General features: G+C 62.1%; 56 protein-coding genes. 35 read left to right on the top strand and 21 right to left on the bottom strand.

The annotated features are described in order from the left end of the window. The 4 genes from J4D52_RS23105 to rlmF form a co-directional block, all read left to right on the top strand. Positions 1-413, top strand: a 413-nt coding sequence (locus J4D52_RS23105) for a DNA polymerase III subunit chi (protein ID WP_207272156.1), incomplete at its 5' end; no start/stop codon positions are given. A 7-nt stretch (positions 414-420) separates the two neighbouring features. Further along, positions 421-876 carry a hypothetical protein gene (locus J4D52_RS23100; RefSeq protein ID WP_063428503.1) on the top strand — a complete coding sequence of 152 codons (456 nt, stop codon included), beginning with the start codon at positions 421-423 and terminating at the stop codon, positions 874-876. Between the two features lie 217 nt (positions 877-1,093). Next, positions 1,094-3,940: a valine--tRNA ligase gene (locus J4D52_RS23095; protein WP_102677531.1), complete on the top strand. Its 2,847-nt coding sequence runs from the start codon at positions 1,094-1,096 to the stop codon at positions 3,938-3,940. 217 nt (positions 3,941-4,157) lie between these two features. Then, a complete protein-coding gene (gene rlmF, locus J4D52_RS23090; protein ID WP_102677532.1) occupies positions 4,158-5,183 on the top strand; it encodes a 23S rRNA (adenine(1618)-N(6))-methyltransferase RlmF in 1,026 nt (341 codons plus the stop codon). A gap of 101 nt (positions 5,184-5,284) precedes the next feature. Here rlmF and J4D52_RS23085 read toward each other — a convergent pair whose 3' ends face one another. After that, entirely contained in the window at positions 5,285-5,566 is a 282-nt protein-coding gene (locus tag J4D52_RS23085) for an HU family DNA-binding protein (protein WP_007932138.1), read from the bottom strand. 395 nt (positions 5,567-5,961) lie between these two features. On the opposite strand from J4D52_RS23085, the gene yejK reads away from it, so the two are divergent. Continuing rightward, complete coding sequence (yejK, locus tag J4D52_RS23080; RefSeq protein WP_063428498.1) at positions 5,962-6,966, top strand: nucleoid-associated protein YejK; 1,005 nt, start codon at positions 5,962-5,964, stop codon at positions 6,964-6,966. Further along, positions 6,966-7,319 carry a glutaredoxin family protein gene (locus J4D52_RS23075; protein WP_009047116.1) on the top strand — a complete coding sequence of 118 codons (354 nt, stop codon included), beginning with the start codon at positions 6,966-6,968 and terminating at the stop codon, positions 7,317-7,319. The genes yejK and J4D52_RS23075 overlap by 1 nt, the downstream gene beginning before the upstream one ends. A gap of 60 nt (positions 7,320-7,379) precedes the next feature. On the opposite strand, the gene J4D52_RS23070 is transcribed toward J4D52_RS23075, so the two are convergent. From J4D52_RS23070 to J4D52_RS23050, 5 genes are all read right to left on the bottom strand, one after another. Next, positions 7,380-8,315 (bottom strand): glutathione S-transferase family protein, encoded by a 936-nt coding sequence (locus J4D52_RS23070; protein WP_102677533.1) that lies wholly within the window; start codon positions 8,313-8,315, stop codon positions 7,380-7,382. A gap of 84 nt (positions 8,316-8,399) precedes the next feature. Then, complete coding sequence (locus tag J4D52_RS23065; RefSeq protein ID WP_102677534.1) at positions 8,400-8,723, bottom strand: GIY-YIG nuclease family protein; 324 nt, start codon at positions 8,721-8,723, stop codon at positions 8,400-8,402. A 51-nt stretch (positions 8,724-8,774) separates the two neighbouring features. Then, positions 8,775-9,245: a nuclear transport factor 2 family protein gene (locus tag J4D52_RS23060; RefSeq protein WP_063428494.1), complete on the bottom strand. Its 471-nt coding sequence runs from the start codon at positions 9,243-9,245 to the stop codon at positions 8,775-8,777. A gap of 99 nt (positions 9,246-9,344) precedes the next feature. Next, the gene (locus J4D52_RS23055) at positions 9,345-10,664 is read right to left on the bottom strand and encodes a CynX/NimT family MFS transporter (protein WP_063428492.1); all 1,320 of its coding nucleotides are present in this window, start codon (positions 10,662-10,664) and stop codon (positions 9,345-9,347) included. Continuing rightward, on the bottom strand, positions 10,654-11,313 hold the full coding sequence (locus J4D52_RS23050; RefSeq protein ID WP_063428491.1) for a FadR/GntR family transcriptional regulator: 660 nt from the start codon (positions 11,311-11,313) through the stop codon (positions 10,654-10,656). Before J4D52_RS23050 ends, J4D52_RS23055 begins: the two co-directional genes overlap by 11 nt. 164 nt (positions 11,314-11,477) lie before the next feature. On the opposite strand from J4D52_RS23050, the gene J4D52_RS23045 reads away from it, so the two are divergent. Both J4D52_RS23045 and J4D52_RS23040 read left to right on the top strand, forming a co-directional pair. Continuing rightward, positions 11,478-11,789: a type II toxin-antitoxin system MqsR family toxin gene (locus tag J4D52_RS23045; RefSeq protein WP_009042289.1), complete on the top strand. Its 312-nt coding sequence runs from the start codon at positions 11,478-11,480 to the stop codon at positions 11,787-11,789. Beyond that, positions 11,786-12,262: a type II toxin-antitoxin system MqsA family antitoxin gene (locus J4D52_RS23040; protein WP_102677535.1), complete on the top strand. Its 477-nt coding sequence runs from the start codon at positions 11,786-11,788 to the stop codon at positions 12,260-12,262. Before J4D52_RS23045 ends, J4D52_RS23040 begins: the two co-directional genes overlap by 4 nt. A 60-nt stretch (positions 12,263-12,322) precedes the next feature. On the opposite strand, the gene J4D52_RS23035 is transcribed toward J4D52_RS23040, so the two are convergent. From J4D52_RS23035 to J4D52_RS23020, 4 genes are all read right to left on the bottom strand, one after another. Further along, complete coding sequence (locus J4D52_RS23035; protein ID WP_009047107.1) at positions 12,323-13,087, bottom strand: amino acid ABC transporter ATP-binding protein; 765 nt, start codon at positions 13,085-13,087, stop codon at positions 12,323-12,325. Between the two features lie 10 nt (positions 13,088-13,097). Further along, on the bottom strand, positions 13,098-14,195 hold the full coding sequence (locus J4D52_RS23030; protein ID WP_025806521.1) for an amino acid ABC transporter permease: 1,098 nt from the start codon (positions 14,193-14,195) through the stop codon (positions 13,098-13,100). Between the two features lie 10 nt (positions 14,196-14,205). Then, entirely contained in the window at positions 14,206-15,387 is a 1,182-nt protein-coding gene (locus J4D52_RS23025) for an amino acid ABC transporter permease (protein WP_063428486.1), read from the bottom strand. A 65-nt stretch (positions 15,388-15,452) separates the two neighbouring features. Further along, complete coding sequence (locus J4D52_RS23020) at positions 15,453-16,481, bottom strand: amino acid ABC transporter substrate-binding protein (protein WP_025806519.1); 1,029 nt, start codon at positions 16,479-16,481, stop codon at positions 15,453-15,455. A 468-nt stretch (positions 16,482-16,949) separates the two neighbouring features. Between J4D52_RS23020 and J4D52_RS23015 the strand changes: the two genes are divergently transcribed. From J4D52_RS23015 to J4D52_RS22995, 5 genes are all read left to right on the top strand, one after another. Next, positions 16,950-17,606, top strand: coding sequence for an alpha/beta hydrolase (locus tag J4D52_RS23015; protein WP_053277550.1), 657 nt, complete (start codon positions 16,950-16,952; stop codon positions 17,604-17,606). A gap of 95 nt (positions 17,607-17,701) precedes the next feature. After that, a complete protein-coding gene (gene rhlB / locus J4D52_RS23010) occupies positions 17,702-19,192 on the top strand; it encodes an ATP-dependent RNA helicase RhlB (RefSeq protein ID WP_102677536.1) in 1,491 nt (496 codons plus the stop codon). Between the two features lie 138 nt (positions 19,193-19,330). Then, positions 19,331-20,305: an ornithine cyclodeaminase family protein gene (locus J4D52_RS23005; RefSeq protein WP_102677537.1), complete on the top strand. Its 975-nt coding sequence runs from the start codon at positions 19,331-19,333 to the stop codon at positions 20,303-20,305. A gap of 118 nt (positions 20,306-20,423) precedes the next feature. Further along, positions 20,424-21,551, top strand: a complete 1,128-nt coding sequence (locus J4D52_RS23000) for an FAD-binding oxidoreductase (protein ID WP_102677538.1) — start codon at positions 20,424-20,426, stop codon at positions 21,549-21,551. Between the two features lie 86 nt (positions 21,552-21,637). After that, complete coding sequence (locus J4D52_RS22995) at positions 21,638-22,264, top strand: transcriptional regulator (RefSeq protein ID WP_053277546.1); 627 nt, start codon at positions 21,638-21,640, stop codon at positions 22,262-22,264. Between the two features lie 110 nt (positions 22,265-22,374). Here the strand turns inward: J4D52_RS22995 and J4D52_RS22990 are convergent, their stop codons facing one another. The 6 genes from J4D52_RS22990 to J4D52_RS22965 all read right to left on the bottom strand — a co-directional run bounded on the left by J4D52_RS22990 (position 22,375) and on the right by J4D52_RS22965 (position 27,723). Continuing rightward, the gene (locus J4D52_RS22990; RefSeq protein WP_102677539.1) at positions 22,375-23,151 is read right to left on the bottom strand and encodes an ABC transporter substrate-binding protein; all 777 of its coding nucleotides are present in this window, start codon (positions 23,149-23,151) and stop codon (positions 22,375-22,377) included. 309 nt (positions 23,152-23,460) lie between these two features. After that, positions 23,461-23,913 carry a molybdopterin synthase catalytic subunit MoaE gene (gene moaE, locus J4D52_RS22985; protein WP_102677540.1) on the bottom strand — a complete coding sequence of 151 codons (453 nt, stop codon included), beginning with the start codon at positions 23,911-23,913 and terminating at the stop codon, positions 23,461-23,463. Position 23,914: 1 nt separating this feature from the next. Further along, the gene (gene moaD, locus J4D52_RS22980) at positions 23,915-24,157 is read right to left on the bottom strand and encodes a molybdopterin converting factor subunit 1 (protein WP_007932097.1); all 243 of its coding nucleotides are present in this window, start codon (positions 24,155-24,157) and stop codon (positions 23,915-23,917) included. Beyond that, positions 24,154-24,627, bottom strand: coding sequence for a cyclic pyranopterin monophosphate synthase MoaC (moaC, locus tag J4D52_RS22975; protein ID WP_009047097.1), 474 nt, complete (start codon positions 24,625-24,627; stop codon positions 24,154-24,156). The genes moaD and moaC overlap by 4 nt, the downstream gene beginning before the upstream one ends. A 228-nt stretch (positions 24,628-24,855) precedes the next feature. Then, positions 24,856-26,250 carry a PhoH family protein gene (locus J4D52_RS22970; RefSeq protein WP_009047096.1) on the bottom strand — a complete coding sequence of 465 codons (1,395 nt, stop codon included), beginning with the start codon at positions 26,248-26,250 and terminating at the stop codon, positions 24,856-24,858. Between the two features lie 348 nt (positions 26,251-26,598). Next, positions 26,599-27,723: a polysaccharide deacetylase family protein gene (locus tag J4D52_RS22965; protein WP_102677541.1), complete on the bottom strand. Its 1,125-nt coding sequence runs from the start codon at positions 27,721-27,723 to the stop codon at positions 26,599-26,601. 227 nt (positions 27,724-27,950) lie between these two features. On the opposite strand from J4D52_RS22965, the gene yaaA reads away from it, so the two are divergent. The 17 genes from yaaA (at position 27,951) to J4D52_RS22890 (ending at position 48,611) form a co-directional block, all read left to right on the top strand. Continuing rightward, positions 27,951-28,730 carry a peroxide stress protein YaaA gene (yaaA, locus tag J4D52_RS22960; protein ID WP_009047094.1) on the top strand — a complete coding sequence of 260 codons (780 nt, stop codon included), beginning with the start codon at positions 27,951-27,953 and terminating at the stop codon, positions 28,728-28,730. Positions 28,731-29,542: 812 nt separating this feature from the next. Further along, entirely contained in the window at positions 29,543-30,859 is a 1,317-nt protein-coding gene (locus tag J4D52_RS22955; protein WP_025806511.1) for a nucleotide sugar dehydrogenase, read from the top strand. A gap of 205 nt (positions 30,860-31,064) precedes the next feature. Further along, on the top strand, positions 31,065-32,546 hold the full coding sequence (gene alg8, locus J4D52_RS22950) for a mannuronan synthase (RefSeq protein ID WP_371860308.1): 1,482 nt from the start codon (positions 31,065-31,067) through the stop codon (positions 32,544-32,546). A 35-nt stretch (positions 32,547-32,581) separates the two neighbouring features. Continuing rightward, positions 32,582-33,751 (top strand): alginate biosynthesis protein Alg44, encoded by a 1,170-nt coding sequence (locus J4D52_RS22945; RefSeq protein WP_025806509.1) that lies wholly within the window; start codon positions 32,582-32,584, stop codon positions 33,749-33,751. A 75-nt stretch (positions 33,752-33,826) separates the two neighbouring features. Next, positions 33,827-35,203 (top strand): alginate biosynthesis TPR repeat lipoprotein AlgK, encoded by a 1,377-nt coding sequence (algK, locus tag J4D52_RS22940; protein WP_241190629.1) that lies wholly within the window; start codon positions 33,827-33,829, stop codon positions 35,201-35,203. Next, the gene (locus J4D52_RS22935) at positions 35,200-36,723 is read left to right on the top strand and encodes an alginate export family protein (RefSeq protein ID WP_063428470.1); all 1,524 of its coding nucleotides are present in this window, start codon (positions 35,200-35,202) and stop codon (positions 36,721-36,723) included. Before algK ends, J4D52_RS22935 begins: the two co-directional genes overlap by 4 nt. A gap of 38 nt (positions 36,724-36,761) precedes the next feature. Next, on the top strand, positions 36,762-38,354 hold the full coding sequence (gene algG, locus J4D52_RS22930) for a mannuronan 5-epimerase AlgG (protein ID WP_173678559.1): 1,593 nt from the start codon (positions 36,762-36,764) through the stop codon (positions 38,352-38,354). An 11-nt stretch (positions 38,355-38,365) separates the two neighbouring features. Further along, positions 38,366-39,814 carry an alginate O-acetyltransferase gene (locus tag J4D52_RS22925; RefSeq protein WP_063429366.1) on the top strand — a complete coding sequence of 483 codons (1,449 nt, stop codon included), beginning with the start codon at positions 38,366-38,368 and terminating at the stop codon, positions 39,812-39,814. A 7-nt stretch (positions 39,815-39,821) separates the two neighbouring features. Continuing rightward, positions 39,822-40,946, top strand: coding sequence for a mannuronate-specific alginate lyase (locus J4D52_RS22920; protein ID WP_063428466.1), 1,125 nt, complete (start codon positions 39,822-39,824; stop codon positions 40,944-40,946). Positions 40,947-41,076: 130 nt separating this feature from the next. Beyond that, positions 41,077-42,642, top strand: coding sequence for an MBOAT family protein (locus J4D52_RS22915; protein WP_102677542.1), 1,566 nt, complete (start codon positions 41,077-41,079; stop codon positions 42,640-42,642). An 11-nt stretch (positions 42,643-42,653) separates the two neighbouring features. Further along, the gene (locus J4D52_RS22910; RefSeq protein ID WP_063428462.1) at positions 42,654-43,829 is read left to right on the top strand and encodes an alginate O-acetyltransferase; all 1,176 of its coding nucleotides are present in this window, start codon (positions 42,654-42,656) and stop codon (positions 43,827-43,829) included. 16 nt (positions 43,830-43,845) lie between these two features. After that, positions 43,846-44,502 carry an alginate O-acetyltransferase AlgF gene (locus J4D52_RS22905; RefSeq protein WP_009047084.1) on the top strand — a complete coding sequence of 219 codons (657 nt, stop codon included), beginning with the start codon at positions 43,846-43,848 and terminating at the stop codon, positions 44,500-44,502. Between the two features lie 126 nt (positions 44,503-44,628). Continuing rightward, positions 44,629-46,080: a mannose-1-phosphate guanylyltransferase/mannose-6-phosphate isomerase gene (locus J4D52_RS22900; protein WP_025806501.1), complete on the top strand. Its 1,452-nt coding sequence runs from the start codon at positions 44,629-44,631 to the stop codon at positions 46,078-46,080. Between the two features lie 395 nt (positions 46,081-46,475). Then, entirely contained in the window at positions 46,476-46,988 is a 513-nt protein-coding gene (locus J4D52_RS30590; protein WP_231103216.1) for a hypothetical protein, read from the top strand. 21 nt (positions 46,989-47,009) lie between these two features. Beyond that, complete coding sequence (locus J4D52_RS22895; protein ID WP_231103215.1) at positions 47,010-47,672, top strand: hypothetical protein; 663 nt, start codon at positions 47,010-47,012, stop codon at positions 47,670-47,672. Further along, positions 47,669-48,061 (top strand): hypothetical protein, encoded by a 393-nt coding sequence (locus tag J4D52_RS30585; protein WP_081251595.1) that lies wholly within the window; start codon positions 47,669-47,671, stop codon positions 48,059-48,061. Before J4D52_RS22895 ends, J4D52_RS30585 begins: the two co-directional genes overlap by 4 nt. A 154-nt stretch (positions 48,062-48,215) precedes the next feature. Continuing rightward, positions 48,216-48,611 carry a hypothetical protein gene (locus J4D52_RS22890; protein WP_063428460.1) on the top strand — a complete coding sequence of 132 codons (396 nt, stop codon included), beginning with the start codon at positions 48,216-48,218 and terminating at the stop codon, positions 48,609-48,611. Positions 48,612-48,729: 118 nt separating this feature from the next. On the opposite strand, the gene J4D52_RS22885 is transcribed toward J4D52_RS22890, so the two are convergent. From J4D52_RS22885 to J4D52_RS22865, 5 genes are all read right to left on the bottom strand, one after another. Then, on the bottom strand, positions 48,730-49,443 hold the full coding sequence (locus tag J4D52_RS22885; RefSeq protein WP_063428458.1) for an Imm52 family immunity protein: 714 nt from the start codon (positions 49,441-49,443) through the stop codon (positions 48,730-48,732). 14 nt (positions 49,444-49,457) lie between these two features. Then, positions 49,458-49,913 carry a Tox-REase-5 domain-containing protein gene (locus J4D52_RS30655; protein ID WP_009047077.1) on the bottom strand — a complete coding sequence of 152 codons (456 nt, stop codon included), beginning with the start codon at positions 49,911-49,913 and terminating at the stop codon, positions 49,458-49,460. A 365-nt stretch (positions 49,914-50,278) separates the two neighbouring features. Beyond that, entirely contained in the window at positions 50,279-50,665 is a 387-nt protein-coding gene (locus J4D52_RS22875; RefSeq protein ID WP_063428457.1) for a hypothetical protein, read from the bottom strand. Continuing rightward, positions 50,658-51,194: a DUF4123 domain-containing protein gene (locus tag J4D52_RS22870; RefSeq protein WP_063428455.1), complete on the bottom strand. Its 537-nt coding sequence runs from the start codon at positions 51,192-51,194 to the stop codon at positions 50,658-50,660. Before J4D52_RS22870 ends, J4D52_RS22875 begins: the two co-directional genes overlap by 8 nt. Continuing rightward, positions 51,191-51,598: a PAAR domain-containing protein gene (locus J4D52_RS22865; RefSeq protein WP_080693477.1), complete on the bottom strand. Its 408-nt coding sequence runs from the start codon at positions 51,596-51,598 to the stop codon at positions 51,191-51,193. The genes J4D52_RS22870 and J4D52_RS22865 overlap by 4 nt, the downstream gene beginning before the upstream one ends. A 192-nt stretch (positions 51,599-51,790) precedes the next feature. Here J4D52_RS22865 and J4D52_RS22860 point away from each other — a divergent pair, with 192 nt between their 5' ends. From J4D52_RS22860 to J4D52_RS22840, 5 genes are all read left to right on the top strand, one after another. Then, positions 51,791-52,255 (top strand): hypothetical protein, encoded by a 465-nt coding sequence (locus J4D52_RS22860; RefSeq protein ID WP_009042259.1) that lies wholly within the window; start codon positions 51,791-51,793, stop codon positions 52,253-52,255. A 35-nt stretch (positions 52,256-52,290) separates the two neighbouring features. Then, positions 52,291-53,115: an SDR family oxidoreductase gene (locus J4D52_RS22855; RefSeq protein ID WP_063428454.1), complete on the top strand. Its 825-nt coding sequence runs from the start codon at positions 52,291-52,293 to the stop codon at positions 53,113-53,115. 236 nt (positions 53,116-53,351) lie between these two features. After that, the gene (locus J4D52_RS22850) at positions 53,352-54,347 is read left to right on the top strand and encodes a hypothetical protein (RefSeq protein ID WP_231103213.1); all 996 of its coding nucleotides are present in this window, start codon (positions 53,352-53,354) and stop codon (positions 54,345-54,347) included. 350 nt (positions 54,348-54,697) lie between these two features. Beyond that, positions 54,698-55,729 (top strand): hypothetical protein, encoded by a 1,032-nt coding sequence (locus J4D52_RS22845; protein ID WP_063428450.1) that lies wholly within the window; start codon positions 54,698-54,700, stop codon positions 55,727-55,729. A gap of 277 nt (positions 55,730-56,006) precedes the next feature. Continuing rightward, positions 56,007-57,028 (top strand): sel1 repeat family protein (locus J4D52_RS22840; protein WP_258537822.1); only part of this gene is annotated, 1,022 nt, incomplete at its 3' end.

Genomic DNA, 57,028 nt, shown 5'->3' with positions numbered 1-57,028 from the left:
TCTACATCCTTCCCAGCGCGGATCCTTCGGCGCGCCTGGACTTCGCCTGCAAGCTCACCGACAAGGCCTGGCGCATGGGGCACCGCATCTACCTGCATTGCAGCGACGCGGCCCAGCGCGATGAGCTCGATGCCCGGTTGTGGCGCTTCAAGGGCGAAACCTTCGTGCCTCACGGTCCCGCCGAAAGCGAACCGGATGGCCTGATCGTTCTCGGTCTGGGCGACGACCCCGGCGAGCACCATGACCTGCTGGTCAACCTGGACCTGAAAGTCCCGGCATTTGCCCAGCGTTTTGCCCGCATCGCCGAAGTGGTGGTGGAAGACCCGACTATCCGCCAGGCTGCTCGCGAGAGTTTCCGTTTCTACCGCGAACAGGGCTATCCTCTGCAAGATCACCGTTTACAGCGACTCTGAGCCATCGATGGACACTCCCAAACCGCTGCAAAAGTCCGCGCACCTGCTGGATGACCTCGAGTCCATCCGCCAACTGCTCGGCGATGACGACCTGCAACCTCCGCTGCTGACCGAAACCGTCGACGGCGAAGTACAGATTCCACTGCTGTTCGATATGGTCGGCGGCAAGCCTGCCGTCGAAACCCTCGAAGAGGCGCCGGCAGAACCACAACCGGCCCCCGCTCCAGTGGTCGAACCGCAACCTGCTCCCGTAGTGGCCGCTCCAGCCCCTGCACCGGCACCGAAACCAGCGCCAGCGCCCAAGAGCCAGGATGCCCTGCTGCACCTGGACAGCGAACTGCGCGCCGCCGCGCAACTGATCATGCAAGACGTGATCGACGACTTCGCCCCGCACATCGAAACCGAGATCAAGCGCCGCCTCGACGCGCGAATGGATCGCCTGCTGAGCCAGTACGAGGCCTGATCCCCCGTTTATTCATCGGACAAACCTCGCAGCTACAGGTCACCCGCCATCTGTAGGAGCGAGGCTTGTCCGCGATAACGCCCTGGCGCCAAGCAAAAATCCCCGTTCATCGAGCACTTTTCGCCCTCCCGCCGTCAGCCCGCTCTACGCGCATCGGCTCATCCCCGCTATACTTCCCGGCTTTTCCTGAATAAATGCCAATAGGGTCCCGCCGCGCATGGATAAGACCTACCAGCCGCACGCCATTGAAACTTCCTGGTACCAGACCTGGGAGTCAGAGAATTACTTCGCCCCGCAAGGCGCGGGCGACTCGTACACCATCATGATTCCGCCACCGAACGTCACTGGCAGCCTGCACATGGGCCATGGCTTCAACAACGCGATCATGGACGCCTTGATCCGCTTCCGCCGCATGCAGGGCCGCAACACCCTGTGGCAGCCGGGTACCGACCACGCCGGTATCGCCACCCAGATGCTGGTGGAGCGTCAGATCGAAGCCCAGGGCCAGAATCGTCACGATCTGGGCCGGGAAAAATTCCTCGAGAAAGTCTGGGAGTGGAAGGATCAGTCCGGCGGTAACATCAGCCGTCAGATCCGCCGCCTGGGCTCGTCCGTGGACTGGAGCCGCGAGCGCTTCACCATGGACGACGGTCTTTCCGAAGCCGTTAAAGAAGCCTTCGTGCGCCTGCACGAAGACGGCCTGATCTACCGCGGCAAGCGTCTGGTCAACTGGGACACCAAGCTGCACACCGCGATCTCCGACCTCGAAGTGGAAAACCACGACGAAAAAGGCTCGCTGTGGAACCTGCGCTACCCGCTGGCCGACGGCGCCAAGACCGCTGAAGGCCTGGACTACCTGATCGTCGCCACCACTCGCCCGGAAACCATGCTCGGCGACTCCGCCGTGGCCGTTAACCCGGAAGACGAGCGTTACAAGGCGCTGATCGGCAAGTTCGTCGAACTGCCGCTGGTGGGTCGTCGCATCCCGATCATCGCCGACGACTACTGCGACCCTGAATTCGGCACCGGTTGCGTGAAGATCACCCCGGCCCACGACTTCAACGACTACGAAGTCGGCAAGCGTCACAACCTGCCGCTGCTGAACATCTTCGACAAGAATGCCGAAGTGCTGCCGGCCGCCCAGGTGTTCAACCTGGACGGCACGCTGAACGAAAGCATCGACGGCAAGATCCCGGCCGAATTCGCCGGTCTCAACCGTTTCCAGGCGCGCAAGGAAATCGTTGCCGCCTTCGACGCCGCCGGCCTGCTGGTCAGCGTCGACGACCATGCCCTGAAAGTGCCGAAAGGCGACCGCTCCGGCACCATCATCGAGCCGTGGCTGACCGACCAGTGGTACGTCTCCACCAAGCCCCTGGCCGAGCCGGCCATTGCCGCCGTGGAAGACGGCCGCATCGCCTTCGTGCCAAAACAGTACGAAAACATGTACTTCTCCTGGATGCGCGATATCCAGGACTGGTGCATCAGCCGCCAGCTGTGGTGGGGCCACCGCATCCCAGCCTGGTACGACGAGTCGGGCAAGGTCTATGTCGGCCGCGACGAAGCCGAAGTGCGCGCCAAGCACAACCTCGGGCCTGATGTCGCCCTGCAACAGGACAACGACGTCCTCGACACCTGGTTCAGTTCGGGCCTGTGGACCTTCTCCACCCTGGGCTGGCCGGAGCAGACCGAGTTCCTCAAGACCTTCCACCCGACCGACGTGCTGGTGACCGGTTTCGACATCATTTTCTTCTGGGTCGCCCGGATGATCATGCTCACCATGCACCTGGTGAAGAACGAAGACGGCACACCGCAGGTTCCGTTCAAGACCGTGTACGTACACGGCCTGGTACGCGACGGCCAGGGCCAGAAGATGTCCAAGTCCAAGGGCAACGTCCTGGACCCGCTGGACATCATCGACGGTATCGAGCTCGAAGCCCTGGTGCAGAAACGCACCACCGGCATGATGCAGCCACAACTGGCGAAGAAGATCGAGAAGCAGACCCGCCAGGAGTTCGCCGACGGTATCGCCAGCTACGGCACCGACGCCCTGCGCTTCACCTTCTGCTCGCTGGCGTCCACCGGCCGCGACATCAAGTTCGACATGGGCCGCGTCGAAGGCTATCGCAACTTCTGCAACAAGATCTGGAACGCCGCGCGCTACGTGCTGGACAAGGGCGAAGACTGCGGTCAGAACGGCGAAGCCTACGAGCTGTCGCTGGCCGATCGCTGGATCATCTCCCAGCTGCAACGCACCGAAGCCGAAGTGACCCGCCAGCTGGACCAGTTCCGCTTCGACCTGGCAGCCCAGGCGTTGTACGAGTTCATCTGGAACCAGTACTGCGACTGGTACCTGGAGCTGTCCAAGCCGGTACTGTGGGACGAAAACGCGCCGGTCGAGCGCCAGCGCGGCACCCGTCGCACCCTGGTGCGCGTGCTGGAAGTGGCGCTGCGCCTGGCCCACCCGTTCATGCCGTTCATCACCGAAGAAATCTGGCAGCGCCTGGCGCCGCTGGCCGGCATCCAGGGCAAGACCATCATGCTGCAACCCTGGCCGGTGGCCGTTGAAGCGCGCATCGACCAGGCCGCCGAAGACGACATCGAATGGCTCAAGGGCCTGATGCTCGGCACCCGTAACATCCGTGCCGAAATGAACATCGGCCCGGGCAAGCCACTGGCGTTGTTCCTGAAGAACGTCAGCGCCGAAGACCAGCGCCGCCTGAGCGAAAACGAGACCCTGCTGAAGAAGCTGGCCAAACTCGAATCGATCACCGTGCTGCAAGCCGGCGACGAAGCACCGCTGTCCGCCACCGCCCTGGTCGGCGAGATGGAAGTGCTGGTGCCGATGGCCGGCCTGATCGACAAGGGCGCCGAACTGGCGCGCCTGGACAAGGAAATCCAGCGCCTGCAAGGCGAAGTGCAGCGGGTCGGCGGCAAGCTGTCCAACGCCGCCTTCGTCGACAAGGCCCCGGCCGAAGTGATCGACAAGGAACGCGCCAAACTGGCCGAAGCCGAACAGGCTCTGGGCAAGCTGGCCGAGCAGCACGCACGGATCTCCAGCCTGTAACGGCGATTCGAGCGGTCATAAAAAGGGAGCCCTACAAGGGGCTCCCTTTTTTGTGCCCGACCGAAAAGCTTATGCCTCTGTAGGAGCGCAGCTTGCTGGCGATAAAGGATAACGCGGTGTGCCAGGGATAACGCCTCGCTCCTACAGAGGCCACGTCACCGAGGTAGATATGGGACAATGCCCGCCACTTTGAGCCATACCCGAACCGATTTCGCCCATGACCGCCCCCCGCCCTCCCAAAGCTCCGCGCAAAAAGCCTCAACCCGCTGCTCCGGCCAAGGCCGTCGCACCACGGGAAAAGGCCAGCCTGCACCCGCGCAATCGCCATCAAGGCCGCTATGACTTTCCACAGCTGATCAAGAGCACCCCGGAGCTGGGGGCTTTCGTGATCATCAATCCCTACGGCAAGGAGAGCATCGACTTCGCCAACCCGGCGGCGGTGCGGGTGTTCAACCGGGCATTGCTCAAGGAGTTCTACGGCATCGCCCATTGGGACATTCCAACCGACTTCCTCTGCCCTCCGGTACCCGGTCGCGCCGATTACGTGCACTTCCTAGCCGACCTGCTGGCCACGCATAACGAAGGTGTAATTCCCCGCGGCGCGGCAGTGCGGGTGCTGGACATCGGAGTCGGCGCCAACTGCATCTACCCGCTGATCGGCCACTCCGATTACCGCTGGCAGTTCCTCGGTTCCGACATCGACACCACCGCCCTCGCCGCCGCCAAGGCGATCGTCCAGGCCAACGGCCTGAACAAGGCCATCGGCCTGCGCCAGCAAGCCAACCGCAAGCAGATCCTGCTGGGGCTGCTGGAGAGCGACGAACGCTTCGACCTGACCCTGTGCAATCCGCCGTTCCATGCCTCTCTGGAGGAAGCCACGCGCGGCAGCCAGCGCAAATGGCGAGCCCTGGGCAAGGCCGATCCCAAGCGCAAGCTGCCGGTGCTGAACTTTGGCGGCCAGGCGGCGGAATTGTGGTGCGAAGGTGGCGAAGCGCGCTTCGTGACCCAACTGATCGGCGAAAGCGCCCAGGTGGCGCAACAGGTGTTGTGGTTCAGCACCCTGGTGTCGAAAGCCTCGAACCTGCCGGCGATTCAGGCCGCGCTGAAAAAGGCCGGGGCGCTGGAGAGCCAGGTGGTGGAGATGTCACAGGGGCAGAAACAGAGCCGCTTCGTCGCCTGGACCTTCAAGGACAAGGCACAGCAACAGGCCTGGCGCCAGGAGCGTTGGGTTCAGAAGGGATAGTACGAGGGGAAAAACGGTGATTTACCTTGCGTAAATCGTTGCGGCCTTAAAGCCTAAAAACCGTGCCCGGAAGTGTTCCGAGGCACGGTCTTACTGCAGTCTTACTTGTTGATCGAGTCGGTCAGGCCTTTAGCCACAACCAGCTTGATAACTTTCTTGGCAGCGATTTCGATGGCAGCGCCAGTCGATGGGTTACGGCCAGTACGGGCAGGACGCTCGGTCACTTTCAGTTTGCCGATACCTGGCAGAGTGATTTCGCCGCCATTTTCCAATTGATCAGCAACGATTTGGGCCAGTTGGTCCAGAGCGTTACGCGCGGTGGTTTTCGGCGCGTCGATAGCTTCAGCGATATCAGCGATCAGTTGGTCTTTAGTAATAGCCATTGTGGTGTTCCTTCCCTATCAAATTCATTTGGATTGCAGAGTGCAGTGTCAGCCATCGAGCCAGATCTTGTGGATCTGGCACCCCGGTCACAACCACGAAAGATCGGGGTTATAGATACCGAAATCAGGGTTTGGTTCGACCTGACAAATGCTGAATGCACGCTTAACGCCGAGACATCGCGTAAGACGGGGCAAAACTAGCACAGAGACGGGGAAATATCCGCCTCTACCTAGCCATTTGGTCAGCTTTATTGCTCTAAATCCGTAAAAAAATGCATAAGCTTGACCCAAGCCGCCTTCCACCCCCTTCAAACAGCGCCAAAACCAGCGGGTGCGGTACACTGGGCACTTTTTCGGGGAGCTACGCCCTCTCCCGCCAACCAGCCGAGAAGCCCATGCCGATCCGCCATTGCATCGTCCACCTGATCGACAAAAAACCCGACGGCACACCCGCAGTCCTGCACGCCCGCGATTCCGAACTGGCTGAATCCGCGGCCATCGAGAACATGCTCGCCGATCTCAACGAAAGCTATAACGCCAAACAGGGCAAAGCCTGGGGCCTGTTCCATCCGGAGTCCGGCGCGTTTCCCTTCAGCGGCTGGCTGAAGGAATACCTCGATGGCGGCCAGGACTTCACCGCCTTCAGCCGCGTCGCGGTCGAGCACCTGCAAAAGCTGATGGAAGAATCCAACCTGTCGGTCGGCGGCCACGTGCTGTTCGCCCACTACCAGCAAGGCATGACCGACTACCTGGCCATCGCCCTGCTGCACCACAGCGAAGGCGTGGCGGTGACCGACGAGCTGGACGTGACCCCATCCCGCCACCTGGACCTGGGCCAGCTGCACCTGGCCGCGCGGATCAACGTCTCCGAGTGGCAGAACAACAAGCAGTCGAAACAGTACATCTCGTTCATCAAGGGCAAGAACGGCAAGAAAGTCTCGGAGTACTTCCGCGACTTCATCGGCTGCCAGGAAGGCGTCGACGGCCCGGGCGAGACCCGTACCCTGCTCAAGGCGTTCAGCGACTTCGTCGAAAGCGAAGACCTGCCGGAAGACTCCGCCCGGGAAAAGACCAAGGCCCTGGTGGACTACGCCAGCAGCCAGGCCAAGCTCGGCGAACCCGTGGGCCTGGAAGAGCTCTCGGAGCTGATCGACGAGGACCGCCCCAAGGCGTTCTACGATCACATCCGCAACAAGGACTACGGCCTGTCGCCGGAGATCCCGGCGGACAAGCGCACCCTCAATCAGTTCCGCCGCTTCACCGGCCGTGCCGAAGGCCTGTCCATCAGCTTCGAGGCGCACCTGCTGGGCTCGAAGATCGAGTATGACGAAGAAGCCGGGACCCTGATCATCAAGGGCCTGCCGACCCAACTGACCGATCAGCTCAAGCGCCGCAACTGATGCTGCAGGGCGTGCTGAAGAAATTCCTGCTGATCCTGCTGGTGGTCGTGGCGTACCAGAATTGGGGCAAGATCGAGCGCCTGTTCAACCCCTCGCAGGCCGCCTCGGAGCAGGTCCGGGCCAATGCCCGGGTGGTGCTCTACGCCACCGACTGGTGCGGCTACTGCAAGGCCACCCGGCGCTTTCTCGATCAGAAGGGCATTGCCTTTCGCGAGTTCGATATCGAGAAAGATGCCGAGGCGCGCAAGGCCTATGAAGCCCTGGGCGGACGAGGGATTCCGATCCTCGATGTGAATGGCACGCTGATCCGAACCTACGACCCGGACCAGATCATGGCGGCGTTGCAGCGCTAAAACCTTTATCACGAGCCAGCTCACTTCTACAGCGAGCTGGCCCGCGATAAATTCTCAGCCTTACAGCGCCTCGATGCGGAACCCGAAACGCGGGAAGTGCACATGCACCAACCCACCGCGCGGGTCTTCGCGACGCAGGATCAACTCCTCGCGCCCGGCGAACAGCAACTCCCCCTCCACCGGATCGACGCCATAGTCGGTCGCCGCAATCCGCACCTGCTGGCCAGACTGGAAACCGTTCGGATCGATGAAGACTTCATCCGGCAAGGTTGCCGGAGTAGCCCTGCGCGCCGCTTCGAGCGCCTCCTCGGAGGTCATGGCACTCGAAGCGCCATGGCCGAAACCGAGCACCCGGGCCAGCCATGCCGCCACCGCCGGATAGGCGTCCACCAGCGGCACGGTCACCGGCGTGCCCTTGAGGAACCACAGGGGGTGGGCCATGGCGAAGTCGGCGATCGACGGATCGCCGAACAGGAAGTCGCCCTCCTCGCGCTGCAACTGCTGCTCCAGGCGCGCCATGAGCGTCGGCCATTGATGCTTGGCCAACTCCAGCGGCACCCGGGTGGAACTGCCGCCGCTGAACAGCCCGGCGCGGTCGGCCATGAAGGCCTTGACCGCTTCCGGCGGCAGATGGCCGAAACGCACGGCCGCCGACTCAGGCTGGAACACCAGGCTCACCGCATGCTGGAACACCACCGAGTCGGCCCAGGCCGCGAAGGTCGCGCTGACCATTTCCCGGCCTTCGGGAAACAGTGCCGGCGAGGCCTTTTCCTGCTCCAGCCGCCGGGCGATCAGCGCCGTGTCGCAATAGATGTCGGCGCCGACCTGCAACACCGGGGTCTTGCGGTAACCACCGGTGAGCGCGGTGAGATCGGGTTTGGGCATCACCGGCGAGATCTTCACTGAGCGCCAGGACAAGCCCTTGAAGCCGAGCAACAGCCGGGCTTTTTCCGCGAAAGGAGAGGTCGGGTAATGATGCAGAATCAACTCTGACATGCTGGGGTTCCACCGGATAAGTAGGAAGAATCAGCTTAGCGCGCAAACTCCTGACAGCCCACCGATCTGCCTGATGGCAACCTATCAGTCCGCTTGATAAGCCACGACGGCCGAGGCCACCAGGCATTCCTTGGCGCTTTTCCGGAGTTTCTTGATCAGCCGTTCCTGGCGCAGGGCTTCGCTCTTGTCGCGGCAGGCTTCGGTGTAGACCAGCGCGACGGCGGGGCTGGAGAGGAAGAAGCGTGCGCCCTTGCCGCTCTGGTGCTTGGCGAAACGCTTGACCGGGTCGTCGCTGATGCCGCAGTACAAGGCGCCGTTGGCGGCGCGCACCAGGTAGACAAACCAGGGTTTGCTCACCACGGGTACAGGCTCGGAGTCGCTGACGGGGGATTGGCTGGGGCGGGTCACGGTGATCGCGGCTTGTGGATAACAAGCCGCGATCTTACCAGAGGCAACGATTCAGCGGCCGGCCTGGAAGGCTTTCAGGCCTTTGCGGGCCTGGGCGCGCACGGCGTTTTTCAGCAGCGGGGTCCAGCCGAGGATCAGGCCCTTGGCACCCAGGGCCTGGCGGGCCCAGCGCCACATATTGAAATGATCGTGGTGCTCGCAGATCTTGCCATCACGGAACACGAAACGCGCCTGGATATCGTTGACCACGGTATTGCCGGTCTGGCTGAACAGGTAAGTCGCCACCCAGTGGGCTTCGCCGCTGCGCTCGTCGGCGCGGACCTTGTCGAAGGTCAGGGAGAAGTCCTTGGCCCGGGTGGTGAGCATGCGCCACATGTCGCCGGCATCGCGGCCGCGCAGTTCGCCGAACGCCGGATCACTGAACAGCACATCCTCGGTGTAGCAGGCGGCCATGGCCTCGGCATCCAGGCGCTGGAAGGCGCTATAGAACTCAGTGATCAAGGCGCGGTGGGCGTCACTCATGAAACAGGCTCCGACTCAGGGAAAGATGCCTGCACGATAGTCTGCAAACCCGGGAAACACTATCGGCATTCGCCGCGCAAATACCGACAGTGGGACGGATCAGATTTTTTCGCTTTCGACCTGCACATAGAGCGAACGCCCGGCGCCCAGGCCGGCGACTATGGCCCCCAGGCCGATCACCGCGAAAATCCAGCCCAGGGCGGTCCAGCCACCGGTCCAGTCATGCACCAGGCCGACCGCGAACGGGCCCATGGAGGCCAGGGTGTAGCCGATGCCCTGGGCCATGCTCGACAGGTTGGCGGCCACATGGGCGTCCTTCGAACGCAGGACGATCAGGGTCAGCGCCAGGCTGAAGGTGCCGCCCTGTCCCACGCCCAGCAGGATCGCCCAGCCCCACAGGCCGTCGATCGGGGCATACAGGCAGCCGAACAGGCCGCCCAGGGTGAGCAGCATCACCACCACGATCGCCAGGCGCTGGTCCTTGCCTCGCGTCGCCAGCCAGGGTGCGGCCAGCGAGCTGGCGAGCTGGACGATCACCGAGCCGGACAGCACCAGCCCGGCCTGGGTCGGGCTCAGGCCACGGCCGATCAGGATCGATGGCAGCCAACCGAACACGATGTAGGCCAGCGAGGATTGCAAACCCATGTACAGCGTCACTTGCCAGGCCAGCGGGTCGCGCAGCAAACCACGCACCCGATAGGCCACATGGTGCGCGCCCTGCCGCTTGCCGACCTGGGGCAGCCAGAACAGCGCCGCCGCCAGCGCCGGCAACGCCCAGAAGCCGAGGCCCAGCGCCCAGCTGCTATCGAAGTGCTGGCTCAAGGGCACGGTCGCCCCCGCGGCCATTGCCGCGCCCAGGCACAGGGCCATGGTGTAGACCCCGGTCATGGTGCCCGCGTGTTTGGCGAAGTCGCGCTTGACGATGCCCGGCAGCAACACCCCGATCACGCCGATGCTGGCGCCACCGAGGATGCTGCCGGCGAACAGCCCGACATCCCCCAGGGAACTGCGCAGGATAATCCCGCACGCCAGTGTCATCAGGATGCCGAGCACCACCCGCTCGGCACCGAAGCGCCGCGCCAGCACTGGAGCCAAGGGCGCGAACAGCCCCAGGCAGAGCACCGGCAAGGTGGTCAGCAGACCGGCCTGGGCCGCCGACAACCCGAGGCTGCGCGACACCTCGCTGAGCAGCGGCGCCATGCTCGACAGCGCCGGGCGCAGGTTCAGCGCCACCAGGATCAGCCCCAGCAGCAACAACCACGGGCGGCGTGGGGCCGGGTGGCTCTGCTGGACCTCGGCATCGTCGGCTTCGGCGTCGATCAGCAGCTCTTCGAGCTCAGCCTCGCGCCGAGGGACAGCAATAGGTGGCGGGTTATTGGCCTGGTGGCTGGACATGGTGCTCTCGGTCTCAAGGTTCATTGATCAGTTGCCGGGAAATGGCCTTGGCCCGCTCCGGGTCGCGCTGTTCGACGGCATCCAGCAGGTCGATGTGCAGATCGAACACGGCCTGGCGCCGGGGATGGATACTCAGGGTCTGGCGCAGTTGCGCGCCGACCACGCTGGAGAAATAGCGGTACAGCTCGCTGAGGGTGGGGTTATGCGCGGCGTCCACCAGGCGTCCGTGAAACACCAGGTCGCAGGCGATATAGCTCTCCAGATCACCGTGATAGTGATCGCCGCTGAGGGCCAGGGCTTCGCGCAACGCCAGCAGGTCCTGGTCGGTACGCCGCAGAGCCGCCAGGCCGATGGCCTCCGTCTCGATGATCTGCCGGGTTTCGCGCGCCTGCTCCAGGGAGCACTGGGACAGGGCCTTGAGGGTGTCCAGCGGATCGACCACCGCGCGCAGGTAGCTGCCGTCGCCCTGGCGAATCTCCACCAGGCCGGAAAACGCCAGGACCCGCATGGCCTCCCGCACGGTATTGCGGCTGATGCCCAACTCCGCCGCCAGCTCCGGCTCGGTCGGCAGGCGCTGGCCGATGCCCCATGCACCGTCATTGATGCGCTGGCGCAACTGTTCCAGGGCCTGATCGACCAGGGAGCGTTTAATCAAAGGAGAAATTTCTGTCATGTGCTGTCGCCTTTTCATCCAATCATCGGATGAATTTTTTTGGCATATTAGTCAGCTTCGCGTGGGTGAACAACAAAGCCGATGCACGCAGGTAGCAAGCGGAAAGGAAATCCGATTGCCAGAAAAACCCTTTAAGGGTAATTTATCTCGACTCCAGGTGTCTTATGGAAAAGCACACACCTCATTACGACCTGTCGGTGATCAAGGCTGATGTCGCCCGGCTAGGGGCAGCCGCCTTTACCCGAACCGCCCTGGTCAGCGGCCGGCACCTCGGCCTGACTTGCCGGGACATGCAGCAGGTAATTGCCGGGCTGCAGGGGAAAATGCTCTACAAGTCGATGACCAGCTATCTCGATCATCGAATCTGGCAGGACGTGTATTACACCCACATCGATTCCGTGGAGCTGTACATCAAAGTCACTTACCGCCCCGGCGGCGGTCCCCCAGTGATCTCCTTCAAGGAGAAACACCCATGAAACAAAGACAATGCGTCAGTTGCGGTGCCCCGGCCGGCATGCAGCCGTTCAACAATCGTAGCGAGCTGATCGATTACAAGCACCTGCTGCGGCAGGTCGACGGCCTGGATGGCTGGGAGTGCCAGGCCTGTGGGGAAATCGAATTCGACGCGACCAGCGCCGAACGTTACGCCAACGCCGGCGATCAGTTGCTGGAGGACTGCCGGCAGTTCATGGCCAGCGAGATGAAACGCATCCGCCGCAAGCTGCACCTTTCGCAGAAAGATGCGGTGAGGCTGCTCTCCGGCGGCGGGCATAACGCCTTCTCCCGCTACGAACGCGGCGAGGTCGCCCCGCCCCAGCCGCTGTTCATGCTGATGCGCCTGCTCGATCGTCATCCCGAACTGATGGCCGAGGTGCATGCCCTCAGCGCGCAGCAGGCCCCACCGGCGACCGACAACGAGCCGCAGCAGCCGCGCCTCGCGACTTCATGAACGCCGGGCAAAAATAAACCCGGCGCCAGGCCGGGTTCATTTTCCAAGCCAATGCCTGGATCAGTGCAGGATCTGGCTCAGGAACAGCTTGGTCCGCTCGTTCTGCGGGTTGTCGAAGAAGTCGTTAGGCGCCGCCTGCTCGACGATTTCGCCCTTGTCCATGAAGATCACCCGGTTGGCCACGGTACGGGCGAAGCCCATTTCGTGGGTCACGCAGAGCATGGTCATGCCGTCTTCGGCCAGGCCGATCATGGTGTCCAGCACCTCTTTCACCATCTCCGGGTCGAGGGCCGACGTCGGTTCGTCGAACAGCATGATCTTCGGCTTCATGCACAGCGCCCGGGCAATCGCCACACGCTGCTGCTGACCGCCGGAGAGCTGGCCCGGGTACTTGTTCGCCTGCTCCGGAATGCGCACGCGCTCCAGGTAATGCATGGCGATTTCCTCGGCCTTGCGCTTGGGCATCTTGCGTACCCACATCGGCGCCAGGGTGCAGTTCTGCAGAATGGTCAGGTGCGGGAACAGGTTGAAGTGCTGGAACACCATGCCGACTTCACGACGGATCGCCTCGATCTGCTTGAGGTCGTTGGTCAGCTCCACGCCATCGACCACGATGCGGCCCTGCTGGTGTTCTTCCAGGCGGTTCAGGCAGCGGATGGTGGTGGACTTGCCCGAGCCCGAAGGCCCGCACAGGACGATACGCTCGCCCTGCTTGACGTTGAGGTTGATGTCCTTGAGCACGTGGAACTGGCCGTACCACTTGTTCACGCCCTGCATCTGAATAATGCCTTCAGGGCCCACAGGCTTTTTGATCGCTTCACTCATGGAGATACTCCTAACGCTTGTGGCCTGTGTCCAACTTACGCTCCAGATGCATGGAGTAGCGGGACATACCAAAACAGAAAATCCAGAACACCAGGGCCGCGAAGACATAACCTTCGGTGGCCATACCCAGCCATTTCGGGTCGGCGGCGGCTTGTTTCACGCTGTTGAGCAGGTCGAACAGGCCGATGATGATCACCAGGCTGGTGTCCTTGAACAGGGCGATGAAGGTGTTGACGATGCCGGGAATCACTAGCTTCAAGGCTTGCGGCAAGATCACCAGGCCCATGCTGCGCCAGTAGCCCAGGCCCATGGCCGCGGCCGCTTCGTACTGCCCCTTGGGAATCGCTTGCAGGCCGCCGCGCACCACTTCGGCGATGTAGGCCGACTGGAACAGGATCACCCCGATCAGCGCCCGCAGCAGCTTGTCGAAGTTCATGCCTTCGGGCAGGAACAACGGCAGCATCACCGAAGACATGAACAGCACGGTGATCAGCGGCACGCCGCGCCAGAACTCGATGAAGGTCACGCAGACCACACGAATCGCCGGCATGTTCGAGCGTCGTCCCAATGCCAGCACGATGCCCAGCGGCAAGGCGCCGACGATGCCGACAGTGGCGATCACCAGGGTCAGCATCAGGCCGCCCCATTGACTGGTCGCCACGTTGCTCAGGCCGAAATAGCCACCGTGCAGCAGGCTGTAGGCCATGATCGGGTACAGCACCAGGAAGCTCAGGCCATAGATGGCCTTGTGCGGAACCCGGGCGATGAACAAGGGCGCCACGCCGATCACTGCCAGCCACACGGTCAGGTCCACGCGCCAGCGCAGGTCCACCGGGTAGTAGCCGTACATGAACTGGCCGAAGCGCTGCTGGATGAACACCCAGCAGGCGCCTTCCTTGGTGCAGTCGGCACGGGTGGTGCCCACCCAGTTGGCGTCGAAAATCGCCCAGCTGAGGATCGGCGGCACCACCAGGTAGATCAGGTAGAAGGCAAACAGGGTCAGCAGGGTGTTGATCCAGCTGGAGAACATGTGTTCCCGCATCCACGCCACTATCCCGATGCTGCTGTGAGGGGGTGGCATGTCGGGTTTGAAAGTATGAGTGCTCATGCGCGTTTCCTCACCGCTCGATCAGCGCAATGCGCTTGTTGTACCAGTTCATCAGCAGGGAAATGCTGATACTGATCGCCAGGTACACGCTCATGGTGATGGCAATGACTTCGATGGCCTGGCCGGTCTGGTTGAGCACGGTACCGGCGAACAGCGAAACCATTTCCGGGTAACCGATACCGGCCGCCAGGGACGAGTTCTTCGCCAGGTTCAGGTATTGGCTGGTCAGCGGCGGAATGATCACTCGCAAGGCTTGCGGGATGATCACCTTGCGCAGGGTCGGACCGTTGCGCAGGCCGAGGGAACGGGCCGCCTCGGTCTGGCCATGGCTCACCGACTTGATCCCCGAACGCACGATCTCGGCGATGAACGCCGCGGTGTAGACGGTCAGGGCCAGGGTCAGGGCCAGCAGTTCCGGGATCAGCACCCAGCCACCGACGAAGTTGAAGCCCTTGAGCTCCGGCATTTCCCAATGCAGCGGGGCGCCGAAAATCAGCGTGCACAGCGCCGGGATCACCAGGAACAGCGCCAGGCCGACCCAGAACTTGTGGAACGGCACGCCGGTGTCTTCGAAGCGCTTGTTGGCCCAGCGGCACATCAGCACGATGGCGACAATCGCCACCACTAGGCTGATCACGAACGCCCAGAAGCCGTCGGCCACCAGGGCCGCCGGCATGTTCAGGCCACGGCTGCTGACGAAGAAGGTGTCACCGAAGTTGTGGCTGTTGCGCGGCCCCGGCATGGTCAGGAACACCGCGAAATACCAGAACAGGATCTGCAGCAGCGGCGGAATGTTGCGGAACACTTCCACATACACGGTCGCCAGTTTGCTGATGATCCAGTTCTGCGACAGGCGCGCCACACCGATGATGAAACCGAGGATGGTCGCCAGGATCACGCCGATGAAGGTTACCAGCAGGGTGTTGAGCAGGCCGATCACGAACACCCGGGCATAGCTGTCCGCTTCGGTGTAGGAGATCAGGTGCTGAGCGATGCCGAAGCCGGCGCTGCGCTCGAGGAAGTCGAAACCGGAAGTAATCCCCCGGTGCGCAAGGTTGGTTTGAGTGTTGTTGAACAGGAACCAGCCCAGCGAGATCACCGCGACAATCGTGACGATCTGGAATAACCACGCACGCACTCGTGGATCGCTGAGACTGAGCCTCTGCTTTGGTGCGCCGATTGAATTTTGCATGAAGTGCCCCAGGAATAATGGAACAGAACATCACCCGGTGGTTGGCCCACCGGGTGATAGAACCATCAGCGCACAGGTGGTGCGTATTGAATGCCGCCGTTGTTCCACAGCGCATTCAGGCCGCGGTCGATGGCCAGTGGAGTGCTCTTGCCGAGGTTCTTCTCGAACACTTCACCGTAGTTGCCGACTTGCTTGACGATCTGTACTACCCAGTCCTTGCGCAGTTTCAGGTCCTTGCCGTATTCACCGTCGGCGCCCAGCAGACGAGCGACGTCCGGGTTCTTGGTGGACTTGGCTTCGGCCTCGACGTTTTTCGAGGTGATGCCGGCCTCTTCGGCATTGAGCATGGCGAACAGGGTCCACTTGACGATGCTGAACCACTCTTCGTCGCCTTTACGCACCACCGGGCCCAGGGGCTCCTTGGAGATGGTTTCCGGCAGCACGACGTAGTCGGTCGGGGTTGCCAGCTTGCTGCGCTGTGCGTAGAGCTGGGACTTGTCGGAGGTCAGCACGTCGCAACGGCCGGATTCCAGCGACTTGGCGCTTTCATCGGAGGTGTCGAAGGTGATCGGGGTGTATTTCAGGCCGTTGCCACGGAAGTAGTCGGACACGTTCAGCTCGGTGGTGGTACCGGCCTGAATGCAGATGGTCGCGCCGTCCAGTTCCTTGGCGCTCTTCACGCCCAGCTTGTTGTTCACCAAAAAGCCGATGCCGTCGTAGTAGGTCACGCCGGCGAACACCAGGCCCATGCCCGAATCGCGGGAGCTGGTCCAGGTGGTGTTGCGCGACAGTACGTCGATCTCGCCCGATTGCAGCGCGGTGAAACGCTCCTTGGCATTCAACTGGCTGAATTTCACTTTGGTCGCGTCGCCGAATACCGCGGCGGCCACGGCGCGGCAGACATCGGCGTCGATGCCGAGGATCTTGCCGGTGGCGTCCGGTACCGAGAAGCCCGGCAGACCGTCGCTCACACCGCACTGCACGAAGCCTTTCTTCTGCACGGCATCCAGGGTCGCACCCGCCTGTGCGAAGCCGCTCATGCCCAGTACCGCGGCGGCCGTGACGACAGCCAGGGTGGATTTCAACATCTTCATTCAAACCTCCAGTTTTGCTCTTGTTGTGTCGGAGCTTGAGTCCTGCCGCACCCTTATGAGGCGCTGTTGACCCGTGTTGGCTTTTTATGGGGTCAAGCGGCGTAGGACTTTAGCTATGAGTCTAGTAGGAGAAAATCCATTTAAGAGAAAAACCCATACTCACCAAGCGACCGAACGGGCTGTAGCCCTTGCATGTTCGCGAAGCCCGTAGCGGCCACTGGCGAACGTCCATCATCGGATCTTTGCTATCCCACACCCGCCAGTAGCCTGATAGTGTTACCGGCAGGGTGAACGCAATCACTTCACGCAACGGCTATAGCAAAGCCCGTACCAGAGTGCCGGCTAAAGCGGTTCCGGCAGGGGTCAAGAGCAAAACTTGCAGCCTTGCGACATCTTCTTCACTGATCAACCGACCGCGCACCTCGATCACGCACCGCTTGGGCGCGTGCGCACATATTTGGAGCAACCATGACCGAGCCCTTGATTCTTCAGCCCAGCAAGCCCGTCGACGCCTGTGTGATCTGGCTTCATGGCCTGGGCGCCGACCGCTACGACTTCCTGCCGGTGGCCGAAGCACTGCAGGAAAGCCTGCTGACCACCCGCTTCGTCCTGCCCCAGGCACCGACCCGCGCCGTGACCATCAATGGCGGTTATGCCATGCCCAGTTGGTACGACATTCTGGCCATGAGCCCGGCGCGCGCGATCAACCGCGAACAGCTGGAGGAGTCGGCAAAACGCCTGAGCGACCTGATCGAAGAACAGCGCGCCAGCGGAATAGACCCTTCGCGGATTTTCCTCGCCGGTTTTTCCCAGGGTGGCGCGGTCGTCCTGCACACCGCCTTCCTTAAATGGCAGGGTCCGCTGGGTGGCGTACTTGCCCTCTCCACCTATGCCCCGACCTTCAGCGATGAACTCGAACTCTCGGCCAGCCAGCAGCGGATTCCGACCTTGTGCCTGCACGGCCAGTACGACGAAGTGGTGCAGAACTCCATGGGCCGCACTGCCTACGAGTACCTGAAACACCATGGTGTCACCGCGACATGGCATGAATACCCAATGGGGCACGAAGTGTTACCCGAAGAAATTCGCGATATCGGCGCCTGGCTCGGCGAGCGTTTGCGCTGAATCGATAAGTTCGGTAGCCCGTTGAGCAATCCACTACGCCGCGCCCGATTCTTGCATTACACTGCCCGGCGTACATTCCTTAACCAATTGATGAGATGACCGTGCTCAAAGCACTCAAGAAAATCTTCGGTAAAAGCGAGGCTGAGCAGCTCGCGCCAGGCTCCAGCCCATCTTCCTCCAGCCCCAGCAGCCGTACCGACGGCCATCAGCCGGAACGGACCGCGCCTGCCCCCGTGGCCAAGCAAGAGCCGGTGACCCCAGCCGCCCCGACGGCCCAGACCCCGCCGCGCAGCGACAAGCCCAAGGCCGAACAGCCGCGCCGCCCACGTGCACCGAAACCACCGGTGAGCACCTGGAAACTGGAAGACTTCGTCGTCGAACCGCAGGAAGGCAAGACCCGCTTCCACGACTTCAAACTCGCGCCGGAACTGATGCACGCGATCCACGACCTGGGTTTCCCCTACTGCACGCCGATCCAGGCGCAGGTACTGGGTTTCACCCTGGCCGGCAAAGACGCCATCGGCCGCGCCCAGACCGGTACCGGCAAGACCGCCGCGTTCCTGATCTCGATCATCACCCAGCTGCTGCAGACCCCGCCGCCGAAAGAGCGCTACATGGGCGAGCCGCGGGCGCTGATCATCGCGCCGACCCGCGAACTGGTGGTGCAGATCGCCAAGGATGCGGCCAGCCTGACCAAATACACCGGCCTCAATGTGATGACCTTTGTCGGCGGCATGGACTTCGACAAACAGCTCAAGCACCTCGAAGCCCGCCATTGCGACATCCTGGTCGCCACCCCGGGCCGCCTGCTGGACTTCAACCAGCGCGGCGACGTGCACCTGGACATGGTCGAAGTGATGGTGCTGGACGAAGCCGACCGCATGCTCGACATGGGCTTCATCCCCCAGGTACGCCAGATCATTCGCCAGACCCCGCCGAAAAGCGAACGCCAGACCCTGCTGTTCTCCGCCACCTTCACCGACGACGTGATGAACCTGGCCAAGCAGTGGACCACCGACCCGGCCATCGTCGAGATCGAAGCCGAGAACGTGGCCAACGCCAATGTCGAACAGCACATCTACGCGGTGGCCGGCGCCGACAAGTACAAACTGCTGTACAACCTGGTCAACGACAACGGCTGGGAACGGGTCATGGTCTTCGCCAACCGCAAGGATGAAGTACGGCGCATCGAAGAACGCCTGGTACGCGACGGCGTGAACGCCGCCCAGTTGTCCGGCGACGTGCCTCAGCACAAGCGCATCAAGACCCTGGAAGGCTTCCGCGAAGGCAAGATCCGCGTGCTGGTGGCCACCGATGTCGCCGGTCGCGGCATCCACATCGACGGCATCAGCCACGTGATCAACTTCACCCTGCCGGAAGTGCCGGACGACTACGTCCACCGTATCGGCCGTACCGGCCGGGCTGGCGCCGACGGAGTGTCCATCAGCTTCGCCGGCGAGGACGACTCCTATCAGTTGCCGTCGATCGAGGCGCTGCTGGGCCGCAAGATCAGCTGCGAAATGCCGCCGACCGAGCTGCTGCGCCCTGTGGAGCGCAAGAACGCCCGAAAGCCTGATCGCGAGTGAAGGATGGGGGTTCCAATGGAACCTTCCGAACGAAAAACGCAGCCCGACCACAGGCTGCGTTTTTTTTCGCCTGGATATTGCCCGCAAGAACTAAAAGTCCATAATGGACAAATTAGTTTATCTCTTGGGAGCACCCGCATGTCCAGCACGCCTTCCGTGATTACCCAGCCTCAAGCTCGCCAGTTGCTGGCGCAGGTAGACGTCCCGCAGATCCTGCGCAAGCTGTTCCACGACCTGGCCGCCGGGCTTGCCGTGCAGCCGGCGCAGCAACTGGTGGAGTTTCCCCAGGGCGCCGGAGACTTCATCAACTACCTGGGCGTGCTGGCCGAAGACCGGGTCTACGGGGTCAAGACCTCGCCCTATATCGTCCGCGCCGAAGGCCCGCTGGTCACCGCCTGGACCCTGCTGATGTCGATGGACAGCGGCCAGCCGCTGCTGCTCTGTGACGCTGGCGAACTGACCACCGCGCGCACCGCGGCCACCACCGCCGTGGCCGTCGATGCCCTGGCGCCGGCCTCTGCCCAGCACCTGGCGATCATCGGCAGCGGCCCCGTGGCCCAGGCGCACCTGCATTACGTGAAAGCCCTGCGCGAGTGGCAGTCCATCCGCCTGTACTCCCCTGGCCTGGCCGGCAAATCCGCCGAGGACATCGCGCGCCTGAAGGCCCTCGACCCACGCCTGCAGATCGTCAGCCAGCTCGATGATGCCCTGCAGGACGCCGACGTCATCATGCTCTGCACCTCCTCCGCCGCCCCGGTGATCGACCCGCGAACCTTGCACAAGCCGGCGCTGATCACCTCCATCAGCACCAACGCACCACGGGCCCATGAAGTGCCGCCCACCGCGCTGAAGGACATGCAGGTGTATTGCGACTATCGTCAGACCACCCCCGGCTCGGCCGGCGAGATGCTGATCGCCGGCGAACGGCATGGCTGGGACAAGGCCGAGATTCTCGGCGACCTGCCCGAACTGCTCAGCGACCTGGCCCAACGACCGGAGCCGGGGCGCCACGTGTTCTTCCGCTCCATCGGCCTGGGCCTGGAAGACATTGCCCTGGCCAATGCGCTGTACCGCTTGCAGTGCACTCACTCAATACCAATGGAACATCTGTAGCAGCGAAGCTTGCTCGCGATAGACAGCCTCGAGCGAACCACCGTGACAGGCTCAAGATCGATCGCGGGCAAGCCTCGCTCCTGCAGAAGCGCGTTATCCCCTTTTTACGGAGGCTCGAATGACCCAGGCAGACTTCATCATCATCGGCGGCGGCATCGCCGGGGCATCCACCGGCTACTGGCTGTCGCGCCATGGCCGGGTGCTGGTGCTGGAACGCGAATCGCACCCGGCCTACCACTCCACCGGGCGCTCCGCGGCGCTCTATACCGCAGCCTATGGCACGCCCCAGGTGCGCGCCCTGACCCTGGCCAGCCGGGACTTTTTCGATGCCCCGCCGGAAGGTTTCTGCGAACACCCGCTGCTGAGCCCACGCGGCGAAATGACCGTGGACTTCACCGGCGACCCCGCCGAGCTGAACAACCAGTACCTGAGCGCCAAGGCCACGGTGCCGGAGATGCAACTGCTGAGCGCCGACGAAGCCTGCGCGCGCCTGCCGATCCTGCGCCGCGAGAAAGTCCACGGCGCCCTCTACGACCCGAGTGCCAGCGACATCGACACCGACGCCCTGCACCAGGGTTACCTGCGCGGTATCCGGCGCAACCAGGGCGAGGTGCGTACCGACTGTGAGGTGCTGGGGCTGAGCCGCGACGAGCAGGGCCAATGGCAAGTACGGACCGCCGGCCAAACCTTCAGCGCGCCGATCCTGATCAACGCCGCCGGGGCCTGGGCCGACCAGGTCGGCGTCATGGCCGGCGCCCGGCCCCTGGGTCTGCAGCCGAAACGCCGCGCGGCCTTTATCTTCGCCGGGCCCGAAGGTGTCGATATCCATCACTGGCCGATGCTGGTGAGCCTGGACGAATCCTTCTACATGAAGCCCGACGCCGGCATGTTCCTCGGCTCGCCGGCCAACGCCGACCCGGTAGAGCCCCATGACGTACAGCCGGAAGAGCTGGACATCGCCATGGGCATCTACCAGATCGAAGAAGCCACCACCCTGAGCATTCGCCGCCCGACCCGTACCTGGGCCGGCCTGCGCAGCTTCGTCAGCGATGGCGACCTGCTGGCCGGCTTCGACACAAAGGTACCGGGCCTGTTCTGGGTCGCCGCACAGGGCGGCTACGGCATCCAGACCTCGCCGGCCATGGGCCAGGCCAGCGCGGCCCTGGTGCGTGGCGAAGCCTTGCCCGAGCAACTGGCACGCTTTGGCCTGGACGCCGCCATGCTCTCTCCTGCCCGCCTCGGCTGACCCGTTCAGGTGACGCGCCCCAACGATTGCGGCACACTCGCAGCGCCCTGCCTTGCAGGGCGCTGACACCGCCTGGAGAACCACCCATGACCTCACCCGCGCAGGACCCTGCCCTGGACAACTTCCGGGCGATCGCCGACGCCATCGCCACGCTGTTCTTCCCCCATGCCGAGGTGGTGCTCCACGACCTGCGCACGCAGAAGATCGACTACATCGCCAACAACATCTCCAAGCGCGAGGTGGGCGACGATGCGGCCCTGGACGACATGCTCGGCGAGGACAGCAACGAGCGGAATATCGGCCCCTATGAAAAGCTCAACTGGGACGGCCAGAAGATCCGCAGCCTCAGCAGCGTGCTGCGCGACAGCAACGGTCAGCCGCTGGCGGTGCTGTGCATCAACCTGAATATTTCGCTGTTCGAGAATGCCAAGGCAGCGCTGGACCTGTTCCTCTCGCCGAGCAAACTGATCCCGCAACCGGACTCGCTGTTTCGCGATGACTGGCAGGAGCGTATCAACACCTTCCTGCACAACTGGCTGCGCGAACGGCAGCTGGGCCTGAACCTGCTGACCCGCGAACACAAGCGCGAACTGGTGCTGGCGCTGCACGCCGAAGGCGCGTTCAAGGGTAAAAGCGCTGCCAACTATGTGGCCAACGTGCTGAACATGGGGCGGGCGACGGTGTACAAGCACCTGAAGGAATTGAAGGGCTGACCGCCCCCTGAAAAGCATCGCGGGCAAGTCGGATCGCCGCCCGCTCGCTCCGACAAAACGGTAGGAGCGAGGCTTGCCCGCGATGGCGTCCTCACGGACGCCACACGGCATCAGTCGCCGTAGATGTCGGACTTGAAGTACTTCTCGGAAATCTTCTGATATTCACCACTGGCGCGAATGCCATCGATGGCGGCATTCAACTGGCTGACCAGCTCGGCATTGCCCTTGCGCACCGCAATCCCCGCACCCTCACCCACGTATTTCGGGTCCTTCAGCTCCGGCCCGACAAACGCATAGCCCTTGCCGCGCGGCATCGACAGAAAGTCATTCAACGGAATGGTGTCGGCGAAAATCGCATCGAGGCGCCCGGCCGCCAGGTCCATGTAGATCTCTTCGTTGTTGCTGTAGCGCTTGACGTTGATGCCCTTGGGCTCGAACACCTCGGTGGCGTAGCGGTCGGTGGTGGTCGCCCGTTGCACACCGACATTCTTGCCCTTGAGGCTGACGTACTGGTCATCGACCGTCGCACCTTCCTTCATCACCAGGCGCGAAGAAGTGAAGTAGTACTTGTGGGTGAAGTCGACCGACTTCTTGCGGTCTTCGTTGATGGTCATCGACGACAGCGCCATGTCGATCTTCTTCACTTTCAACGAAGGAATCAGGCCGTCGAATTCACCCTCGACCCATACGCACTTGACCTGCATCTGCGCGCACAAGGCATTGCCGATGTCGTAGTCGAAACCGACGATCTCACCTTTGTCGGTTTTCGAGGCGAACGGCGGATAAGCCGCCTCGATGCCAATGCGCAGGGTTTTCTCGGCGGCGAACAGGCTGCTGCACGCCAACAGGCTAAGGACCAGGCCACTGATGAGGGGGAGTTTCTTCATATTCGTTCTCTCGCGGGTTGTTGTTGGTTTGGCAAGACAGAAGAAAGGAGTGAAACGGTGAAGCCTTGTTTTGTACTTGTAAATCCATACTGGACTTTTACGTATATTTCGTCAACGGAGCGGACGCGCTTCATCCCGCCTTTGGTCGAGAGGCAGAAATGGGAAAAAGCAGGGAAATGGAGGGTGTAGCTGAGGGCCCTATCGCGGGCAAGCCTCGCTCCTACGGTCAGCACCGTCCGTAGGAGCGGCCGGTCGACGCTCGATTGCTCGCGATGGCGGACTTGCGGTCAATACAGAGGGATCAGGCCGTCATTCTTTCCAGCGATCCGCCGCCGCATGATCGCTGTCGCGCCCTTCCACCCAGCGCGGGCCGTCGACGGTGGTTTCCTTCTTCCAGAACGGCGCGCGGGTCTTCAGGTAGTCCATGACAAAGGCACAGGCATCGAATGCCGCCTGGCGGTGGGCGCTGGCGGCACCGACGAAGACGATCGGCTCGCCCGGCTCCAGCGCACCGATGCGATGCAGCACCTCCAGCTTGAGCAGCGGCCATCGTTGTTCGGCCTCGGCGGCGATCTTGCCCAGGGCCTTCTCGGTCATGCCCGGGTAATGCTCGAGAAACATCCCCGCCACATCCAGGCCGTCGTTGAAATCCCGCACGTAGCCGACAAAGCTCACCACCGCGCCGACGCCGACATTCGCCGCATGCATCGCGTTGACTTCCGCCCCCGGATCGAAGGCGCCCGATTGCACGCGAATCGCCATATCAGCCCCCGGTCACGGTAGGAAAAAACGCCACTTCGTCGCCGTCGCTCACCGGCTCGTCGAGCTGGCAGAGGTCTTCGTTGCGGGCGCACATCAGGTTCTGCTCGCTGAGCACCTCGGCGCCCTCACGCTGGGCCAACAGCGCGCGCACATCGTCGACCGTGGCGAAATCGCCGGCGACCCGCAGCGAATCCACGCCCAGCGCCTCGCGGTAGCGGGCGAAAAACTTCACGGTCAGGTTCATTGCTCGTCCGCCTGGTAATGGCCGCTCTTGCCGCCTAGTTTCTCCAGCAGGCGTACGCCTTCGATGGTCATGCCGCGGTCCACGGCCTTGCACATGTCATAGATGGTCAGGGCGGCGACGCTGGCGGCGGTCAGGGCTTCCATTTCCACCCCGGTCTGCCCGGCCAGTTTGCAGCGGGCAACGATGCGCACGCTGTCCTCGCCTTCGGCGCTGAGCTCGACCTTGACGCTGGTGAGCATCAGCGGATGGCACAAGGGAATCAGATCGCTGGTCTTTTTCGCCGCCTGGATGCCGGCGATACGCGCCACGGCGAACACATCACCCTTGGGGTGACCGCCGCTGACGATCATTTGCAGGGTTTGCGGGAGCATGCGCACCCGGGCTTCGGCCGTGGCTTCGCGGGACGTCACGGCTTTGTCGGTGACGTCGACCATATTGGCGCGACCTTGGGAATCGAGATGAGTCAGCACAGCCTTACTCCTGATCAGGAAAGGCGATTGTAAACCCGAGGGTCAATTTTCCGCACGCCTGATTATCCGCGTGCCCCCGATCCCATAGGAGCGAGGCTTGCCCGCGATCCAGGCAACGCGGTGCAGCAGGACTAGCGCGGTGATGCCATCGCGGGCAAGCCTCGCTCCTACGGAAGACACGGGCATAAAAAAACGGGCGGCCTTGCGGCCGCCCGTTTTTGTGAGGGGTTACAGATGGGATTCGGCGTATTCGGCCAGAATCGAGCGGGGAACCCCTTGCAGGGTGATATGCACCCCGTTGGGGAAGTCCTTGAAGCGTTCAGTCAGGTAGGTCAGCCCGGAGCTGGTCGCGGACAGGTAAGGGGTATCGATCTGCGCCAGGTTGCCCAGGCACACCACTTTGGAACCGGCGCCGGCACGGGTGATGATGGTTTTCATCTGGTGCGGGGTGAGGTTCTGGCATTCGTCGATCAGGATCAGGCTCTGCTGGAAGCTGCGGCCACGAATGTAGTTGAGGGATTTGAACTGCAGCGGCACCTTGCTGAGGATGTAGTCCACGCTGCCATGGGTGTTTTCGTCATCCATGTGCAGGGCTTCGAGGTTGTCGGTGATGGCGCCGAGCCAAGGCTCCATTTTTTCCGCTTCGGTGCCCGGCAGGAAGCCGATCTCCTGGTCCAGCCCCTGCACGCTGCGGGTGGCGATGATGCGCCGATAACGCTTGCTGACCATGGTCTGTTCGATGGCCGCGGCCAGGGCCAGAATGGTCTTGCCCGAACCGGCAGCCCCGGACAGGTTGACCAGATGGATGTCCGGATCAAGCAGGGCGAACAGCGCCAGGCCTTGATAGATGTCGCGCGGTTTCAGGCCCCAGGCTTCCTGGTGCAACAGGGGTTCCTGATGCAGGTCGAGAATCAGCAGCACATCGGCGCGAATCTCCTTGATCCAGCCGACAAAACCCTGTTCGTCGATGATGAATTCGTTGATGTGCACCGCCGGCAGGTTGTCGGTGAGTTGCACCTGGTGCCAGGTGCGGCCGTGGTCCTGGCGGGTTTCCACCTTGCTCACGCGGTCCCAGAAGGAACCGGTCATGTTGTGGAAGCCGTTGGGCAGCAAGGCCACGTCGTCGACCAGTTGGTCGGTGCTGTAGTCCTCGGCGGCGATCCCGCAGGCGCGCGCCTTGAGGCGCATGTTGATGTCTTTGGTCACCAGCACCACGCGCAGCTCCTTGTTGCGCGCATGCAGGTCGATCAACTGGTTGATGATGATGTTGTCGTTGAGGTTTTCCGGCAGCAGGCTGTTGGGCTCCGAGCGCTTGCTCATGAGGATCGACAGCAGGCCTTTGGGGCCGCTCTTGCCACGCTGGATCGGCACACCCAGCTCGACATCTTCCGGCGAGGCCTCACCCAGGGTCTTGTCGATCAGGCGAATGGCCTGGCGGCATTCCGCTGCAACGCTGTGATGGCCGCTCTTGAGCTTGTCGAGTTCCTCCAGGACGATCATCGGGATCGCCACATGGTGTTCTTCGAAGTTCAGCAGGGCGTTTGGATCGTGAATCAATACATTGGTATCGAGTACATAAAGGATTGGCTGGTTGGAGGAAGGGCTACGTCCGTGGTCATCCATACTCGGTCACCTTATGTGGGGGCCAGTCGACGCAATACCATGGCGGTGCTGCGCCTCGAATTGACCGTCGAATTCACCCGCGAAGGTTCGAGTGAAGTGCACACAAAAGGAGTCTTGGGAGACGCCACCTGTGTTGCAGGTTTCGGCGGTCTGACTTCGTAATACTCCAAAACCTGTGACAGGAAAAAGCACTTTGACGCTTTTTTTAAGTTTATTTTGCAGAGTGACGAATAGCCCTTGGCGCGCTGCCCAAGCACCGTTAAAGTCGGAAGTCCGCCTGCCTCGAAATCCTTGCCAAAATCGGCAAAAAATACTCCTCCCCCCGCAAATACGGACCTTTCGTCGTTTCTAGCGAAACGCGTCCTGACAATCCTCCCAACCGATTCCGCTCTGCGCCGTCTGCGTCAGCAGCCAGGGCAATGCCGTCTTCACCGCGTCCTGCCGGGCGTTGAAATTGATCACCCCGTGCCGCCACAACAGCATCAGGGTCAACACCCGCTGGCCGCTCTGCTCGCCCTTGAGCTTGCCGGCGCCGTCCTGCGGATCGATGTCCCACAGCGCCACCTGCAAGCCCTGTGCATTAAAGAAGGCCTGCGCGTCGGCCCGGCGCTGACCGTAGGGCGGACGGAACAACGGCACATAGTTTTCCGGTAGCTTGCCCTTGACCAGTTCGACGCTGCGTTCGATCGAGTCCTGCCAGTCCTGCCAGTGGCTGTGGGAGCGATACTCCCAGCCCTGGACGCCCACGCACTGCTGCGAATACAGGGCCTGCAGATTGGCCACCGAACGCTGTTCCAGGCGGCTCTGCACCTCGCTGCCGAGCACGAAGAAGGTGCCGTTCATGTTCGACTTGCGCAGGTATTCGGTCAGCCAGGGGGCGTTGTCCGGGGCGAGATTGGCGGCGCTGTCGAAGGTCAGCAAGAACAGCCGGTCATTGAGCTCGTCGCCATTGCGCTCGTAGTCGCCAAAACGCTCTATTTCACTGGTGGTCTGGGGAAACAGCGCAGCCTTGCGCAGCAATTCGTCCAGGTACTGCTCATGGAAGGCCCGGCTTGGCTCGGCCCAGCGAGCGTAATAAGAGTCATCGCCCAACTGGAACTTGCCGGCCTGCTCGCGCAGGGTGTCCATGTCTTCCACCAGGAAACAGAAGGAAGCGTCCTGGTCGCAGCTCTGCTGGGCGAAGTTGTAGTTGGCCAGCAATTGCTGCCAGAGCCGCTGGCGAACGGCATCGATCGACGCCATGTTGATGATCCGCAGGCCCAGGCGCTGTTTCAACGAGTCTTCGTCCCAGGCCTCGCTGACCAGCAGGGCGCGGGCAAAGGTGAGGATCTCCGCCCGCGACGCCACATCGAACAGGGTCGGGTTGCTGAGCTGTTCCGGCCAGGTGCTGCGATCCAGGGTCGCCACATCGCTCGGGGCCGCCAGGGCGCCGAAGCTCAACAGCCAGATAGAAAGAAAAAACGCGCTGCGCAAAGGGATGTCTCCATAACAAAACCCGCGCGGCACTATAGCCGATGCGGCGTCCCGCCCCTATTGCCGGCAAGCCGCTCCCCTTCCCTTTATAGAGAGCAGGCTCGCGCCTCCATGCAGCAGGCCATCGCCGATCGACGGACGACCGGCGGCACGCCCTATTGCCTTCATAGGTGGAGTCAAACCGCCCAAGCCCCTAGAATCCCCCGACGCTTACAGGAGACGACTTCATGCTGATGGTGATTTCACCCGCCAAGACCCTCGATTTCGAGACCCCGCCCGTCACTCAACGCTTCACCCAGCCGCAGTACCTCGATCACTCCCAGGAACTGATCCTGCAATTGCGCGAACTGAGCCCGGCGCAAATCAGCGAACTGATGCACGTCTCCGACAAGATCGGCGGCCTCAACGCCGCGCGTTTCGGCAGTTGGACACCGGCCTTCACCCCAGCCAACGCCAAGCAGGCGCTGCTGGCGTTCAAGGGCGACGTGTACACCGGCCTGAATGCCGAAACCCTGAGCGAAGCCGATTTCGACTACGCCCAGCAGCATCTGCGCATGCTCTCCGGCCTGTACGGCCTGCTGCGCCCGCTGGACCTGATGCAGCCTTATCGCCTGGAAATGGGCACCAAGCTGGCCAACGCCCGCGGCAAGGACCTGTACGCCTTCTGGGGCACGCGCATCAGCGAATGGCTCAATGAGGCCCTGGCCGAACAGGGCGACGACCTGCTGCTCAACCTGGCCTCCAACGAATACTTCTCGGCGGTCAAGCGTACGGCGCTGAACGCCCGGATCATCAATACCGAGTTCAAGGACCTGAAGAACGGCCAGTACAAGATCATCAGCTTCTACGCCAAGAAGGCGCGGGGCATGATGAGCCGCTTCGTCATAGAAGAACGCATCAACGACCCGGCGGCGCTCAAGCAATTCGATGTCCAGGGTTACCGCTACAGCGCCGAACAGTCGAAACCCGACAATCTGGTTTTCCTGCGCGATCACGCACCGGAATAACGCACCCGGTCGACGCACTGGTTTCGCGCAAACGAGTGCGTCGACGAGCGGTCACTTTCCTCTTTGACTCCCGCCAAAACGCCAAACAATTGGCGCCAAAATATTTTCTTCTGAATTTATAACTTTTGTTTCACTCGACAGAGGTCATTTTTTTCAGTAGTGGCACGCAAAATTTTTATCGGTAGTGGCATAAAAATATCCCCGCGCTTTAACTCCCCATAACTAAAGGCTGAAATGGTAAGTGCTATCAATATGAAAGCAGTGCCATCTTTTGCAATATTTCAAGAAATTTCAGAAAACAGGATCAGCGGTCTGGAACTATGTCCTGAACCACCGCTCATACCACCGGTAACGATTCTCGACGAGTTTGTAGGAGATGACTTACATGGGATCCAAAGACAGTAGCGAAGTTGTCATATTGTCCTGACCTACTGTTCAAGGGCTCGAACTTAGGGTCAATACACAGGAGATAATGCATCATTACTATCCCCTACAAGGCCATGGCATAGCCCGCCTTAAACGCTTCCGGGAGCGTGTAACTACCTGATTACTATGGGCCTTCGCCTATAAATCAGGATTATCGCCAACCTCGGAGCAGCCTTCCAGCAGGAAGGACGGCGACATTTAAGGGCAGCCCCTACAACAAGGCCAAGTTGCGCACAACTTGAGTGCACTTATTTAGACACTCGGAACTTAGTCTGCCTGCACTGGATATCTCAACGCTTGTTCGTTGAACTTCCGAGTGCGTAATTACAGCTGGCAAACATTAACTCCGGCCATCTAATGGCGTGAATAACACAGAGGTAAATGCGATGCGCATCAGCATATTTGGTTTGGGTTACGTCGGCGCGGTATGTGCCGGTTGCCTGTCTGCACGGGGCCATGAGGTCGTTGGCGTCGATGTTGCCAAGGACAAGATCGACATGATCAACGCAGGCCGTTCGCCGATCGTTGAACCGGGTCTGGGTGAACTTCTGGCGCAAGGTATTCAAACCGGTCGTCTGCGCGGAACCACCAACTTCGCCGAGGCGATTCGCGACACCGACTTGTCGATGATCTGTGTCGGCACGCCAAGCAAGAAGAACGGTGACCTGGAACTCAACTACATCGAAGCGGTATGCCGCGAGATCGGTTTTGTCCTGCGTGACAAGACTTCCCGCCACACCATCGTGGTGCGCAGTACCGTACTGCCGGGCACCGTGGCCAACGTGGTGATCCCGATTCTCGAAGACTGCTCCGGCAAGAAGGCCGGCGTCGACTTCGGCGTCGCGGTCAACCCTGAATTCCTGCGTGAAAGCACCGCGATCAAGGACTACGACTTCCCACCGATGACCGTGATCGGCGAGTTCGACAAGGCTTCGGGCGACGTCCTGCAATCGCTGTACGAAGAGCTCGACGCACCGATCATCCGCAAGGACATCGCCGTCGCCGAGATGATCAAGTACACCTGCAACGTGTGGCACGCCACCAAGGTGACCTTCGCCAACGAGATCGGCAACATCGCCAAGGCCGTCGGCGTCGACGGTCGTGAAGTGATGGACGTGGTCTGCCAGGACAAGACCCTCAACCTGTCCCAGTACTACATGCGCCCAGGCTTCGCCTTCGGCGGTTCCTGCCTGCCCAAGGACGTGCGCGCCCTGACCTTCCGCGCCGGTTCCCTGGACATCGAAGCGCCGCTGCTCAACTCGCTGATGCGCAGTAACGAGTCCCAGGTGCAGAACGCCTTCGACATCGTCTCCAGCCACGAAAAACGCAAAGTCGCCCTGCTCGGCCTGAGCTTCAAGGCCGGTACCGACGACCTGCGCGAAAGCCCGCTGGTGGAGCTGGCGGAAATGCTGATCGGCAAGGGCTTCGACCTGAGCATCTACGACAGCAACGTCGAGTACGCCCGCGTCCACGGTGCCAACAAGGACTACATCGAGTCCAAGATCCCCCACGTCTCGTCCCTGCTCAACGCGGACTTCGACTCGGTGATCGACAACTGCGACGTGATCATCCTCGGCAACCGCGACGAGAAGTTCCGCGCCCTGGCCGAAGAAGTGCCGCATGGCAAACAGGTCATCGACCTGGTCGGGTTCATGTCCAAGGCCACCAGCGCGAGTGGCCGGACCGAAGGCATCTGCTGGTAAGCCGGCAGATTCGGGAAGCACGGCAACCGCTTCGCGGTTGATCGCGAGCAAGCTCGCTCCTGCAAGGATCGCATCGCACCTGCAGGAGCCAGTTTGCTGGCGATGGCGTCCGCAAGGGCGCCAACGCCACCCCGGCTTTTTTCGCCTGCCTTAACCCCATCGGGCCACCCCACAGGCTCGCCCGAGATCGAGACGGATGCAGATTATGCACAGGCTAAAGCACGGCCTACTCCAGGCCGCAGGTTGGCTGTTTTTCTTGAGTTTACTGATGGGTCTCGCCCTGGCGTTGCCCGCGTCCACATTCGACTCCGAATCGAAGGACTTCATCTTCCTGATTGGCGCCGTGGGTATCTGGCGCTACTCGATGGGTGCCACGCATTTCGTGCGCGGCATGCTGTTTCTCTACGTGGTCTACCCGCACCTGCGCCGCAAGGTCCGCAAGCTGGGCAAGGCTGCCGATCCGTCCCATGTGTACCTGATGGTCACCAGCTTCCGGATCGACGCCCTGACCACCGCCCAGGTCTATGGCTCGGTGATCCGTGAAGCCATCGACTGCGGCTTCCCCACCACCGTGGTCTGCTCGATCGTGGAAATGTCCGACGAGCTGCTGGTGAAAAGCCTCTGGGCCCGCATGAACCCGCCGGCCCACGTCAAGCTCGACTTCGTGCGCATCCCCGGCACCGGCAAGCGCGACGGCCTGGCCTTCGGTTTCCGCGCCATCTCCCGCCACCTGCCGGACGACCGTGCCGTGGTGGCGGTGATCGACGGCGACACCGTGCTCGGCGAAGGCGTGGTGCGCAAGACCGTGCCCTGGTTCCAGTTGTTCGGCAACGTCGGCGGCCTGACCACCAACGAGTTCTGCGAAGTGCGCGGCGGCTACATCATGAGCGAGTGGCACAAGCTGCGCTTCGCCCAGCGCCACATCAACATGTGCTCCATGGCCCTATCCAAGCGCGTGCTGACCATGACCGGACGCATGTCGGTGTTCCGCGCCAGCGTGGTCACCAACCCGGACTTCATCGCCGACGTGGAAAGCGATTCGCTGCAACACTGGCGCCTGGGCCGCTTCAAGTTCCTCACCGGCGACGACAAGTCCAGCTGGTTCAGCCTGATGCGCCTGGGCTACGACACCTTCTACGTGCCCGATGCGGCGATCAACACCGTGGAACACCCGCCGGAGAAGAGTTTCATCAAGGCCAGCCGCAAGCTGATGTTCCGCTGGTACGGCAACAACCTGCGGCAGAACTCCCGGGCCCTGGGCCTGGGCCTCAAACGCCTGGGGCTGTTCACCAGCGTGGTGCTGTTCGACCAGCGCGTGTCGATGTGGACCTCCTTGCTGGGCCTGACCGTGGCGCTGATCGCCAGCTTCAAGTACGGCACCGCCTTCATCCTGGTGTACCTGCTGTGGATCGGTATCACCCGCCTGCTGCTGACCCTGCTGCTGTCCTGTTCGGGGCACCGGATCGGCCCGGCCTACCCGGCGATTCTCTATTACAACCAGATCGTCGGAGCCCTGGTGAAGATCTACGTGTTCTTCCGCCTCGACCAACAGTCCTGGACCCGCCAACCGACTGCTCTGTCCCGTGACCTCGCCAGCTTTCAACGTTGGTTCAACACCTGGTCGTCTCGGACCATGACCTTCTCCGCCGGCAGCATTTTCGTCGCCGCGCTGCTGATGATGGTCTGACCCGCCTTGCCTGAATTAACTAGGAAATCGCCCTTATGAACACCGCCGTGAACGTCAACGTAGTGCATGAATCCGAAGCCCAACGCCAACACGCCCGGGTCAAAATCCCAGCCAAGCTGCGCTTCTTCGGCCCCGACCGGACCCCGGTCGAAGCGCGGGTCATCGACCTTTCCGCCGGCGGCCTGAGCTTCAACTGCGGGCAGCTGCCGATCAAGGTCGGCGACGTGCACAAGGGTCGCCTGCAGTTCGTCATCGACAACCTCGGGCTGGCCATGGACGTGGAGCTGCTGGTGCGTTCAGTGGATCGCCCGAGCGGCCGTGTCGGTTGCCAGTTCCAGAACCTCGAGCCCCGGGACATCTCGACCCTGCGCCAGCTGATCACCTCGCACCTGGCCGGCGACATCGTGACCATGGGCGACGTGCTCGCCACCCTGCAGCGCGACAACTTCACCAAGGCGCGCAAGACCAAGGACGCCGGCCACGGCATGAGCGCCCTGGGCCGCCTGCGCGCGGTGACCTTCAGCGCCGGGATCTTCGTCGTCGGCCTGGCGGCCTTCGGTTTCATCCTCAAGTCGGTGTACGGCATGTACTTCGTCAGCCACGCCCAGGCCGGCCTGGTCAGCGCGCCGGGGATGAACGTCACCATGCCGCGCGACGGCACCGTGCAGAGCTTGATCCAGGCCGACGGCGTGGCCGCCAAGGGCGCCCCGCTGGCGACCTTCAGCACCAGCATGCTCGACGTGCTCAAGGGCCACCTGAACGAAGACCAGCTGCAACCGGCCAAGGTCGAGGAACTGTTCGGCAAGCAGATGACCGGCACCCTGACCTCGCCCTGCGACTGCACCGTGGCCCAACAGATGGTTGCCGACGGCCAGTACGCCAGCAAGGGCGACGTGATCTTCCAACTGGTGCCGCGCAACAGCCAGGCCAACATCGAGGCGCGTTTCTCCTACCGCCAGTTCGCCGACGTGCGTCCGGGGACCAAGGTCAGCTTCCAGATCGCCGGCGAAGACGAGGTGCGCACCGGCACCATCGTCAGCAGCACCAGCCTCAACAGCAGCGACCTGTCCTCGGACATTCGTGTGCAGATCAAGCCTGACGCCCCGCTGAGCAGCGCCTTCGCCGGCCGACCGGTGGAAGTCAGCAGCGACCGCGGCCCATCCGTGAACTGGCTGATCGACAAAGCCATGGCTGCCGGTCTCTAAGCGGAGGACATGCCTGTGACTAGCCTTCCCCTCGACACGCGCAGCGCTCGCGCCCCCTCCCAGGGTCGCCGCGCGCTGGCCCTGTGCTCGCTGGCCCTGGCCGTGAGCCTGGCCGGTTGCGCCGGCCTGCCCGACCAGCGCCTGGCCAACGAAGCCCTGAAGCGCGGCGACACCGTGCTCGCGGAGCAGAACTACCGGCAACTGGCGGACCTGGGCTACAGCGACGCCCAGGTCGGCCTGGCCGATATCCAGATGGAAACCCGCGACCCGGCGAAGATCAAGCAAGCCGAGGCGACCTACCGCGCCGCGGCCGACACCTCACCGCGGGCCCAGGCGCGCCTGGGCCGCCTGCTGGTGGCCAAGCCCGGCTCCACCGAGGCCGAGCATCACGAAGCCGAAGGCCTGCTGAAAAAGGCCTTCGCCAACGGTGAAGGCAACACCCTGATCCCGCTGGCGATGCTCTACCTGCAATATCCGCAGAGCTTCCCGAAGGTCAACGCCCAACAGCAGATCAGCCAATGGCGCAGCGCCGGCTACCCGGAAGCCGGCCTGGCCCAGGTACTGCTGTACCGCACCCAGGGCACCTACGACCAACACCTGGCCGAGGTGGAAACCATCTGCAAGGCGGCGCTGAACGTCACCGATATCTGCTACGTCGAACTGGCCACCGTCTACCAGAAACGCGGCCAGCCGGAGCAACAGGCCGAGCTGCTGAAACAGCTGCAGGCCGGCTACGCCCGTGGTGCCATCAGCGCGCAACGAGTGGACAGCGTGGCCCGGGTGCTGGGCGATGCCAGCCTGGGCAAGACCGACGAGAAAACCGCGCAGGCGCTGCTGGAGCCGATCGCTCCCGGCTACCCGGCTTCCTGGGTCAGCCTGGCGCAACTGCTCTACGATTTCCCCGAACTGGGCGACGTCGACAAGATGATGCAGTACCTGGACAACGGTCGCGCCGCCGACCAGCCCCGCGCCGAACTGCTGCTGGGCAAGCTCTACTACGAAGGCAAGATGGTCCCGGCCGACGCCAAGGTCGCCGAAGAACACTTCAAGAAGGCCCAGGGCAAGGAAGTCGCCGCCGACTACTACCTCGGCCAGATCTACCGCCGTGGCTACCTGGGCCAGGTCTATCCGCAAAAGGCCCTGGACCACCTGCTGACCGCCGCGCGCAACGGCCAGAACAGCGCCGATTTCGCCATCGCCCAGCTGTTCTCCCAGGGCAAGGGCACCAAGCCCGACCCGCTCAACGCCTATGTCTTCAGCCAGCTGGCCAAGACCCAGGACACCCCGCAAGCCAACGAGCTTGCGCAACAACTCGAAGCCCAACTGCCGCCAGGCCAACGCGCCGAGGCCCAACGCCTGCTGCAACAGGAGCAGGCCGTGCGTGGTGCCTTGAGCCAGAACACGTTGGAACTGCACGCGCTGCAGGAAGAAGACGGTGAGGAATCCCTATGAAGTTCACTCCACTCAACAACGCCGCCCCTACGGAAAAACTGTTCAGCCTGTCGAAGCTGGGCGTGGCCCTGGGTTTTGCCCTGCTCTGGTCCAACCCGACGCTGGCAGCCGTCACCGACACCAAGAACTTCGGCCTGGACGTGAAGATCACCGGCCAGTCCGAAGACGATCGTGACCTCGGCACCCTGGGCGGTGGCGACGTCAACGGCGTCGGCCTCGACCTGCGTCCCTGGGTGTACGGCGAGAGCGGCAACTGGAGCGCCTACGCCATGGGCCAGGCGGTGACCTCCACCGACATCATCGAGACCGACACCCTGCAGCAGTCCGACGGCGCCAGCACCGAAAGCAGCAACAACAGCGATCGCAAGAGCAAGAAGAACTACCTGGCGATGCGCGAGTTCTGGATCGGCTACAGCGGCCTCACCCCCTACCCGGGCGAGCAGTTGAAGTTCGGTCGCCAGCGCCTGCGCAACGACGACGGCCAATGGCGCGACACCAACATCGAAGCCCTCAACTGGACCTTCGACACCACCCTGCTGCGCGCCAACGCCGGCATCGCCGAGCGCTTCAGCGAATACCGCACCGACCTCAAGGAGCTGGCGCCGGAAGACAAGGATCGCCTGCACGTCTACGGCGATGTGGCCTACCAGTGGACTCCGGGGCATTGGGCCGGCGTCCGCGCCCACCACAGCCACGACGACGGCAAGCTCGACTACCCGGTTCCGGGCGAAGCCACCGACTCCCTGGACAAGCGCCAGAACGGCGACCTGACCTGGCTCGGCCTGGAAGCCAACAGCGACGCCTACAACTGGCGCAACACCAACACAGTCAACTACTGGGCGAGCATCACCGGCATGAGCGGCGACCGCGACAAGGTCAACGCGCTGAACGCCGACGGCACCCGCCCGGCCCAGGCCAAGAGCGGCGAGAGCCTCGACGGCTGGGCCACCGACCTCGGCGTGCGCCTGCGCCTGGACCCGAAATGGCAGGTCGGCGCGGCCTACGCCCGCGCCAGCGGCGACTACGAACAGAACGGCCTGGAAAGCAACCGCTCGAACTACACCGGGACCCGCTCGCGGGTGCACCGTTTCGGCGAAGCCTTCCGCGGCGAAATGAACAACATGCAGACCGCCACCCTGTTCGGTTCCTGGATGCTCGCCGACGAATACGACGCCAGCCTGATCTACCACAAGTTCTGGCGCGTGGACGGCAACAAGCCGGTGGGCAGCAACGGTATCAACGCCGTGGAAAACAACTACGACGACGCCACCGGCGCCCTGCTCTCCAGCTCGTCCCTGCCACTGCGCGATGGCGAGAAAGACCTCGGCCAGGAAGTGGACCTGGTGGTCACCAAGTACTTCAAGCAAGGCCTGCTGCCGGCCGCGCTCAGCCAGTCGATCGACGAGCCTTCGGCGCTGGTGCGCTTTCGTGGCGGCGTGTTCAAGCCGGGCGATGCCTACGGCAAGAACGTCGACTCGTACATGCACCGCGCCTTCGTCGACGTGATCTGGCGCTTCTGATGCGAGCCGCCAAGGGAGTGCCTGAGATGAACAGCCCGATGAACAGCCCAGCGATGAAAGGCTCGATCAGCCTGCTGGCCGGCGCGCTGCTGCTGGCCAGCAGCGCCGCCTTCGCCAATGTCGAACCAGTCCCGGCGACAACCCCAGGCAAGCCATCGACCGTGGCCAAGGGATTGCAACAGGCCAAGACCTACACCGTCAGCAGCGCGCCGACCGCGCCGCTGAACCTGGCCAAGCCGACCCTGCCCGACCTCTCCGGCTACACCGCTGAAGCGGCGGCGGCGAAGATCGTGCGCAGCAAGCCCGGCAAGATCAGCGTGCGCCGCATGATGCAGGAAGACGCGCTGAAGGACTTTATCGGCGGTGACAACAAGATGGCCGAATGGGTGGTGCGCCAGCACGGCATCCCCCAGGCGATCTTCATCGACGACGGTTACGTCAACCTCAAGGAGTTGGCGAAGAAGCTGCCCAAGCAGTACATCAGCGAAACCTCGCCGGGCGTGTACCTGGCGCGGCTGCCGATCGTGGTCGGGCGCAACGGCATCCTGGAAATCGACAAGCAGACCCAGGAGCTGCGCCTGTCCCAGGAAGGCGGTTCGTTCCTGGTCAACGACGGCCAGCTGTTCGTGCGCGATACCAAGGTCACCGGCTGGCGCGAGAAGGACAACGGCCCGGCAACCTTCAACTCGCCCAAGGAATTCCGTCCGTTCCTGCTGGCCTGGGGCGGCACCGAGACCTACATCGTCAACAGCAAGATGGCCAGCTTCGGCTACGCCAACAGTAAGTCCTACGGCGTGAGTATTTCCCAGTACACGCCGAACATGGCCAAGGTGCTCAAGCGCCCCGAACCCACCGGCTGGATCATCGGCTCGGAGTTCTCGGACATGTGGTACGGCTTCTACTGCTACGAGACCCGCGACTTCGTGGTCAAGGGCAACACCTACAAGGACAACATCGTCTACGGCATCGACCCCCACGACCGTTCGCACCGGCTGATCATTGCCGACAACACCGTCTACGGGACCAAGAAGAAACACGGGATCATCATTTCCCGGGAAGTGAACGACAGCTTCATCTTCAACAACCGCAGCTACGAGAACAAGCTTTCGGGCCTGGTGATCGACCGTAACAGCGTGAACAACCTGATCGCCGACAACGAGATCTACCGCAACCACACCGACGGCATCACCCTCTACGAGAGTGCCGACAACCTGCTGTGGGGCAACAAGGTGATCAGCAACCGTCGCCACGGCATTCGCATTCGCAACAGCGTGAACATCCGCCTGTACGAAAACGTCGCCATGGCCAACGGCCTGACCGGCGTCTACGGCCACATCAAGGACCTGTCCGACACCGACCGTGACATCAAGCTCGACCCGTTCGACGCCCAGGTGTCGCTGATCGTGGTCGGCGGCGAGCTGGCGGCCAACGGCAGCGGCCCGATGTCCATCGACTCGCCATTGAGCGTCGAGCTGTACCGTGTGTCCATGCTCGCCCCGACCAAGAGCAGCGGTATCAGCTTCTCGGGGATCCTCGGCGAGCGCCAGGACGAAATTCTTGACCTGCTGGTGCGCCAGCAGAAAGCCGTGCTGATCGACCCTGTCGAACGCCAGACCGAAATGCGCGATTGAGGATGACTGTCATGCGCCCACACCTGATCAAACTCTTGAGCCTCTCGGCACTGACCGCGGGCATTCTTGCCGCCGGCAACAGCGCCCGCGCCGATGACTCGCAAGCACCGAAATTCACCGCGGAGCCGTGCTGCAACCTGTGCCCGGCGGCCCACGATGCGAAGAACTACACCACCCGCTACCAGCAGAACTTCACCACCCTGGTGCAAGCCCAGGGCGACTGGCTGTTCCGCACCCAGGAAGACCTGCGCACCGAATTCAACACCACGCCGGAAGGTTATCGCCGCCTGCAACAGCTGCACGACGCCTTCAAGAGCAAGGGCGTGGAGCTGGTGCTGGTCTACCAGCCGACCCGTGGCCTGGTGAACCGCAACAAGCTCAACCCGCAGGAGAAGGCCAGCTTCGACTACGACAAGGCGCTGAAAAACTACCAGGGCATGCTCGGCCGTTTCGCCCAGATGGGCTACGTGGTGCCGGACCTGTCGCCGCTGACCAACGAGCAACTGCCGGAGACCCTGCCGGCCCACGATTTCTACTTCCGCGGCGACCAGCACTGGACCCCCTACGGCGCCCAGCGCACCGCGAAGATCGTGGCGCAGAAGGTCAAGCAGCTGCCGGCCTTCGCCGACATTCCCAAGCGTGAGTTCGAGACCCACAAGTCCGGGCGCATGGGCAAGACCGGCACCCTGCACAACATGGCCGGCCAGCTCTGCGGCACCAGCTACGCGATCCAGTACATGGACCAGTTCACCACCGAACCCAAGGGCGAAGCCGGCGACGGCGACCTGTTCGGCGATTCCGGCAACCCGGAAATCACCCTAGTGGGCACCAGCCACAGCGGCAAGAACTACAACTTCGCCGGCTTCCTGCAGGAAGAAATCGGCGCCGACATTCTCAACGTCGCCTTCCCCGGCGGTGGTTTCGAAGGCTCCATGCTGCAGTACCTGGGCAGCGAGGAGTTCCAGACCAAGCCACCGAAGATCCTGATCTGGGAATTCTCGCCGCTGTACCGCCTGGACCAGGAAACCATCTACCGGCAGATGATGGCCCTGCTCGACAACGGCTGCGAAGGCAAGCCGGCGCAAATGAGCGCCAGCGCCACCCTCAAGCCCGGCAAGAACGAGCTGATGGTCAACAGCAAGAACATGGACCTGCGCAACAGCAGCCACCAGGTCGATATCCGCTTCGCCGACACCTCGGTGAAAACCCTGCAAGCCACCCTCTGGTACATGAACGGGCGCCACGAGGACATCAAGATCGACAAACCGGAAACATCCGACACCGACGGGCGTTTCGCCTTTGAACTGCGCACCGACGAAGACTGGGCCTCGCAGAACCTGCTGGCGGTCGAAGTCCAGGGTCCGGAAGCGGGCGCCGCGGCGCAGAAAGTCGAAGCGAAAATTTGCAAACGCAACGTATTCCCGGACGCCGGTCAACGCACCGCGCAAATCGGGCAATGAGGTTCCTATGCAAACCAAAACGCTGAAACAGTTATTGGCCCCGAGCCTGTTGAGCCTGGCGCTGTTCGCCGGCGCAACCCAGGCCGCGGCCCCACTGCGCCCGCCCCAGGGTTATTACGCGCCGGTGGATAAATTCAAGAGCGGCGACCACAGCGAAGGCTGCGACGCCATGCCCGCGCCTTACACCGGCTCGCTGCAGTTTCGCAGCAAGTACGAAGGTTCGGACAAGGCCCGCGCGACCCTCAACGTGCAATCGGAAAAGGCCTTTCGCGACAGCACCGCCGACATCACCAAGATCGAGCGCGGCACCAGCAAGCGGGTGATGCAATTCATGCGCGACGGCCGTCCGGAACAACTGGACTGCACCCTCAGTTGGCTGACCGCCTGGGCCCAGGCCGATGCGCTGATGTCCAAGGACTTCAACCACACCGGCAAGTCCATGCGCAAATGGGCCCTGGGCAGCATGGCCTCGGCCTACCTGCGCCTGAAGTTTTCCGACTCTCACCCGCTGGACACCCACCAGCAGCAAGCGCAACAGATCGAGGCCTGGTTCAGCAAGATGGCCGACCAGGTGGTCAGCGACTGGGACAACCTGCCGCTGGAGCAGACCAACAACCACTCGTACTGGGCCGCCTGGTCGGTGATGGCCACCTCCGTGGCGACCAACCGCCGCGACCTGTTCGACTGGGCCGTGAAGGAATACAAGGTCGGCGCCAACCAGGTCGATGCCGACGGTTTCTTGCCCAACGAACTCAAGCGCCAGCAACGCGCCCTGGCCTATCACAACTACGCCCTGCCGCCGCTGGCGATGATCGCCAGTTTCGCCCAGGTCAACGGCGTCGACCTGCGCCAGGAAAACAACAGCGCGCTGAAACGCCTGGGCGAGCGGGTGCTGGCCGGGGTGAAGGATCCGGATGAGTTCGAGGAGAAGAACGGCAAGGAACAGGACATGACCGACCTCAAGGTCGACTCGAAATTCGCCTGGCTCGAACCCTTCTGCAGCCTCTACACCTGCGCCCCGGATGTGCTCGAACGCAAGCACAAGATGCAACCGTTCAAGACCTTCCGCCTGGGCGGCGACCTGACCAAGGTCTACGACCCCTCGCATGAGAAGGGCAACAAGGGTTCGTGACACCCGCGCGGTGATGGTCAACGCGGACGCCAGACGGCGTCGGTGAATGCAATACGCCTCCCCGGTTTTTCACGGGGGGGTTTGGGGGGGCTCCGGCCCTTTACTGTTGGTCAAACATGGAGAGATCGGGATGGTTTTCTCATCCAATGTGTTCCTGTTCCTGTTCTTGCCGATCTTTCTCGGCTTGTACTACCTGAGCGGGCAACGCTATCGCAACCTGCTGCTGCTGATCGCCAGCTACGTGTTCTATGCCTGGTGGCGGGTGGACTTCCTGGCGCTGTTCGCCGGCGTCACCCTGTGGAACTACTGGATCGGCCTGAAAGTCGGCGCCGCCGGTGTCAGGACCAAGCCGGCCCAACGCTGGCTGCTGCTCGGCGTAGCAGTGGACCTGTGCATCCTCGGCTACTTCAAGTACGCCAACTTCGGCGTGGACAGCCTCAACGCGATCATGACCTCCATGGGTCTGGAGCCGTTCATCCTGACCCACGTGCTGTTGCCGATCGGTATCTCGTTCTACATCTTCGAGTCCATCAGCTACATCATCGACGTCTACCGCGGCGACACCCCGGCGACCCGCAACCTGATCGACTTCGCGGCGTTCGTGGCGATCTTCCCGCACCTGATCGCCGGCCCCGTGCTGCGCTTTCGCGACCTGGCCGACCAGTTCAACAACCGCACCCACACCCTGGACAAGTTCTCCGAAGGCTGCACGCGCTTCATGCAGGGCTTCATCAAGAAAGTGTTCATCGCCGACACCCTGGCGGTGGTCGCCGACCATTGCTTCGCCCTGCAGAACCCGACCACGGGCGACGCCTGGCTGGGCGCCCTGGCCTACACCGCGCAGCTGTACTTCGACTTCTCCGGCTACAGCGACATGGCCATCGGCCTGGGTCTGATGATGGGTTTTCGCTTCATGGAAAACTTCAAGCAGCCCTATATCAGCCAGTCGATCACCGAGTTCTGGCGGCGCTGGCACATCAGCCTGTCCACCTGGCTGCGGGACTACCTGTACATCACCCTGGGCGGCAACCGCAAAGGCACGCTGATGACCTATCGCAACCTGTTCCTGACCATGCTGCTCGGTGGTCTGTGGCACGGCGCGAACATCACCTACGTGGTCTGGGGCGCCTGGCACGGCATGTGGCTGGCGATCGAGAAGGCCCTGGGCATCAACACCACGCCACGCAGCCTGAACCCGATCCGCTGGGCGCTGACCTTCCTGCTGGTGGTGATGGGCTGGGTAATCTTCCGCGCCGAGAACCTGCATGTCGCCGGGCGCATGTACGGCGCCATGTTCAGCTTCGGCGACTGGTCGCTGTCGGAACTCAACCGCGCCAGCCTCACCGGCCTGCAAGTGGCGACCCTGGTCGTGGCCTACGCCACCCTGGCGTTCTTCGGCCTGCGTGACCTGTATCGCAACCCGATGCCGGTCAAGAGCAAGCCTGAAGTCAACACCGAGGCCAACGGTCCGGCCACCGCCCAGCCAGGCCTGATCAAGGCCGTACCGGGGGACAAGCCGGGCAGCATCCACCAGCCGGGCTACAGCGTGGGCATCGAAGCCCAGGTACAGCCGGCCTACTGGGTCGCCGACTGGCCGCGTTATGTGATGCGCACCCTGGTGCTGCTGCTGTTCATCGCCTCGATTCTCAAACTCTCGGCGCAAAGCTTCTCGCCGTTCCTTTACTTCCAGTTCTGAGGGATCTGACCATGACCCGCTCATTACGCGTCTTCTACATCGCCCTGTTCCTGGTGACCCTGATGGTCCTGGGCCTGTGGTCGGTGCGCAGCTTCTTTGGCTTCAGCACCAGCAACGACGCCACCGTGCTCAACGGTCGCTGGGCCAAGGCCGTGGAAACCCACTACGACGACGAGTTCCCGATCAAGCGCCTGGGCACCAACCTGTGGGCGGCCCTGGACTTCAAGCTGTTCAACGAAGGTCGTCCCGGCGTGGTGCTCGGCCGCGACCAGTGGCTGTACAGCGATGAAGAGTTCCACCCGATCGTCAACGAAGAACTCAACCTGCAAGGCAACTACGCGCTGGTCGAAGGCGTGCGCCAGGCCCTGAAAGAGAAAGGCGTGAAACTGGTGATGGCGATCGTGCCGGCCAAGGTGCGCCTGTACCCGGAACACCTGGGCGACGTCCAGCCGGCCAGCATCCACGCCAACCTCTATAAGGACTTCCACGCCCGCGTGGCGGCCGACAAGATCCTCGCCCCCGACCTGCTGGGCCCGCTGCAACAGGCCAAGCAGAACGGCCAGCAAGTGTTCCTGCGCACCGACACCCACTGGACCCCGGCCGGCGCCGAAGTCGCCGCCAACCAGTTGGCCAAGGCGATTGCCGAAAAGGCACCGCTGATGGGCCAGCCGCAACGCTTCGTCACCGAAGCCGAGCAGACCGTGGTGCACAAGGGCGACCTGCGCCTGTTCCTGCCCCTGGACCCGCTGTTCGAGGACCTGATGCCGGCCAAGGAGCCGCTGCAAAAACGCGTGACCCGCGCCGCCGACGATCAGCCGGCCGCCGACGACGCACTGTTCGCCGACAACGAAGTGCCGGTGGCCCTGGTGGGCACCAGCTACAGCGCCAACCCCAACTGGAACTTCGTCGGCGCGCTCAAAGAGGCCCTGCACAGCGACGTGGTCAGCTACGCCGAGGACGGCCACGGCCCGGTGCTGCCGATGCTCAGCTACCTGAAAAGCGATGCCTTCAAGAACAGCCCGCCCCAGGTGCTGATCTGGGAATTCCCCGAACGATATCTGCCGGTCAATAACGATATCGGCGACGCCGACCCGCAGTGGGTCGCAGAGCTCAAACAAGCCGGCGCCCGCCAACAGAACGTAGCTGCACTCAACAAATCCGAGACGCCCGATCGGGCGCAAAACTGAAAGAGAGGTGACACCCATGACTTTCACTATCACTCCGCGTCGTCTCGCCAAGGCAATCACACTGGCTGCCGGCATGAGCGTCCTGTCCCTGCCCGCCTTCGCCGGTGGCGACGCCGCGCTGTACGGCCCGACCGCGCCCAAGGGCTCGTCCTTCGTGCGCATCTACAACGCCAGCAACCAGGAAGTCAGCGCCACCGTCGGCAGCACCAATGTCAGCGACGTCGCGCCGCTGGCCAGCAGTGACTTCAGCTTCATGCCCGGCGGCGACTACACCGCCAAGGTCGGCAGCCAGAGCCTGCCGGTGAAACTCGCCGCCGACCACTATTACACCCTGGTCAACAACGCCAGCGGCCAGCCGCAGCTGATCGAGGAACCGCCGTTCAAGAACAAGCAGAAGTCCCTGGTCCGGGTGCAGAACCTGAGCGACAAGGCCCTGACTCTGAAGACCGCCGACGGCAAGACCGACGTGGTCCAGTCGGTGGCCGCCAAAGGCCGTGGCGAACGTGAAATCAACCCGGTGAAAGTCAGCTTCGCGCTGTACGAGGGCGAGAAAAAAGTCAGCGACCTCAAGCCGGTCGCCCTGGAGCGCGGCGAAGCCGCGGTGCTCTACGTCACCGGCAATGGCAGCAGCCTGTCGCCAGTCTGGGTCAAGCGCCCGGTCTCGACCCGCTGATGGATTTTCCGGATTGACGCCCCCGCGGAACACCGGGGCGTCGGTCTGGAACAGGAACAAAAACAAGAGAGTGAAACGACAGAACGCAGTAGCTCTAACCCAAACGATTTTTGAAGGAGTAACAACATGATTCCGGTGATCTTGTCAGGTGGTAGTGGCTCACGTCTTTGGCCGCTTTCGCGCAAGCAATTCCCTAAACAGTTCCTCGCCCTGACCGGCGAACACACGCTGTTCCAGCAAACCCTCGAGCGCCTGGTGTTCGAAGGCATGGACACGCCGATCGTGGTCTGCAACAAGGACCACCGCTTCATCGTCAACGAGCAACTGGCGGCGCGCAAACTCGAAGCCCAGCGCATCCTGATGGAGCCGTTCGGTCGCAACACCGCGCCGGCCGTGGCCCTGACCGCGATGATGCTGGTCAACGAAGGTCGCGACGAGCTGATGCTGGTGCTGCCGGCCGACCACGTGCTGGAAGACCAGAAAGCCCTGCAACGCGCCCTGGCCCTGGCCACCGTGGCCGCCGAGCGCGGCGAGATGGTGCTGTTCGGCGTACCGGCCTCCAAGCCGGAAACCGGTTATGGCTACATCAAGTCGACCAACGATGCGCTGCTGCCGGAAGGCGTGAGCCGCGTCTCGCACTTCGTCGAGAAACCCGACGTCAAGCGCGCCACCGAGTTCGTCGAGGCCGGCGGCTACTTCTGGAACAGCGGCATGTTCCTGTTCCGCGCCAGCCGCTTCCTCGAAGAGCTGAAAAAGCACGACCCGGACATCTACGACACCTGCCTGCTGACCCTGGAACGCAGTGCCCAGGACGCCGACACCGTGGACGTCGACCCGGCCACCTTCGCCTGCTGCCCGGACAACTCCATCGACTACGCGGTGATGGAAAAGACCCAGCGCGCCTGCGTGGTGCCGCTGAGCGCCGGCTGGAGCGACGTGGGCTGCTGGTCGTCGCTGTGGGACGTGCATGAAAAGGACGCCAACGGCAACGTCAGCAAGGGCGATGTGGTGATCCAGGACAGCCGCAACTGCATGATCCACGGCAACGGCAAACTGGTGTCGGTGATCGGCCTGGAAAACATCGTAGTGGTGGAAACCAAGGACGCCATGATGATCGCCCACAAGGACAAGGTCCAAGGCGTCAAACAGATGGTCAACACCCTCAACGAACAGGGCCGCAGCGAAACCCAGAACCACTGCGAGGTCTACCGTCCGTGGGGTTCCTACGACTCGGTGGACATGGGCGGGCGCTTCCAGGTCAAGCACATCTCGGTCAAGCCGGGCGCGTGCCTGTCCCTGCAGATGCACCACCACCGCGCCGAACACTGGATCGTGGTCAGCGGCACCGCCGAAGTCACCTGCGACGAAAACGTGTTCCTGCTCACCGAAAACCAGTCCACCTACATCCCGATCGCCTCGGTGCACCGCCTGCGCAACCCAGGCAAGATCCCGCTGGAGATCATCGAAGTGCAATCGGGCAGCTACCTGGGCGAAGACGACATCGAACGCTTCGAAGACATCTACGGCCGCTCCACCCCAGTGGAACGCGGCATCTCGGTGAAAACCATCGCCCAGTAACCACAGCGACAAGTTTCAAGCGGCAAGCTGCAAGTAAAAGCAGGGAGTCGTTATCAGCAAGTCCTTGCCCCCCGTCCGACCGCCTGCGTCCCCTATCCGCAGCCGGTTGGGCGGGGGCTTTTTTATGCCCGGGCGCCTGCCCTCCTCTTGCGCGAATGATCCCCTGGAGCCGCTGCCGCAGGCTGCGATCGACTGCGTAGCAGGCGCAGGGTCGTGAGATCGCTGGAAGGCCTTCGGCCTTATCGCAGCCTTCGGCAGCGGCTACAGAGGGTGCTTTCACCCATTCCTACGTGACATTTAGAAAGCGCCAGCGGGCGTTTCAGATAGCTCTCAACGACTTCATCTTTATCGCTCTTTAGTGTTTTGCGAGGCTAGAAAACACAGCGAAAACAGCGATGGTTGAGCAACCCTCCGGCAACAAATACACCACCGATTCCCGTGGCGAACCGACCCCGATGCCTCGTGTGCTGCGCCCTGCCAACCCGAATCCACCGCTGCCGGGCACACGGATAAAGCACACCTCGATACTGACCACGCCTCAAGGCCTCGACGCTCCTGCGAAACCCTCACAGGTCCAGCCCTCTACGCCTGTTGCCCCCGGTTTCTACATCGTGCCCCGGAGCATGCCGCCGAGCGAACTGCAGCGCCGTCTGTTCGACAGCCCTTCGCCTGGTGTCCTGGCCAAATACCTGGCCCTCAATCCAGGCCTTGGCGATACGGTCAAAGCCGGCAGCCTGATCGTGCTCAGCGACCCCGCCAACCACGCCTGCACCTACGAGGAAGCGCAACTCATGCTCGCCGCCGAGCGGGTTAAGATCGCCCTCGAACCCCTGACACCCGAATCTGCCGACTTCATGGTTCGCCATCAGGCCGAGATTGTCAGCTTCACCAGCCAGGCCTCGACCTGACTGGGCATCGGCACCTCGGTGATGGGCAAACACCTGGACAAACTACGCGAGACCCTGCAAGACATGGAACGCCTGCATCAGGACAGCTACCGCCAACACGGCCACCTCAGATCCCCCGAATTCCTCGCCCGCCGCCGGCGCCTGCTGGCGCAGCTGGACGCGCAACTGCTGAACTCCACTCGCCTGCGCGGCTACACGCCCCTGGGCGACCACCCCAAACTGAAAACCGCCCTCGGCCTCTCCAGCCGCAGCCTGGTACACCACTGGAACAAAGCCGGCGCCCCCAGCCAGATCCCGGGATACGCCACCCACGTGAACGCCGTCAGCCGTGCGACGAAGTACATGCAGACGGGTGGGTACATCGGCATTGCGATTGGCGGAGTGTCGTCGGCGTTGAGGATTCAGGAGGTTTGTCAGGCGGGTTCGGATGATGAGAGTTGCAGGAAGGTTATGTTTACTGAGACGGGGAAGTTTGCGGGATCAACATTAGGAGGAAGCGTGGGAGCGCATGTTGGATATGCAGGTCGCGGTTTTGTATGCGCGGCGCTCGGGGCTTCTACCGGGGTAGGTGGAGTCATATGCACAGCAGTCCTGATAGGAACTGGTGCATGGCTGGGTACAAATATCGGTGATGATTTTGGAGAAAAAGCAGGCCAGATTCTTTACGAGAATACGCTGCAATGATGGGACAACCGTTTTGGAGTTCCTGGCTCGCTTTTGGACTTTTGATATGTCCGATTCTGTTATGCGCTGTAAGTCTCGCGTACAGCTACTATCTGAGCCGACGCTACCTGAGGGAAATGTTGGAGGCCCTGCAGCGGAGTAAATACTTCTATCGATGGACTGAAAGGCTTCAATATCAGGGATGGTTCGAGCACTTTCTGATGTCTGCGAGCGTTAGAGGAATGATGTTTTGCCCAGGTCCAGGACTACGTAAAGGACTACTTTCGCCGGAGGATGTACACAACTTCCCCCCTCGACTCAAACGCCTTCTGAGCATACAAAACAGGCTGGATAGCGTTCTTTTTGTCTGGTCCGCAATCATGTATGCGTTGCTGAAGTTGACGGGCTGATGATGCACACACGCCCTCCGCTAATCGCCCTTACTCTGAGTGGAGGCCTGTTTCCGCACCTGTCCATGCACTATCACTAGGTGCCTGGAATGGAGCAGATTTCGGTGTCCTCCCCAACGAAAAGTGAACACGATCCTTGCGAGAAAAAATCGCCATGACAGAACAACAATTCTGGCATTCCTGGTTAGCGCTCATTCTTTTGTTATGCCCATTTCTACTGGGCATAACAAACCTCTCGTTCAGCTACTACCTGAGTCGACGTTACCTAAAAGAGATGCTGGATGCCCTGCAGCGGAGCCAGCACTTTTATCGCTGGACCGACAACCTTCCTCACGAGGGATGGTTCACGCATTTTCTAATGTTGGCCGCCGTTCGAGGATCGATGCTTTGGCCTGGCCCTGCGGTTCGCAGAGGCTTTCTTTCCTCGGAAGACATGGACAACTTCCCTCCCCATCTCCAACGTCTTCTGACCATCAGAAACTGGATGGATGTCGTGCTTCTAGTCTGGGGCTCGACTATGTATGCGCTGTTGAAACTGACTAAGCACTGAACGTGGCTCGCGGGTACGGATGCAGTAGCACTGTCGCAGCACCTTCCAGCTGGCTGTGGTTCCTATCCACAGCCGGCTGGATGGGGGATTCTTTTATGCCCGGGCCAGGCCCGCTGAGCTAGTTCATGAACAGCGGCAGATAACCCAACTCCACCAACTTGATATCGATCTCCGCCACTCGCTGGACATCAGCCCGTTTGCCCTCATCCATCACCTGTGGACAACTCACGATCAGCGTGCCGCGTTTTGGAATTTCGATGAGCTGGTCGGCGCTCGGAAAATCCCCGGTCCGCAGCACCTGTGGACAAAAACCGACCCAGCCGGCGGTCTGCCGGTCCTTGAACACCTTGGTGCGCAGATAGTGGTCTTTTGGCGCCAGTACACACCAGTCAAGTTCAGGCCACAGTTCAACGGCCAACTGGATGATGCCGATCACCATCGGTTTCACATCAGGGATGGCTGCCACGAGCGCCCCGCCATCCTCGAAGCGCATGCTGGCGACGGAGTCCAGATCGTGTGCGTTGTAATGAAAGGCCAACCCACCCTTCAGGGGATCATCCAGGCCATTCCACACGGAAAACTGCAATTTCGTGGGGAAGTCGTCGTTATGGTTGCTCCGGGCCTCTTCACGCAGAGACTCGAAGTCGTCATTGATCCGCTTGCGCAGCGACTCCTCCCTGGAACCGCCCTGCAGATACCAGTCCCGCAGCAAAGGATGAATCTCGCCAAGGCCTTTGAGAAAGCGCTCGGCCCTTTCCAGCTGCGCCTCATGCGAGACCGCTGAGATCTTCTGTTTGTCGAAACGCAGAACGAATGAAAATTTTCTGAACAAGCGCTCGTCCTCAGTCAGGCTTCAAAAACACGGTCGGGATTTTCACGGCGGTACTCATCCCACTCTTTCTGCTCTTTTGCACGTTGCTTGATGTACTCATCATGATCCTTGGTGCCCGGCATCGGGTTCCAGTAGGCGGTCAGGTTGGTGAGCCCCTTCTCCGCATACTGTTCGGCACAATACTCATAGACCACCCTTTGCAGGAAATGCCATTCAACCGAAACCGGCGGGCTGGGCCGGGCTTTCAGGGAATGTATCTCGGCCGGGGTAATCAGGGTTTTCTCCACATTGGCCCAAGGGCGCGGCAACCCGATAAGCGGAATGAACATGAACGCGTAATTGGCCTTGGCTTCCAGCAAGGTGCAACGCGGTTTGTCGAAACCATCCCACCAGGTGTTGTTCCACCACCACTCGTAGGGCGTCGGGAAAGCAGTCACCCACGCCTGATAGAGCGCGGACTGGGCAGACATACTATGACCTTTGCCGTTATTGGGTATCGTCATGGTTCCCTGTTCGGGGGGGCATTTCACACAGTCCTTGTCCCGCTTGGCCTTGCAGTCGCGCTCGGCTTCCCGAGTCCGTTCAGCGGTCGTCGGAGGCGCATCCACCCTGGGTTTTGCCTGGGGTTGCGTCTGCGGCAAAGGGACGGGCTGCGGGATTGGCCGGGGCGCCGGCAGTGGCTGAGTGGGCCTGGGCGTCGGCATCGGCATTGGCCGTGGAGGAGGCATCGGCAGCCTGGGAGTCGGGGCTGGAATCTCGAATGGTAAACGTGGCCCCAAGCGAGGCGTCATGCGTAGAGCCATGGGCCCTGTGCTTGGCAGAATCCCCAATCCACTCATGGTCGAATCTCCCCGGCGGCTTGCATGTCCCGCCAGTGCTGCATGTTCATCCTGAACGCCACGATATCCTCGTAATCCTCGAATCGCCGCTCGGGGCTATCCGCTACAGGCCTGTTCATGAACGCGATAAAGGCCGGCTGCTTGTCAAAGTCGGTAAAGGTCAATCCATGCCGCACAAAATGCTCGACGGACTCGGGCTCCCTGATGCCAAAACTCCACGCACGCTCACGCAGGTCTTTCAACATCTGTAGAGCCGGCATCAGGCCCTTTCTGGACAACCACTCAGGGTTCTCCTGCTGTACTTCCAGTAACAACCGCTCAAACACTTCGTTCTGACGAATGTCATCCAGTTGTGAAAACTGCTCGGCACTCAACTCAAACATGCTGCTCCCCCACCTGCTCGACACCGTAGCTGAGATAGCAACCTTGCAGGGGTTGCCAGACCAGCCAGTCCTGGACATGACGCATGAGCTGCTGGATCTGGGAGGGTGATATCACCTTGTCCAGCGCACGCCTGACCTCGGGACTGTAGTAACGAAACAGTGCTCGGCGCCCATCCGGCATTTGGCTGAACAACAAGCCCTGGTGATAATCGCGCAGGACGTCGAAAGGCTGATCACTCCAAAGCCAGGAGACCATCGGCGCCTGCTGGTCCCGCGTAATCAGCCAGTTGCCGAATGCCCCGTGCAAACCGCTCCTGGAGTCTGGAAACTCAACCAGTACCGGGCCGGCATGGCTAATTTCATCCAGTGCGCCAGCGCTCAGGAGCCAGTGAAAACGGATGCTGTCGCCCGCCTCTTCAAGGCGTTTGTTCAACGTCAGATAGCGGGCACCATCGATAAGGGCAAGCAGTCTGGACGACGGACCGGAGGGTTCCGAGAGCCGCCAGAATAAAGAGCCGACACGCCTCATGCGCTGCTCCCCAGTGTTTCCAGCGGGACAAAGGTCTGATTGCGCTGAGCGGCCAGCAGCAGGCACTTCAAACATAATCCGGGTACGGAGGGGAGTGCGGCTACTGCGGAGGACGCCGCACCGCCGCCACTGTTGCCGATGATGATCGTCCCCGAACCACCCACAACCACATTGCCGTGACTGCCCAGGGAACCCAGGACAGCGACCGGTTTTCCGTTGATCAGTACGTTGGGAATGACATTGGCGTTCAATGCTGAACCGCAAGCGGTCGGGTCACCCTCCCGGGCGGCGGGCAGGTGATCAAAGAGGACATCAGGCGAGCCACTGGTAATCGGATTGGTACCGTGACCAGGCAAAGGGCAGGCGGTTGGATCGCCAACACGCGCGGCAGGTTTCCCAGACATTTCAACTTCCCTATCGAAACTGGCTAGAAAACCGACTCTGCCGAATGCTCGAAAAACAGACAATCCTCAATCCTTTTCAAAATCTTTCCGAAATGCCGCGCCCCCGCTCCCTCTCCGCCCTGGGATCAGGGTTGGCCAATCCCACCTACGCTTAGGTAGGATGACTGCTCTATTTCCCCCGAGGTTCACCTCATGTTCATCGGCGTTCTGCTGGTTATCACCTGGCTGATCCTGCTGGTCCGCTACCCCGCCAAGGCCTTGCCGGTGTCCATGGCCGCCGCTGTCGGCCTGGGCCTGGTGGCGGTGTGGGTGGTCTGGCTGGACAACCGCGAAGCCCAGCAACTGGCGCGCCTGGAATTGCGTATCAGCTACGCCCCCGAGCATTGCCCGGCGGATCGTCCGCTGCTGCTGAAGATGAACAATGGCAACGATGTGCCGCTGACCGAACTGCGCTGGCGCGTCGCCGCCTACGCCCCCGGCGATACCGTGAACCTGGCCGACAATCAGTACAGCGCCCCACGTTATCGCGGCCCCGGCGAGTTGCAGGCCGGCGCCAATTGGGAAGACTGCCTGCCCCTGCCGCCGCTGCGCCCCGGCTATCGCCCGCAAACCCTGGAGTTTCGCGCCGAGCGCTTGCAGGGTAGTTTCTCCGACTGATTCCCCCTTCCCTCTTTTTGCACAAGGACCGCGCCATGCCCGTTGCGCTGATCACCGGTTGTTCCAGCGGCATCGGCCGCGCCCTGGCGGATGCTTTCAAGGCCGCCGGCTTCACCGTCCTGCCCACCGCTCGCCGGGCCGAAGATGTGGCCATGCTGCAAGCCGCGGGTTTCGACGCGGTGCGACTGGACGTCAACGACGGCCCGGCGCTCACCGCCCTGGGCGAGCGCATCAACCAGCAACACGGCGGCCTCGACCTGCTGATCAACAATGCCGGCTACGGTGCCATGGGCCCGCTGCTGGATGGCGGTGTCGAGGCCATGCAGCGGCAGTTCGAAACCAATGTGTTCGCCCTGGTCGGCGTGACCCGGGCGCTGTTCCCGGTGTTGCGCCGCAGCCGCGGGCTGGTGGTGAATATTGGCAGCGTGTCGGGCGTGCTGGTCACGCCTTTTGCCGGTGCCTACTGCGCCTCCAAGGCGGCGGTGCATGCCTTGAGCGATGCGCTGCGCATGGAGCTGGCACCGTTCGGCATCCGGGTGATGGAGGTCCAGCCCGGGGCCATCGCCTCGAGCTTTGCCAAGAATGCCGGGCATGAAGCCGAGCAGCTGTTGACCGAACAATCGCCCTGGTGGCCGTTGCGCGAAGGCATCCGCGCGCGGGCCAGGGCCTCACAGGACCACCCGACGCCCGCCAGCGAATTTGCCGCCAGGCTGCTCAAGGCGGTGCAGCAGGACAAGCCTGCGCGTCTGGTTCGGATTGGTAATGGCAGCCGCGCGTTGCCCTTGATGGCCAGCCTGTTGCCCAGAGGCTTGCTGGACAAGGTGCTGATGAAGCGTTTTGGCCTGGGCGCAAAGCTGTGACGGCCGATCACTGGCAGCGGAATGTCGCCCGACCCTTCCCACAGGTTCCAGCAAGCTCCATGTAGGAGCCGGCTTGCCGGCGACGCAAGCGGTTGTACCCACCCCCAATCCCAGTAGAATGCGCGCACTCGAGGCCTCCACGGCCTCGATCAGGCCGCATGGATCGCTGGCGAACCGCTGAAACTCCCCCCTCTTCCATGCTCGCCGCCATTCAATCGTCGATCAGGGAATATCCATTGAAACCTCAACACCTGCTGCCGCTGGCCTTGGCCACTGTATTGATCGGCTGCGCGCCGTCGCCAGACGAGGAACTGAACGCCACCCTGCCCCAGCTCAGCCTCAAGGAGCTGTTGCCGCAAGCCGTCGCCAACGAGTACTGCAACCCCAAGCTGGACAGCGATCTGCTGTATGGCATCGGCTACCAGCTGTACAACGACGACAAACCCGAGCAGGCCCGCAGTTGCCTGATCATGGCCGCGCCCACCCATGACCGGGCCCTGTGCTACCTGGCGAGCATCGCGGAGCAGGACAGCAGCAAGGACAGCGCCGAGCGCGACCGCCAAGCCTTCGGCTACATGGCCTATTCAGCGGTGAAGAATGACTCCTGCGCCGAGTTCGGCATGTTCCAGAACTTCACCTACGGCATGCGCGGGCAGACTCCGGACATCGACCTGGGCCTGCGCTGGCTGGAACGCTCCGCGCGTCACGGCGATGCGGATGCGCAACAGACCCTGGTACGCCTGCATAGCAACAAAGGCAATCTGCCGCTGGCCTACAGCTGGGCCAAGGTCCTCGATGACCAGGCACAGATCGACGCCCTGAAACAACGGATGAACCCGCAGCAAATCAGCGAAGGCGAACAAGGCTTCGAACAACTGAGCAAGATCGTCACCAGCAAGGACGCCGTGCGCAAAGAAGCCCGCGAGGAGAACATCGCGGTGTACTCGGCGAACATCCATATGGAATACCCCGAGACCTTCAAGGGCCTGTCGGTGGCCGAGCGTCATGCGCTCATGGAGCAGGCCGTGGCCACGGTGAGCGCCCGTCCCGAGTTCAGCACCCGTGGCCAGCTTTACGCTTATGTGATCATCACGCGGCAGGCCCAGTTGAAGCAGGCCGGCGTCGATGTGCTGCAGAACCCGCAGATTGTCGAGCTGCTCAGCGATACCGAGCTGGAAGTGAGTGAGGCGGTAAAGAAGGCCGACGTGATCCTCGGCCAGGCTGCCCTGTAACAGCGGGAACACCGCCGGCCGCGCCTACAGGGACCTTATACATGGCCGCTGTCTTGTAGGTGCCAGCTCCTACAAGGGGGCGGGCTCAGGTTGTTCACCCACACGACCTTGAGCCCTTGGGGCTGCTGGAAAAGGTGCTGATGAAGCGTTTCGGATTAAGCGCCAGGCTCTGAGCATTCAACGCCGGCCATCACGCGCATGACACCGTTGTATGCCGCGCCGATGCCCGTAGAATGCCCGCACTCCAATCGCAAGGAAGCGGCACCTCAAGCACGGAACGGCTGCACCCCGCCCCTGCTCATGCCCTCTTGGCGTCCTCCCTTTTACGATTGAACCTCAGGGACTCTCCATTGAAATCTCGTAGCCTGCTGCCCTTGGCCATCTTCACTCTGCTGCTGGGCTGCAATGCCTCGTCACCGGACGAAAAGCTCAATAACTCCCTGCCGGACCTGAGCCTCGAACAGATCCTGCCCAAGGTCGAGGCCAACCCGTACTGCACGCCGGAGATGGACAGCGAATTGCTGCTCGGCCTCGGCATCCGACTGATCGATGAGGACGAGGTACTGTATGGCGCAGGCCGTACCTTGCTGGCGAGCAAGGAAATTAAAATGGCCCGCAGCTGCCTGATCATGGCCGCCCCTCGCTACACCACGAGCCTGTGCATCCTGGGCAAGATTGTCGGCTCCAGGCAAAACAACTATGACAAAAGCGAAGCCTTCAACTACATCGCCTACGCCGCCAGGAACAATGAATCCTGCGCGGAAGCAGGCCTGTACGACATCTACAGCGTCGGCAAGTTGGGCCAGCCCCCGAACAAGGAATTGGCCATGGGCTGGCTGGAACGCGCCGCCCGCCACGGCGACCAGGACTCGCAACAGGAGATGGTGCGCTGGAGCAGCGAACAGGACAATTTCCCGGTGGCCTATGCCTGGGCCAGGGTCCTGGATGAGGCAAAAACAATCGAGGCCGTGCAGCGCAAAATGAGCCCTCAGCAAATGGCCGAGGGCGAGCAGCACTACACCCAGCTGCTCAGCCAACTCACCCCCGAAAAGGATATTGAGCAGGCGCTGCGCAAGGACCTCATCGCCCTGAGCTCAGGGGATCTGTACTACAGCCACCCGGAGGTGTTCGAGGACATGTCCCCTATGCAACGGCATGCTTTCGTGGCCCAGTTGGTGGACATGCTGGACCTCTACCCGAAGTTCCACACGCGCGGCCAAGTGGTGGCCTACGCCTTGATTTCCCGCCTTGTGCAAAGTACCGGACCGGCCGTGGACCTGTGGCAGGACCCGGCACTGCATGCCTTGCTGGTCAATGATGACCTGAGCGTGGAAGACACCGTGGCCAAGGCCAAAACCATCCTGGCCAAGCGCAAGCAATAACTTGAGAGGCTGGCGCTACTTCTTTTGAAGCGCCGCCGAGGTGTCGCGTGCGCAAGGCCCAAGAGCCCTTTGCCGTGGCCAAACAGATGCTGCGGTTTCGGTTGTGCGCCCTCTCAAACCCAGTAGAATCCCCGGTCTTGAGCGCCCGCGCTCAAGCAGCATGGAATCGCTGGCGTCGACACTGAAGCACGGAACTGCTCAAGCTCCACCCTCTCCTGTCCTGTCCCTGCTGCATTCCATGCGCCTCTTCATTCAATCGCAGATCAGGGAATATCCATTGAAATTGTTCAACGTGCTGCCACTGGCATTGGCTGTCTTGCTGGCGGCCTGCGCCACCACGGCTCCAGAAAAAACCGAGCCGAAAGTCCCCGAACTGAATGACACCCTGCCCAAGCTGACCCTGCAAGGCGTCCTGCCCAAGGTCAGTGCCAACGAATACTGCAACCCGGCCATGGACGCCGATGTGCTGTACGGCGCCGGTTACAAACTCTACGAGGCCGAGGACTACACGAACGCCAAGAGCTGCTTCGCCATGGCCGCGCCGAACTACACCCGGGCGTTCTGCTACCTGTCCACCAGCACCGATCAGCAAACGGACAGACCCAAGGCTGAGCGCGACCGCGAGTCCTTCAACTACATCGCCTACTCGGCGTCGCAGAACGATTGGTGCGCCGAGTACGGCATGTACGCCACCTACTGGTTCGGCGATAAGGACATCCCTCAGGACAAGCATCTGGCCGTCCGCTGGCTGGAGCGCTCGGCCCTGCATGGCAACCCGGAACCGCAGCAGAGCCTGGCCGACGCCGCCGAAGAGTCTGGCGACCTGGTGCAGGCCTATGCCTGGCTGAAGGTCATCGATAACACCGAAGACACCAGCCAGCTGGATGCCTTGAAAGGCAAGATGAGCCCGGAGCAACTGGCCGAAGGCGAACAACGCTTCAGCGAGCTGAAGGCGCGCGTGACCAGCAAGCAGGTGATGTACGACGAGGCGCGGGCTGAGGAGGTCGCCATTTTCTCGGCCGAGATCCATTTCGATATCCCCGACCTGTTCAAGGGCATGACGACGGCCGAGCGCCAGGCCTTTGTCAAAGCGGCCATCGCCAAGGCCCGGGACAGCGGCAAGTTCAAGCTGCATTACGCGGTGACCCAGTACATCATCGTCTCGCGGCTGGCCCAGCAGCGTTACCCCGGTGTCGACGTGCTGCAGAACCCGAAGCTGGTGGTCGCCATCAACCACGTTGACGACGGCTTGGAAGCTACGGCGAAGAAGTCCCTGGCGATCATGCAGAAAAGCTACAA

The sequence above is a fragment of the Pseudomonas sp. GW460-12-10-14-TSB1 genome, assembly GCF_017349775.1.
Taxonomy (GTDB): domain Bacteria; phylum Pseudomonadota; class Gammaproteobacteria; order Pseudomonadales; family Pseudomonadaceae; genus Aquipseudomonas; species Aquipseudomonas piscium.
The sequence above is the reverse complement of the archived record's forward strand: the minus strand, read 5'-3'. Positions and strand labels throughout refer to the sequence as shown.

Bases quoted from the DNA above. Each gene is read 5' to 3' on its own strand.
- J4D52_RS22915 (WP_102677542.1), top strand. From the start codon at position 41,077: ATGGTTTTCTCATCCAATGTGTTCCTGTTCCTGTTCTTGCCGATCTTT.
- J4D52_RS22920 (WP_063428466.1), top strand. From the start codon at position 39,822: ATGCAAACCAAAACGCTGAAACAGTTATTGGCCCCGAGCCTGTTGAGC.
- J4D52_RS23085 (WP_007932138.1), bottom strand. From the start codon at position 5,566: ATGGCTATTACTAAAGACCAACTGATCGCTGATATCGCTGAAGCTATC.
- rhlB (WP_102677536.1), top strand. From the start codon at position 17,702: ATGACCGTGCTCAAAGCACTCAAGAAAATCTTCGGTAAAAGCGAGGCT.
- yaaA (WP_009047094.1), top strand. From the start codon at position 27,951: ATGCTGATGGTGATTTCACCCGCCAAGACCCTCGATTTCGAGACCCCG.
- J4D52_RS23050 (WP_063428491.1), bottom strand. From the start codon at position 11,313: ATGACAGAAATTTCTCCTTTGATTAAACGCTCCCTGGTCGATCAGGCC.
- moaE (WP_102677540.1), bottom strand. From the start codon at position 23,913: ATGGCGATTCGCGTGCAATCGGGCGCCTTCGATCCGGGGGCGGAAGTC.
- algG (WP_173678559.1), top strand. From the start codon at position 36,762: ATGAACAGCCCAGCGATGAAAGGCTCGATCAGCCTGCTGGCCGGCGCG.
- J4D52_RS22905 (WP_009047084.1), top strand. From the start codon at position 43,846: ATGACTTTCACTATCACTCCGCGTCGTCTCGCCAAGGCAATCACACTG.
- rlmF (WP_102677532.1), top strand. From the start codon at position 4,158: ATGACCGCCCCCCGCCCTCCCAAAGCTCCGCGCAAAAAGCCTCAACCC.
- J4D52_RS23070 (WP_102677533.1), bottom strand. From the start codon at position 8,315: ATGTCAGAGTTGATTCTGCATCATTACCCGACCTCTCCTTTCGCGGAA.
- J4D52_RS22995 (WP_053277546.1), top strand. From the start codon at position 21,638: ATGACCTCACCCGCGCAGGACCCTGCCCTGGACAACTTCCGGGCGATC.
- J4D52_RS22990 (WP_102677539.1), bottom strand. From the start codon at position 23,151: ATGAAGAAACTCCCCCTCATCAGTGGCCTGGTCCTTAGCCTGTTGGCG.
- J4D52_RS23030 (WP_025806521.1), bottom strand. From the start codon at position 14,195: ATGAGCACTCATACTTTCAAACCCGACATGCCACCCCCTCACAGCAGC.
- J4D52_RS30590 (WP_231103216.1), top strand. From the start codon at position 46,476: ATGGTTGAGCAACCCTCCGGCAACAAATACACCACCGATTCCCGTGGC.
- J4D52_RS22865 (WP_080693477.1), bottom strand. From the start codon at position 51,598: ATGTCTGGGAAACCTGCCGCGCGTGTTGGCGATCCAACCGCCTGCCCT.
- J4D52_RS23020 (WP_025806519.1), bottom strand. From the start codon at position 16,481: ATGAAGATGTTGAAATCCACCCTGGCTGTCGTCACGGCCGCCGCGGTA.
- J4D52_RS22970 (WP_009047096.1), bottom strand. From the start codon at position 26,250: ATGGATGACCACGGACGTAGCCCTTCCTCCAACCAGCCAATCCTTTAT.
- J4D52_RS23035 (WP_009047107.1), bottom strand. From the start codon at position 13,087: ATGAGTGAAGCGATCAAAAAGCCTGTGGGCCCTGAAGGCATTATTCAG.
- J4D52_RS23100 (WP_063428503.1), top strand. From the start codon at position 421: ATGGACACTCCCAAACCGCTGCAAAAGTCCGCGCACCTGCTGGATGAC.
- J4D52_RS22900 (WP_025806501.1), top strand. From the start codon at position 44,629: ATGATTCCGGTGATCTTGTCAGGTGGTAGTGGCTCACGTCTTTGGCCG.
- J4D52_RS22855 (WP_063428454.1), top strand. From the start codon at position 52,291: ATGCCCGTTGCGCTGATCACCGGTTGTTCCAGCGGCATCGGCCGCGCC.
- J4D52_RS22875 (WP_063428457.1), bottom strand. From the start codon at position 50,665: ATGTTTGAGTTGAGTGCCGAGCAGTTTTCACAACTGGATGACATTCGT.
- J4D52_RS23015 (WP_053277550.1), top strand. From the start codon at position 16,950: ATGACCGAGCCCTTGATTCTTCAGCCCAGCAAGCCCGTCGACGCCTGT.
- J4D52_RS23075 (WP_009047116.1), top strand. From the start codon at position 6,966: ATGCTGCAGGGCGTGCTGAAGAAATTCCTGCTGATCCTGCTGGTGGTC.
- J4D52_RS22860 (WP_009042259.1), top strand. From the start codon at position 51,791: ATGTTCATCGGCGTTCTGCTGGTTATCACCTGGCTGATCCTGCTGGTC.
- yejK (WP_063428498.1), top strand. From the start codon at position 5,962: ATGCCGATCCGCCATTGCATCGTCCACCTGATCGACAAAAAACCCGAC.
- moaD (WP_007932097.1), bottom strand. From the start codon at position 24,157: ATGAACCTGACCGTGAAGTTTTTCGCCCGCTACCGCGAGGCGCTGGGC.
- J4D52_RS30585 (WP_081251595.1), top strand. From the start codon at position 47,669: ATGATGGGACAACCGTTTTGGAGTTCCTGGCTCGCTTTTGGACTTTTG.
- J4D52_RS23025 (WP_063428486.1), bottom strand. From the start codon at position 15,387: ATGCAAAATTCAATCGGCGCACCAAAGCAGAGGCTCAGTCTCAGCGAT.
- J4D52_RS22955 (WP_025806511.1), top strand. From the start codon at position 29,543: ATGCGCATCAGCATATTTGGTTTGGGTTACGTCGGCGCGGTATGTGCC.
- J4D52_RS22910 (WP_063428462.1), top strand. From the start codon at position 42,654: ATGACCCGCTCATTACGCGTCTTCTACATCGCCCTGTTCCTGGTGACC.
- J4D52_RS22935 (WP_063428470.1), top strand. From the start codon at position 35,200: ATGAAGTTCACTCCACTCAACAACGCCGCCCCTACGGAAAAACTGTTC.
- J4D52_RS23055 (WP_063428492.1), bottom strand. From the start codon at position 10,664: ATGAACCTTGAGACCGAGAGCACCATGTCCAGCCACCAGGCCAATAAC.
- J4D52_RS23045 (WP_009042289.1), top strand. From the start codon at position 11,478: ATGGAAAAGCACACACCTCATTACGACCTGTCGGTGATCAAGGCTGAT.
- J4D52_RS22945 (WP_025806509.1), top strand. From the start codon at position 32,582: ATGAACACCGCCGTGAACGTCAACGTAGTGCATGAATCCGAAGCCCAA.
- J4D52_RS22925 (WP_063429366.1), top strand. From the start codon at position 38,366: ATGCGCCCACACCTGATCAAACTCTTGAGCCTCTCGGCACTGACCGCG.
- J4D52_RS23040 (WP_102677535.1), top strand. From the start codon at position 11,786: ATGAAACAAAGACAATGCGTCAGTTGCGGTGCCCCGGCCGGCATGCAG.
- J4D52_RS23095 (WP_102677531.1), top strand. From the start codon at position 1,094: ATGGATAAGACCTACCAGCCGCACGCCATTGAAACTTCCTGGTACCAG.
- J4D52_RS22890 (WP_063428460.1), top strand. From the start codon at position 48,216: ATGACAGAACAACAATTCTGGCATTCCTGGTTAGCGCTCATTCTTTTG.
- J4D52_RS22895 (WP_231103215.1), top strand. From the start codon at position 47,010: ATGGGCAAACACCTGGACAAACTACGCGAGACCCTGCAAGACATGGAA.
- J4D52_RS30655 (WP_009047077.1), bottom strand. From the start codon at position 49,913: ATGTCTGCCCAGTCCGCGCTCTATCAGGCGTGGGTGACTGCTTTCCCG.
- J4D52_RS22870 (WP_063428455.1), bottom strand. From the start codon at position 51,194: ATGAGGCGTGTCGGCTCTTTATTCTGGCGGCTCTCGGAACCCTCCGGT.
- J4D52_RS23060 (WP_063428494.1), bottom strand. From the start codon at position 9,245: ATGAGTGACGCCCACCGCGCCTTGATCACTGAGTTCTATAGCGCCTTC.
- alg8 (WP_371860308.1), top strand. From the start codon at position 31,065: ATGCACAGGCTAAAGCACGGCCTACTCCAGGCCGCAGGTTGGCTGTTT.
- J4D52_RS23000 (WP_102677538.1), top strand. From the start codon at position 20,424: ATGACCCAGGCAGACTTCATCATCATCGGCGGCGGCATCGCCGGGGCA.
- J4D52_RS23005 (WP_102677537.1), top strand. From the start codon at position 19,331: ATGTCCAGCACGCCTTCCGTGATTACCCAGCCTCAAGCTCGCCAGTTG.